Below are 48,248 nucleotides of genomic sequence, written 5' to 3'. Positions count from 1 at the left end.
ACTACTACTGTGGGAGAGTAGGTCGCCGCCTTTTTTGATGCCCTTCATTGTTTAATGGAGGGCATTTTTTTTGTTGTATAGTTCTCAGCAGGTGTACTTACTACCTATAACCTAAATACCCCATCCTATAGAAGAGAACTGTTTTCTTCCTTATGTTGCCTGTGATGATTATTTGATAATAATCTCTTTTCCTAAATATTACATTTTATTTTCTTCTCTGCTTTATTTTTGAGTAAATAACATATAACAATGAAGAAGGTTTTTTTCTCTAATTTTGTCCCGTATTTATTCTTTTTAATTATATGTTTCCCTCTTATTTTTTTGCGAAAAGGTTTAATTGTCGTTTTTCTTAATAATTTACAAACTCCCATTCTGAATATTTTTTTTATTAATATAAGCAAGATAGGAAATGGGGTTACTATAGGTATTGTAGGGCTATTTATAGGGTTACTTTGTCGATTTAAATGGTTTTATATGTTTGTTTTGGCCTTTTGTTTCCAATTAATGTTCGTTTTGTTATTCAAACAGTTATTATTCCATAATCTTCATAGACCCTTTCTGTTATTAAAAGAAACAGACTCAATACATCTGGTAAAGCTGATAGAGGGAGTAAAAATACGATATGTTAATTCTTTTCCTTCAGGACATACAACCTGTATCTTTTTTATTGTTTCATTTCTTTCTGTTTTAATTAAAAAGAGAATGATTAGTTGGGGCTTGTTTGTCATTGGTCTGTTAGTCGGTATTTCTAGAATATATTTAGTTCAACATTTTTTTGTGGATGTCTATTTTGGAATATGTTTCGGAACGGTTTCTTCTTTATTAGCTTATTGGGTCGTAAAGGTGTATCCCAAAATCTGGTTTGAAGATAAGCTGAGAATACGTATTTCGTTAGAGAGAAAAAGAGCATGGGATTAACTTAATCAATTTTTATGATGAGTTTATTGCTAATTAAGCTGAATACTATTATTAACTATCGTTACCTGGCGGGGCTTATTTTTCTGGTTTCTGTTTTTGTATGCGCTTTTAATATTGGGGGGTATGCTATTTATATATTAGATGAGGCTAAAAATAGTGAGGCAGCGAGAGAGATGTTGTTACATGGGATGTTATATAAGCCAACATTTAATAATATATTAAGGACAGATAAGCCTCCTCTGCATTATTTTTTTATGATATTAGGGTATAAAATTTTTGGTGTAGGGGCGTTTGGAGCTCGTTTTTTTTCGAGCATATTTGGCGGATTGACATTGCTGATTACCTATTTATTTTTATCTAAAGTTAAACATCGTCATTTTGCCTTGGTAGCAGTTTTTGTATTATTATCCTCTCTTTTTTTTATTCAAGAGTTTCACCTCTCTGTTCCAGATCCATATTTAATTTTTTTTCTAAGTGCTGCTTTGTTTAGTTTTTACCTTTTTTATGGAGAAAAAAAGAAAAAATGGTTGTGGTTATTTTATCTCAGCTTAGGCTTAGGAATTCTCACAAAGGGACCAGTGAGTATACTACTTCCCGGAGGGATTGTATTTCTTTTTTTACTTTTTAGAAAAGAGCTTACTTTTTCTAATATAAAAGAAATAGAACCTATTGTTGGTTTAGGTGGAGTATTACTTATAAGTGCTCCCTGGTTTTATATGGCGCATATAACGACAGAAGGAGAATGGACAAAAGGTTTTTTTATAGGGCATAATCTGAATAGGTTCGGAACAGAAATGGAAGGACATGGTGGTGGTTATGGAATGATATTTTTATTCGTGATTTTGGGGTTATTGCCTTTTTCCGTTTTTCTGCCTCAAAGCCTTGTACATGCCTGGAAGCATCGAAAGAAGGATCCATTGATTTTATTTTCTTTGGTGGTTACAAGTGTATTTATCCTTTTTTTTAGTATGTCCAGTACAAAATTACCGAATTATCCAATGCCGTGTTATCCTTTTATTTCAATAATGATTACCGCCTTTTTCCTGGAAGTATATAAAAAAAGAGATAAGAAGGTTTTGTCTGTGGGGTTATGGGGGCTGCTGATCTTGTGTATATTATTACCTGTTGCCGGATATATTGTATTGAGAATAGAAAAACAATTAGTGGGAGTGCAGGGGCATGCGTTATTTTTATTGATAGTAACTTTTGGTGCGATTATAGGCTTTTGGTTTTATAAAAAAGATAAGATTATCAAAAGCTTCTTATTTTTTGGTGGTAGCTGGATTGTACAAGGAATGGTTTTATTTGGGGTTGTGTTTCCTAAATTGATTGCTCAAAGTCCTGTCGTGTTGGCAAAAAAAGTGATTGATAAAAATACAGATGTACTTGTTTATAAACGTTTTGATGCGTCATTTCCAATTAATTTTCATAAAACATATGCTGTAGTTAACACCGTAGAGGAAGTAGTTGCTTTTCTCAATAACAATCCGAATGGAGTTGTGATGACGAATAAACGCGGGGCAAAAGAGACCCTGGGTATCCTTGAATCGGCAGAAATTATGATGGAGCAGAAAGCATTATTTGAAAATCATACGACTTTGATTTTGAGAAAGAAAAGAGATTAGGTATACCTGGGATCCTGGATATAGTCTTGTTTGACGACTTTACTAATTTCGATACTAAGGAAATCAAACTCTTCAACTACTTTTCCATAGATACGGTAAATACCTTTTCCCTTTAGTTTGTATTTTTTTAGTGTATTAGGAAAAATGACAGTATCGAATATACCCCCTGTTTGGTCTAGAAATGTTCCGAATATCATTCTATGTCCATGGCTAGTAGTTGTCCGTTTGGTAGTTATTAAAAAACCATAGATGTCGATATTCTTATTGATGTAAAAAGGAAGGTGTTTTGTAGTGGTTTTGTTTACAGGGGTGTTTTTTAATAGAGGAAAATACCCTTGAAGCGGATAGCCTAGGGCTTCAATTTGCTCAAAGGCTATTTCCAGTAATGATCTATTGATTTTAGGAGGAGTATATTCTATTGGTTTGTCGGTAAATAGAGAGTTTTGTGTTTTAGGATGAGGATTTGTGAGTGTATTCAAATTAAGGTGAGCTACCCATAATAATTCAGACATTGTTTTATTGGTATAGTTAAAGGCGCCTATTTTTATCAAAATACTAAGTTGTTCAATACTGATGGAAACTCTATTTATAAAGTCTTCCAACGATAGAAACTCTCCATTAATACTGCGTTCAGAGAGAAATAATTCACTTGTTTTTGTTTCCAGGTTTCGTAGCATCATAAAGCCTAGATAAACATCTTTCCCTTTTATTACAGCCAGATAGTTGCTATTATTGATACAAGGAGTATGGATAATGCCTCCCAGGAGTTTTATTTCATGGATATACACTTCGGGCATATAAAATCCCCCTCCGTTATTTATCGTGGCTACGAGATATTCTAGAGGGTAATATGTTTTTAGGAATAAACTTTGATAACTTTCTACAGCATAAGAAGCTGAATGTCCTTTGGGAAATGCATAGCCTGCAAAACTGGATATTTGCTCCCATACTTCGTAGATGACTTTTTCTGAATATCCTTCATTTCTACAATTCGAGATGAATCGCTGTTTGACAATCTTAAATTCTTCTCTAGATCTGAATTTTCCACTCATTCCTCTTCGCAGGACATCTGCTTCATCCAGGCTAAGTTTTCCGAAATAGTGCGCTACTTTTATAACGTCTTCCTGATATACCATAATACCGTATGTTTCAGGCATTAATTTTAGCAATATAGGGTGTGCTTTATTGGTTCTGCTGGTATCGTGTTTTCTGAGGATGTATTCCCGCATCATACCGCTTTTGGCTACTCCAGGTCGAATGATGGAACTGGCAGCAACTAATCCTAGATACGAATCGGTTTTTAGTTTATGAAGAAGCATCCGCATGGCAGGAGATTCTACATAGAAACATCCGAGGCATTTGGCATTGCGAATTAAGGCATTGATATGTTTATCTTTTTTGAAAACATTGACATCGTGAATATCGAATGGGGGATGGTCAGGCTGGTTATATCGGATAATTTCTAAGGTATCTTTTATTTTAGCTAATCCTCTTTGTCCTAAAATATCAAATTTATATAAACCGATATCTTCTGCTATAATCATATCAAACTGAACTGTAGAAAATCCTTTTGGAGGCAGGTTTGTAGCACTGTAATTGTGTATCGGTGCTTCTGAGATTAAGATACCACTGGCATGGATGCTGATATAATTGGGTTTTCCCTGAATGAGCTCCCCGTATAAGAGCACAAGTTTACTAATATGATCCAACGTTTCGTATTCATAGTCCTGATTACTTAATTTATCTATTTCGAACTTAGGTAAACCAAATACTTTTCCGAGTTCCCGGACGACTCCTTTATATTGAAATGTGATATAGGTTCCTAATAGAGCTACGTGATTATGTCCGAAAGTATCAAAGATGTATCGGGTTATGTCTTGTCGGTCTTTCCAGGAAAAATCAATATCAAAATCAGGAGGGCTGGTTCGGTGAGAATTAATAAATCGCTCGAAGTATAAGTCGAGTTCTACAGGGTCAACATCTGTTATACGTAGCAAATATGCTACGATGCTATTGGCTCCGCTACCTCTTCCTACGTAATAATATTTTTTCTCTCTGGCATATTTGATGATTTTCCAGTTGATAAGGAAATAAGAAACGAAATTCATTCTATTGATCAGTTCGAGCTCTTTTGTTAATCGGTCTATGATTTTTTGAGAAGGAGATAAGGTTTTATATCGATAGATTAATCCTTCTCCGCATAATTGCTCTAATAAGATATAATCTTTTTTTCGGTCATTAGTATAGCTTTTTTTGTTGAGGGATGGTTTGTTTTTAGAAAAATCAAACTTTATGTTACACTGTTGTTGTAGAGATCGTGTATTTTCTATAATGGATGTGTATTGAGAAAATAACTGTTTTATTTCTTCAGAGGGAACCATTTTTTCAGAAAAGCAAGCTTGCTCTTTTTCCGGTAACTGACTTAATAATACATTCATGTCAATTGCTCTTAATAGGCGATGGGTATTATAGTCTTTTTTGGTTCTAAAAGTGACAGGTTGTAGTATAACACATTTATAAAGCATGTTTTTAAGGGAAGAAAAGGGGAGTTTGTTAAGGTCCTTACGGGAAACTCCAATATATTCATTCGTGCTTAGCTGAGATAATCTCATAGTTATCGCTTGTTCATAAGGGTATATGATAAAACAGTCTGTAAGTGGAGGAGCCCGGTGAGGCAATTTTTCTTTTTGGTGTAATGCAGATGATAAAAATGTATTTAATTCCCGAAATCCATTATTGTTTTTGGCTAAACCTATATATAATGAATGTGTATCATTTCTGAAGTCGATACCTACTATTGGTTTTATATTGTAATCAGGGGCTTTTCTGATAAAATTAAGGCAGGCAGAGGTATTATTAATATCCGTAAGTGCAACAGTATCTACGTTATTTTTTTGTGCTAATTCTAGAAGTTCTATTTCTGAGAAAGTACCAAACCGCATACTGTAATATGAGTGACAATTGAGATACATGGAAGAAAGGGATTATTTTTTTAGAGAAAAAGAGTTGCCGACTACATTATGATTTTTATTGTGATGTTTCGTGTCTATGGTAGTTGCTCTAATAACACTTCGTTCTCCATACAGATTTTTTATGTGGTCTAAAGCTTTGTATAACCTTAGTTGCTTTTCATTATCATCAAACAAACTGATTTGATAATTTCCTCCTACAATATGACTATAGCGTATTCCTATAAGACGTACTAAGAGTCTTTTTTGATGTAGTTTATGAAAAAGCTCAAGAATTTTGGGAATAAGAATATGGTCAGCACTGGTATAAGGAATTTTTATTTGTTTGGTGTGAGTGTTAAAATCAGAATACCGGATCTTAACAGCAATACATGCTGTTAATTTATTATCTTTTCTTAATTGGTATGCTAAATTCTCAGTCATAGCAATGAGGATACTTCTGAGTTTATAGATATCAATAGTGTCTTTGTCAAATGTTCTTTCTGTTGATATAGATTTCCGATCAGAAAAAGCAACGACAGGTGTATTGTCAATTCCGTTGGCTCTTTTCCAGATAATGATTCCGTTTTTTCCTAATACACCTTTAAGCATTTCTACCGGCATTTCCTGAAGTGTTTTGATATATCGTATTCCAAAATTTCTTAGGGTATGGTAGGTTTGATCTCCTACCATTGGGATTTTTTTGACAGATAAAGGGGCAAGAAATAGTTTCTCCTGACCAATATCAATTTTTGATTTACTATTTGGTTTTCCTTCGTTTGCAGCAATTTTAGAGACTACTTTATTGCCAGAGAGTCCGAATGATATAGGAAGTCCGGTTTCTTTTATCACTTTTTTACGTAATTCCATGGCATATTTATATACGCCAAAGAAGCGATCCATTCCGGAAAGATCAGCGTAGAATTCATCAATACTTGATTTTTCTAATACAGGGACCTGTTCTTTGATAATTTGAGTAACAACCTCTGAATATTTAGTATAGGTTGTTGTATCTCCTTTGATAATAATCGCCTCGGGGCATAATTCTCTAGCTATCTTCATAGGCATTCCTGCATGAACGCCATAAGCTCTTGTTTCATAGCTGCATGCAGCAATAACACTTCTGTCACTGGTTCCTCCTATGAGGATTGGTTTTTTAGTTAGGGATGTATTAATCAATCTTTCTACAGATACATAAAATGTATCAAGGTCAAGGTGTAAAATAGCTCTGTTCATTATAAAATAGGAAAAAATCCAAATTTATGGAATTATTCCTATTTTATTATCGAAATTACCTTAAAAAAAGACAAGAAAAAAGCGACATCAAAAGAATCGATGTCGCTTCTTAAAAATTTTATTTTGGGGCTACAAAATAAAATAATGTGCTCTTTAGTTCTCTACAGAAGAAGCAAATTGTTGCATAGCTGTTTTGGTTAGTTCTTTGGCTCTGTCAATATAGAACGTTTTAGTATCTCCTAAAGATTCATTTTTTAATGCATTTTCAGGTCTGATATAATTTCCTTTATTGGATTCGAAAGTAGAGTTTTCATTTAGTACTACACTGAGTTCCTGTAATGCATTTTCTAATTTCTGTAGCGCCAATTCGGCTTTGTTTTTTATAATCGTTTGCTCTTTAAGTTCAGCTAAACGTTTTGCTTCAAATTCGGCTTTTTTCTTGTTTTGTTCAGCAATTTGTTGTTGAAGCTTTTGTTGTTCGATTTCTAATTGACGTCTTTTTTCTTCTAATTCTTTTTGCTTTCTGGCTACTTCCATAGAAGCTTCTGCAATAGAATCATCTTCGGGGGAATCAAGAGATGCAACGTCGTCAGCATCAGAATATGAACCGCTATTAGCCTGACAATTCGTTAATACCTCTAAGATTTTTGATCCTTGTTCTTTTACTCGCTTTACATAGAATCTACTACGTTCATATGTGTCTTGCTCCAGAGAGCTTTCTAAGTCTACTCTGGCCTCATAAGCCATTTTATTGGCTTCGGTACATCCACATTTTTCACTTAATTCTTCTACTTTTAAATAAGATTCTATTGCTTTATCTGCATATTCTTGTGTGTGAAATACATTATTAGCTCCGTGCGCTTTTTTTGTATGTGAGTAGGCATAACTTGCAGCGGTTAATGCATCATCATAGTTGTTTTGCGCATTTGCTTTTGGAATAAAACATAATAGAAATAGAGTGAGTGCTATCTTTTTCATTAAATTGGGGCTTTAAATGATAAAACAATATTACAATATTTTTTTTTGAATTTCAACAAAAATTGTATTTAATCGACGAAATACGCATTTTGTCTTAATTTTTACGGTTTTACCTTATATGGGGTGATATTTGTCCTACCGTTATGAAATCGTAAAAATTTTGTTAATCATTACTTAATAGTAAGTAAGAAGTCGTTTTTAAAAGTAAAAAATAACATATATGTGAAAAAACTTATGTAATTTACTAGTATCTAAAACGTCTAACCCTCGCATGAAACGACAAATTATTTCTTCGATCAACCACAACCTTAATAGCGCAGTAACATTATTACAAACTATAAAATCGGATGTTTATTGTGATACTTCTATAGGTCCTTATTATTCTAGTATTGGATCTCATATCAGGCATACATTGGATTTTTTCTATTGCGTTATTAATGGCTTAGATTCTAACAATATAGATTTAACGGCAAGAAAGAGAGATGAGCGTATCGCTACAGATAGACAAGTAGCAGTAAATTGTATTTATGAGTTGCAACAAACACTGTGTTCGTATGTAGATGTGAATACTGATTATTTATTGCACGTGACTGATAATATGGGAAAAGGAAAAATTACAGTAGATTATACCTTGGAAAGTATTTTAGCCCATGCCAATAGTCATGCTACTCATCATTATGCTATTATAGGATATATACTACATCAATTAAACGTAGGGATAGCAATCGAAGGTTTCGGATATAATCCAACATCTCCTGTTAATAAACGAGAAGGAATATAACACCTTGGTAAAATAGGAATTATTTTTTCTTTTTCTTTCCGAACATGGACTCCATAACTGTTTGTAACCCCCGAAATCCCATAAAGACAGCAAAGATAGCACCTGCTATTCCAAGAATAAGTATTGGAATATATAGGGGATGGTCCTGATTTTTAAAAGCTGAATGAATAATAACCGGACTGATGAACATACATAGGATAGCTAAAGCTATTCGTTGTACTCCTTTTGCCAGTAGTGGTTTATCTGTTCTTTTTTGTTCCATAGTTCTCGATTGCGTCACGGACACTACCGTACTGTTTTAATAAATCATTTGCTATTTCATAACTGACATTGATTTCTTTCATGATCATTCGTGTACCTCTGTCAATTAATTTGTTATTACTAAGCTGCATATCGACCATTTTGTTTCCTTTTACTCTACCTAATTGAATCATCGTAGAGGTAGAAATCATATTAAGGATTAATTTTTGGGCGGTACCGGCTTTCATTCTCGAACTTCCTGTAAGAAACTCAGGTCCTACAATGACAGTAACAGGGAATTGAGCGGTTTTTTCTAAAGGGCTACCAGCATTACAGGTAATACATCCTGTGAGGATTCCATTTTTATTACAGGTTTCTAATGCTCCAATTACATAGGGAGTTGTTCCGGAAGCAGCAATTCCTATAACGGTGTCTTTTTTAGAAATATCATATCTCTGCAGGTCTTTCCATCCTTGTTCGGTACTATCTTCAGCAAATTCAATTCCTTTTCGGATTGCTTCTTCTCCTCCGGCAATGATACCTACGACCCACTCATGAGGAACCCCAAATGTTGGAGGACATTCACTGGCATCAACAATTCCCAATCGACCACTTGTTCCTGCACCAATATAGAATAATCGTCCCCCTTCTTTCATTCGTTTTGCTATTTGACTGACCAATGCTTCTATTTGAGGGATTACTTTTTCTATAGCATCCGGAACTGTTTTATCCTCTTTATTGATGTTTGTTAATACCTCATTAATAGTCATTTTTTCCAAATCATTATAATGAGAATCTTTTTCTGTGGTTTTGGTAAAAGTCATACCCCAAAAATAGACATTTTTGGGGTATGACTCTGATAGATTATTTCTTTTTTAGACCTAAAGAATAATTACTTTTTTATAGTAAAGGGAACACGGTCTGTCTCTGAAATACTAAAGTACCCCAAAGGATAATTATCAGCAGTAGTATTGTTTATTATATTTCCCCTTAGTAATACGGGAGGAGTTCCAAAAGGACCTCCATCAGCATCACTCTGATCAATTACTAAGTTCATATAGTTGTAATATTGTTTGTTAACTCCCAGAATTTTAATGGTAACGTCTTTATCTTCTTCCATATCTTCATAGAAATAAGAAAAAGAAAAAGTTTCTCCTTGATAAAAACGATCTTCACTAGCCAAGAATAAATTCATATCAAAATCAAATAGGTAGAAGTCGTCCTGGTCAGGAATATCAGTAAATGTGATGATAACTTCTGTTTCATCTCCATCTAATAAGATTTTATCTCCCTGAACAATCGTATCTATTTTCGGAGCTGGGATTCGTTTGGCTATAGCAGTATATGTTTCTTCTTTATAGATCACTGTGAGTTCGTATTCAGTATCGATTACAGGAGTAAAAGAAGTTGTCGGGAGGAAGATTCCTGCTTCTGTTGATTCGGCAAAAGGGTATGTTATGTTATTGTTTATATCAGTAACAAAGACCGTTGCGTCACTTACAGCCGGGATTGTACTATCAAAGAAAGGGGCTGATAGTGTCAATTTTACAGTAGGATCAACCGTTACAGGAGTTTCGTGTTTGTATATTTCAAAGGAAGCATCAATCACCAATCTTGGTTTTCCTTCGGGTATATCTACATGAACAACTTCTTCACAGCTGATGCAGAGTAATAAAGAAAGTAGTATATAGCTTATTTTTTTCATTTTCTTAAAATTTGAAATTATAGGTAACCGCAGGAACGATTCCAAAAATAGAGGTTTTTATCGCTTCGTTTACGAGGGTTTCGTCATTCTGACCAAAAGAGATCGATGCGGCATTTTTTCTGTCATACACGTTATAAATGCTAAAAACCCATTCCCCTTTCCATTTTCTGTTGTTATTTTTTCGTGGGGTTAAAGTGGCAGAGATGTCTACTCTGTGATATGATGGTAATCGCTGATTGTTTCTAGCCCCATCATATATAGGAACAATGAGTCCTTTATAATCAAATTGTCCGGAAGGGTAGTTGGTAGGTTGTCCGGTTTGGAAAATAAAGTTAGCTCCAAATTTCCATTTTTTATTTATTTCATAACTCCCGTTAATAGATATATCATGTGTTTTGTCATAGGGAGTATTGTACCAATTTCCATTATTGACTCCTGTTTCCACAGCTGTTCTTCCTGGAGTTCGTTGTTCTGATTTAGAAAGTGTATAAGCAATCCATCCTTTTAGGTTTCCTTCATTTTTTCTGATTAATACTTCCCATCCATATGCTCTGGCTTCACCATTGAGAATATCCTGCTCTATCGCATTATTAGCAATTAATTCGGCCCCATCTATATAGTCAATTCGGTTTTTAATTTCTTTATAAAACACTTCTGTTTCCAGAGAATAATCATTATCCTTGATACTTTTGAAATATCCCAAAGCATATTGATCCAGTAATTGCGGTTTTACATATTTTCCACTGGGAGTCCATACATCTAATGGAGTAGGGGAGTTTGTGTTTGATAACAGGTGCAGGTATTGAGCCATTCGGTTATAACTGGCCTTAATAGAAGATGTATTATTAAAAGCATAAGACAGCGCAAGACGAGGCTCTATATTGGTGAAGGTTTTGATTCGATCACTTCGCTTATAACTTTCAGTTCGGATAGGACTAGCTTCTTCATAAATTTGCAAGGTTTCGTTAAAAAGTAAAGGATTGTCATTTTCATAGATATTTAACTCATCTTGCCCTAATCGGGTAAAGTTACTAACCCGTACCCCATATTGAAGTGTCAGATTATTGGATATTTTGTGTTTGGCGTCAAGGTATACCCCCAGTTCATTAGCATATTTATTGATTAATTGTTCATTTTTGATTCCTGAGGTTTCACTATTAGGCTTAATTTCTCCGGGGTTGAATCGGTAGTAGATGTTGTTAACTCCGTAGTTAAGCTGATAGTTGTCACTTAAGTAGTGTTTTAAGTCGTATTTCAGGTTGAAATTTCTTATACCGGAATCCCATTTAAATCCTACAAAATTTAATTCCAGTCCATAATAATAATCAGAGTAAATCAATGATAGATTAGAAAAGAGTTTATCGGAGAATAAGTGATTCCAACGAAGGTTGAGAACACTATTTCCATAGGTGTTTTCAAAAACGTCGTCAATAGCAAAAATATCCCTCCCAAAATATCCGGATAAGAATATATTGTTATTGTCATTCAGCTTGTAGTTTAGCTTGGTGTTTAAGTCATAGAAATAAGCAATATTGTCATTATTGAATAAAGGAAGAAATAAATGAGCATAAGAGGCACGACCTCCAGCTAGGAATGCTCCTTTTTCCTTAGCGATGGGACCTTCTACCAGTAATCGGCTAGATACAGCACCAATTCCTCCATTGGCATGAAATGATTTACTGTTTCCTTCTTTTTGATAGATATCCAGTACTGAAGAAACTCTTCCTCCATATCTGGCAGGGATTCCTCCTTTATATAATTTCAAATCTTTAATAGCATCGGGATTAAAGACAGAGAAAAAACCAAAAAGGTGAGAGGAATTAAAGATTGTAGCTTCATCTAGGAGAATTAAATTCTGATCTGCAGCTCCTCCACGAACATTAAACCCCGAAGCTCCTTCGCCTCCACTGGTAACTCCAGGAAGCAATACGATTGATTTTATAACATCAGCTTCTCCGAGTACGACAGGGATTTGCTTGATAGTTCCGGCAGATAGTTTGTTAATACTCATCTGTGGATTTTTAATACTTACCCGTTCTACATTTTCTGTAATGACTACTTCATCTAATGACTCAGAAGCTTCTAGTAACTGAAAATTTAGTTTTTTGTCTTTATCGAGGACGATTTCCTGAATAATGTCCTGGAACCCCATATAACTTACTACTAGTTGATAGTTTCCTTTGGGTAATGTAATGGAATAAAAACCGTATTCATTGGTAGTTGCTCCTTTGGCAATATCGGGAAAGAGGACATTGACCCCTATTAATGTTTCATTGCTGGACTGTTCTGATATAACGCCGCTTAATGTGAATTTTTCCTGACTAAAACTGGAAAATCCAATAGTGAGAAAGAGCAATGTTATCAGCTTTCTTATTGATTGATGTTTTTTCAAAATTGGTGATGTTTTTTGATTGTTTGGTATTTAAAAATGTGTATAGTAATCAAAGGTAGGATATTTCTATTCGCAAAATATTAGAGAAATGTGAAATTAATAAGAGGTGTTATTTTTTAACACATTCCATATTTTCCGAATAGATATCACTACTTCTGGATTAAAGTCGTCACTCATATTTGTCATAAAATAGTACCCTCTGTTTTTTATAGGATCAATTAAGCAAATAGTCATAATTCCGGGATCTCCTCCATCGTGGTAGATTTTAGTATTTGGTAATTCCCAAAAAAGTCCTCCTTTGGTTTCTTTTATTGGAGCCAGTGTTGCCTGATGTGTGAAGATTTCCCGATACGATTGTTCGGATAAAAGCGTTCCTTTTCCATGATAAGCGTTTATGATTTCTATCATGTATTTTGTAAAGTCGGTGGTATTAGTAAGCACTCCTCCATCTGCTTTTGTGATGAGAGAATACATGGGGGTTTTTAACTCTTTTTCATAATAGAGTGTCGCATGAAGATTCATATCGATTTGATTGAAACTCCATCCGGTATCATTCATTTGTAAAGGAGAAAAAATATGTTTTTTTGTATAGTCTTCATAAGACATTCCAGTAGCTTGTTCTATAACATAGGCAGCTAATGCTGCTCCAATATTGCTGTATTCATATTTTGATCCCGGAGCATTAGAGAGAAAAGTCTCCTTGGTGTACCAGTTTCCAGAAGAAGATAATGCATTTTGAAAGAAAATAGCATCATCTATTTTTTTATTTCCTTTTATAGTTGAAATCAGCGGATGATACTCTTGCGGGTAATAAGAAGGATCTACTTGTTCCGGATGTTCAAAGACATAACTTTTATAGTATGTAATATCATCAGAAATCCCCGATGTATGTGTAGCCAGGTGTCTTATTGTGATTGGTTTTTCGGGATGATAGGGATGTGTAATATCAAAAGGGAGATAGGTATTGATATCTGCGTCTAATTGCAACTTTTGTTGTTCTACTGCTTTCATAATGGCAATAGCGATATAAGTTTTGGAAATAGAACCAATATTATGAATGGTACGATCGTCATATTTTTTTTGCTGTTCTATATCGGCATAACCAAATGCATTTTTATACAATACACTCGAGTCATCTGTAATGGCTACAGAGAAGCCGGCAAGCAAAGACTCTTTGTATAACTTTTCTAATTTGTCATCTAATAATTTCGTTGAGTTTGGGGATGCGTCGTCCTTCTCACAGGATATTAAGAATAATAAAACTGGGAGTAACCTCAAAAATAATTTCATAATTGTTTTCTTTTAGGTGCTAACCAAAGGGTTTATTTGTTTTTGATTCAGCGTTTTCTTACTGAATGGTTGATGTGTATGGCTCAGATATATTTTGGAATTCTGAACATATACATAGATGGTTTGTATGGGGAGATTGTCTTTTGTATTACGATTCATTAGAGAGCTTTTTTTTATAACGGTTTCTACCTAGATTAAAGACTCCAATTTTTATTCCAAGATCGATGGAATACCCGTTGATACGGGTAATAGCATCAGGATGAATAGTAAACTTACTGGAGAAACGGTATTTAGCTCCAGCTTCTATTTGTACATATCTCGAAAAATTGAATAGTATATTAACTCCCGGTTCCACAACAAAAACCTGATCTGACGTTGTCGCTTCATGCTCTCCTTTATTCGAAGAAGATTCTTCTATATATGCTACTACTCCAGGACCGATTAGAATAGGGAATGATACATTGATTTTTGATTTAGAAAAGAGTATGGGTTCTAAATGAACTCCTCCATATGTTCCTACTACGTCTCCTGTAGTACTGCTTATATCATTAGAAGAAATATTATCTGCGGAAGTTTGATCAGAGTAAAAAAACTTTGCAGCAATTCCGTATTCAAACTTTCTATTTGCTACATATGCTAGTTTTATTCCTGCGTTTATAGTGTTTCTACGATCGATTTTTCCGTATCCGGTATTGATCCCAAGATAGATTCCATGTACAATGTTTTTTCGATCGTTAAATTCTATATAATCGTTGTTTTTTTCCTGGGCTATGATACCTGATAGTTGTATTATAAGGAAGAAGATAATTGGTATTGGATTGGTTTTCATGGAGTTGTTTTTATTGATTGATGAATTTTTTGTTGTAAAAGTGTTTTTTATTCTGATAATATAATGATGCCTTTTTTTCCTGTAATAGTGGTTTGCCCTTTTCGGATATCTCCATAGGAAGCTTTGATGGTTCGTATTCGTTTTCCCTTATCAATTACATGGGTATTTATATCACTGAATGATGTAGGAACTCTTAGTAAACCTTGCTCCAGGGTGGCTTCAAAATTAAAAGAGGTTCCATTGACATTTATATTGATTTCTGAAGATTCCTGATTAATATCAATGTTGGGACTTGGGGTATCTATTTTTGCAATCCGAAAATCAGCTACCTTCATCGTTGTGTTGATATGACTGGCTAATAATGATATATGTGTTTCTGAGTATTTTAAATCTCCTGTGATATGTGTGGCTTTTTGGATATCGATAATATCTTTGCTCGAAACTATTTCCAGTGTGGTAACAGATGCAATATTAATTTTAGATCCGGCACTTTTTAGTCGTAGATTTTTGGACTCTTGAAGCGTGAGCGCTCCGTTTTTTAGCATAATATTACCATATGTGATATTTTTCGTTTTTAGTTTTCCAAAGTTGACCTCAATATTGGCATTGGTCAAATGTTCATTGATCCACATATCTCCATGTTTGACATTGGCTTTTAATTTTCCGGTCCAGTCACTTATAATAATATCTCCATATTTATTAGAAATTTCAACTTCAGTATTTACAGGGAGATTAATGGTGTAATTAATCTCAATATTAGTTTTATCTCTGTCGAAAGGGGCTGCTTTTTTGAAATATTGAGAGAATAAACTACTGCTTTTGTCTCGTATTTCTGAGGTTATACTCATAAAATCATTCGCGGTTTTGAAAATGGGCTCAATCCGGTCAATGAGCTCCTGAGCATTTTCTTTTTTCTTATGTGTAACCTGAATGTCTATAGTGATCTTTACAGAGTTTTTATCCCATCCGTTAATGATGATGTCTCCGTACTTATTATTGATGCTTATTTCTCCTGCATTTGTCATGAACTGCTCTTTTTCTACTTTTTTGCTTATTTTTTCTTGAGCAAAGGCAGTAGTAGGCATCCAAATACAAATCAGGATAAAAATGTATTTATAGAATATATCCTTCCTCATCATTCTTTAATTTTTTAGCAGTATTTATTTGATTTAATAAATTTTCTATTAATTCAATTCTTTTTTTATAGTTCTTGACAATAGCTTCTAGAATACGTTCATTATTCAGATTTTTTCTCATCTCTATTTTTAAGAGGTCATACTCTTTATCGAGTTCATCCATAAAGATTAAAAACTCTTCCTTATCTGAAGGGAGTAATTTGGGGTTGTTTTGGATGCGTGCTACTTGATTAGAAACCAATCTCTGGTAGTATTGATCAATATCTAATAACTCTTGATTAGCCATGGATTGATCAGAAGTGCCCGTGGGGTTATTTATCATTAAACTAATGATTGAAAACACTCCTGCTATTATAATGATACTGGCAGCTATTTTCAAAACAGGATATTGATACCATGATCGTTTTTTAGAAGCGGAAGCATCCAATTCAGATGAAATAGCATTCCACATGGTATCATGATTAGTATGATAAGTGTCGAATTTATCTCTGTTTTGAGAGATGTATTTTTCAAAATCGTCCATCATAATGTTTTAATTATCGCAACTAATTTTTTCTTGGCTCTGTGATATTGTGATTTAGATGTTGAGGTGGAAATAGTCAGTATTTCACCAATTTCGACATGATCATATCCTTCTATTAGGTATAGGTTGATTATTTGCCTATATCCATCAGGAAGCATAGAGATCCCTTTTTTTATTTTTTCAACATCCAGCATATCAATATCATATTCGGTCATTTCTGATGTCAAATGAAATTCATTTGGCGCTATGGAAACAATAGGTACTCGTTTTAACTTTAGATGATTTATACTTTTGTTAATGACAATTCGTTTTAGCCAGGAACCAAAAGTGCTTTCATATCTGAATTTTTCGAGATTCTTAAAAGCTTCTATAAAACTTTCTTGGGTAACATCTTCTGCATCTTCTTTTATATTCAACATACGCATACTGATATTATACATCGCATCTACATATAGCTTGTATAATTGATATTGCGAATTCCTGTCACCGGACTTGCTTTTCTCAACCAGTTCTTTATGGGTATATAGAATGTTAGTTTCCAATTATTCTTTTTGAAACTTTTAATGTTTATTTCTATTGACAACCAAAAAAGAAAAGGGTTGCACATAAGAAGAAAAAAAATAAAAAAAGGTAAAAAAAAACCTGCTCTATACAGAACAGGTTTGATATTGAGTGCTTTATAAATACTTATGCATTTATAATAGCATTTAGTGTTTCGCTAGGTCTCATTGCTTCAGAAACTTTTTTAGGATTAGGCCAGTAATATCCATCGATATCTACAGGTTTGCCTTGAGAATTGTTTAATTCTTCTATAATTGTAGTTTCGTTTGTGCTTAATTGCTCTGCAACAGCAATGAATTCTTTTTGTAATTCTGCATTTTTATTTTGTTGTGCTAAGGCTTCAGCCCAGTATAATGCTAAGTAGAAATGACTTCCTCTATTGTCTAGCTCATTTACTTTTCTTGATGGGGACTTTTTGTTATCCAGGAATTTTACTGTTGCTTCATCAAGTGTTTCAGCTAATACAAGCGCTTTGTCGTTATTGTTCTTTTCTCCAAGATGTTCTAATGATACAGCAAGTGCCAGAAATTCTCCAAGGGAATCCCAACGTAAGTGTCCTTCTTTATTAAATTGCTGTACGTGCTTAGGGGCAGATCCTCCTGCTCCTGTTTCAAACAAGCCTCCTCCATTCATCAAAGGAACAATAGATAGCATTTTAGCGCTGGTTCCCAGTTCTAAAATTGGGAATAAATCGGTATTGTAATCCCGTAGTACATTCCCTGTTACAGAGATAGTATCTTTTCCTTCTTTAATACGTTCTAAAGAAAAACGAGTTGCTAGTCTTGGGGATAGAATTCTGATATCAAGTCCTGTTGTATCGTGATCTTTTAGATATGCATTTACTTTTTTGATTAGTTGAGCATCATGAGCTCTGGCTTCATCCAACCAAAATACAGCAGGGGTATTGGTAGCTTTTGATCGGGTAACAGCGAGTTTAACCCAGTCTCTGATAGGTGCATCTTTTACCTGACACATACGCCAGATATCACCTTCTGCTACAGGGTGCTCGATAAGTACTTTTCCTGCATCGTCTACTACGCGAACTACTCCTTCTTCTTTGATCTCAAATGTCTTATCATGAGATCCGTATTCTTCTGCTTTTTGAGCCATTAATCCTACATTGGGAACAGTTCCCATAGTAGTAGGGTCAAAAGCCCCGTGTTTTTTACAAAAATCTATAGTCTCCTGATACACTCCTGCATATGAACTATCAGGAATTACTGCTTTAGTATCTTGTGTTTTTCCTTCAGCATCCCACATCTGTCCAGAGTTACGTATCATCGCAGGCATAGAAGCGTCAATGATTACATCACTTGGTACGTGTAGATTGGTAATTCCCTTATCGGAATCAACCATTGCCAATTTAGGTCCGTTTTTATATGCAGCTGCAATATCAGCTTCTATTTCCTGTCTTTTTTCGGTAGGTAAATGTTGAATTTTGTTAACTAAGTCACCAAAACCATTATTAACTTCTACCCCAAGTTCATCTAATATGTCTGCGTGTTTTTCGAAAACATCATGAAAGAACGTAGTTACTGCATGTCCAAAAATAATAGGATCAGATACTTTCATCATTGTTGCTTTCATGTGTAATGAGAAAAGCACGTTGTTTGCTTTTGCATCAGCGATTTGTTCCTGCAGAAAAGCGGTTAAGGCTTTTTTGTTCATCACAGAAGCATCAATGATTTCTCCTTCTAATACAGGAGTTTTTTCTTTTAAAACAGTTACGTTTCCTGAATTGTTAACCAGTTCGATTCTTACATCTCCTGCTTGCTCGATGGTTAAGGATTTCTCGTTTGATCTAAAATCCCCACTTCCCATAGTCGCTACATGGGTTTTGGATTCTGGAGTCCATGCGCCCATACTATGTGGGTTGTTTTTAGCATATGCCTTAACAGGTTTAGGAGCTCTACGATCAGAATTTCCTTCTCTAAGAACCGGATTTACAGCACTTCCTTTTACTTTGTCATATTTTGCTTTGATTGCTCTTTCTTCATCATTAGCAGGTTCTTCAGGATAATTAGGAATCGCATATCCCTGACTTTGTAATTCTGTGATTGTGGCTTTTAATTGAGGAATAGAAGCACTGATATTAGGTAATTTTATAATATTTGCTTCAGGTCTTTTAGCTAATTCTCCTAATTCAGATAATGCATCCGCTTGCTTTTGTTCTTCGCTAAGATGCTCTGGGAATACAGCTAAAACTCTAGCAGCTAATGATATGTCTTTAGTTTCTATGGTAATATCTGCAGCTTTTGTAAATTTTTCTACAATAGGTAAGAAAGAATGTGTAGCTAAAAAAGGAGCTTCGTCCGTTTTGGTGTAAATGATCTTAGAAGTTTCGATCGACATATTTTTGAGTTTTTGATAGGGAACGATTACCTGCTTTTGATAAGAAGAATATGACGTCCCTGTATTTTATATTTTATAATCCTTAGAAAATTCAGTTTTCGGCAGTAAAGGGTGTACCTGATGTAATACTGCTTTTGTAAGCAGCAGATATATTGCTCAACATTAAAATTTTCCGAAGGCGAATATACAAATCTAGACAGGCAATTCCAACCCAAAGAAACGGTAGTTTTATGTTAAGTTTTGATTACTGATTGTAGATGAAAAGTAAAAAAAGTATTGTTTTGTGATATTGAAAATAGGATAGGGGCTAGATTTTCGTTACTTCAAAAAATGTAAGAAATCTGGCTTCTTTTTTGAGAATAATGAAAATGTGTTTTTTTAGTAAAACAAGATAGGAATGAGTCTCTTTTGTTAGTATTAAAAAGCCATATCAAAATATATAAATTTCGATATGGCTTTTGTTTGGAAATTAACACTCCTATTTGTGCACCTTTTATCTAAAAGGAGTATATAAGGAATCCAATTTCCTCGTTTTTTGAGCACGTTTATGTCATTCAAATAAGGATTTGACTATATAAAACTACGACATTGATCGTGATAAAGTATTGTATATGAGATTACTTTTTTAGCTAGTGGTCTATATATTGAAGTTGCCTCATCAAATGAGGCTTTAATACGCCGAAATTTCTTCAGAATACAATTTCCTTCTCATAAGTACCCTGTAAGTTTCCTTAAAGGTGTTTACTTAATAAAATAGCGCCAGCTTCTTGTTGCCAATCATGTACTATTGCTGAATTTTTTCCTTTGAATTTCATTTCGAAATGATTTTTTAAATACACTTTAATCTGATATTTCCCATACAACAAACCTTCTTTTGTCCCGATATAAAGATTTACAGAATGCTAAATATTAGATCTGGGTTTGTAGAAAGGTTTACTCAAATCAAAATAAATGTAAATACAAAATTATTTCAAGGATGTACTCAGAGAAATAACTTTATGCGAATTATGTACTGATTGTCCAAATTGTAGTTTTTCACGTTCTCAAAGAGCGATAAATTATCTACAGAAAATCCTTGTGTCATTTCTTGTAGTTATAATTATATACTAAAAGTAGAAAAAGGGAAGTAATTAGACAATGGAAGGTAACTTTTTATTTATCAACCTGTTATGAACTTCGGTTATTAACTTTTGTTCATAAAAAAAGAGACTGTATTACAGTCTCTTTGGGTGTAAAAGAAATATCTTTTATTAGTTTCTTTTCTCTTTGATACGAGCTTTCTTTCCTGTAAGTTCTCTGAAGTAGAAAATACGAGCTCTACGAACTTTACCTCTTTTGTTAACTTCAATTTTTTGCAATGCAGGTAAGTTAACTGGGAAAATACGTTCAACTCCCACAGTTCCAGACATTTTTCTGATGGTGAAAGTTTCAGTAGCACCAGATCCTCTTCTTTGGATTACAACTCCTCTAAAGAACTGTGTACGTGTTTTGTTTCCTTCTTTAATTTCATAGTATACAGTAATTGTATCTCCTGCTGAAAATTCTGGAAAATCTTTTTTTGTAACAAATTCGTCTTGTACAAATTTTACTAAATCTGTCATTTTGATGTAGTTTACGATGATTTTATTAAAGCAACATTCACGATTTTCGCCAGAGGTTACCCTAAATCGGTTGCAAAAATAAGTATTATTTAAATATATGCAACTATTTTATGGGTTTAATTGTCAGTGTCTAATAAGTCTGGACGTCTTTCTTTAGTTCTCAGAAAAGCTTGCTCCTCTCTCCATGCTTCTATTTTGGGAAAATTTCCTGAAGTCAAAACTTCTGGAACTTTCCATCCTTTATATTCTGCTGGTCTGGTATAGATAGGCGGGGCTAAAAGGTTGTCCTGGAATGAATCAGTTAGGGCAGATGTTTCGTTTCCTAATACCCCTGGTATAAGCCGTATGATTGCATCACATAGGATCAGGGCTCCTAATTCTCCTCCAGAAAGGACATAATCACCTACAGAAATTTCTTTGGTGATAAAATGATCTCTTACTCTTTGATCTACTCCTTTATAGTGCCCGCAGAGAATAATTAGATTTTTCTTTAATGACAAGTAATTAGCAGTACCCTGCTGCAGGGTTTCCCCATCCGGAGTCATATAGATAATTTCGTCATAGGAACGTTCTGACCGAAGTTTGGAGATACACTTATCAATAGGCTCAATCATCATTACCATACCTGCTCCTCCGCCATATTGGTAGTCATCTACCTGTCTGTAATTATCGGTAACGTAATCCCTGAGATTATGCAAGTGTACTTCTACTAATCCTTTTTCTATGGATCGCTTCATGATAGAAGCTTCAAAAGGACTTTTTAAAATTTCAGGAACTACAGTAATAATATCTATACGCATTCTTATGTATTGATTCAGTCAATGCTGCAAAGATGCGAAGAATAACACTTAAATTCTAAAGAATATTTATTTTGTACCGGCTTTTCTTTGTTTGTTGATCTCGTCCTGTAATTTTCTCATTACTTTTTGTTCTCTTTCCAAAGCTCTTCTGCGGTGATCTTCAAATTCAACCTCTATTTCAGCCAATGCTTTTTTAGCCTGTACTGTTACAGTGTTACTGTTTTTAAATTTAAAAATAAAGAAAGCCAATAAAGCAATAAGAAGACCAACAATAGCCCACATTGTTGTTTTGTAGCTGGATTTGGTCATATCCATCCCCATGAAACTCATATTGTCTTTTTCCTGAGTAACGGAAGTTAGGTTTTCATTGGTGGTGGTTAAGGATTCCTGAAGCTCTTTTATTGTGTTTTTTTGCTTTTCTATGTTCTGATTACTCGCAGTTAATTTTGATTCTAATGTGTTGATGGAATCAATAGTATTTGCCTTTAATTTATCAAGCCAAAAACGCTTTACTACCTTATAATCCTGAAATTTTCCAGATTTTAAAATGACATAATCAAATTGTTTTTCAATATTTTCTTGTTTTAAGGCTTGCGCTGCAGTCATTTTGTCCTCTTGAGCCTGGATAAAACCAAAAGATAAGATAGAGATGAAAACTATTAGATAGTTAGGGAAATTCATATTGTATGTCTATTATTAATTTGTACAGTAACGATAATAAATACTAAGATATTGTTGCTTTTTTTAAAAGAAATGGTCTTCTTTTTTAATGGGCGAAATATAGTGAGTTATAATTACTTTTAGGAATTTATTTTTTTACAGCTATTTTATACAATGCTAATTTGTTGTTTTAATAGAAAAAGTAAAGTCGCTATAAGGGTTCTTATAGCGACTTTTGTATTGTAATAAGCAGCTGTTAGTAATACGTAAAACGTCTTACTTTGGCAATGTACTTCGAAAGTCTGATTACCTGATGGCTATACCCATATTCATTATCATACCATACGTATAATACAGCATTATTTCCTTTTGCATCTACAATAGTTGCATTGCTGTCGAATATAGAAGGGGCAGATGAGCCTATAATATCACTAGATACTAATTCATTATCCAGAGAATATTTGATTTGCTCTACCAGATTTCCTTCCAGGGCGTATTTTTTTAGAACAGTATTAAGCTCTTCTTTTGTAGTTTCTTTTTCCAGATTAAGGTTAAGGATCGCTAATGAACCATTAGGTACCGGAACTCGAATGGCATTAGATGTTAGCTTTCCTTCGAAACTTGGTAATGCTTTGGATACAGCTTTACCTGCTCCGGTTTCTGTAATTACCATGTTTAATGCTGCAGCGCGTCCTCTTCTGTATTTCTTATGCATATTATCTACTAAGTTCTGGTCATTAGTATATGCGTGGATTGTTTCCAGGTGACCGTTTACAACACCAAAGCTTTCTTCGATAGCTTGGAGTACCGGAGTAATCGCATTGGTTGTACAGGATGCAGCAGAAAAAATATGCACATTATCAGGATCGTGATCCTTGTGGTTTACTCCGTGTACAATATTTGGGATTCCTTTTCCGGGAGCTGTAAGCAATACTTTTTCGATACCATTAGCTTGTAAATGTCTGTTTAATGCTTCCTTATCTCTAAAAGCACCGGTATTGTCTATTAAAAGTGCTTCGCTAATACCGAATTCAGTATAGTTGATATCTTCCGGGTTGTTAGCGCTTATTATATGTACCGTAGTTCCGTTGATGATAAGGGCTTTGTTGTCGATATCTGTTTCAACAGTACCGGCAAAATCTCCGTGTACGGAATCACTTTTTAGTAGAGAAGCTCTTTTTTCCAGGACTTCTTCGGTAATTGCTCCTCTAGTAACAATTGCTCTAAGTCTAAGCTGATTTCCTTTTCCCGTATTAGTCATTAATTCACGGGCTACTAATCTTCCGATTCTACCAAAACCATAAAGGACGACATCTTTAGGCGATATGTTCTTTGATTTTTTTGCGTTTTGCAATTTAGCCATTACAAAACTTGTAGGAGAATCATATTCGTTTTCAGCTAAATGATATTCGTAGGTTAATTTACCGATATCTAATTTAGCAGGAGGTAAGTCCATTAATTTAATTGCCTGAGCAATTTCTACAGAATCAAAAATTGAAATAGGCTTTTCTACAAACTCACCAGCGTATTTGTGGAGATTAAGGATCTCACTAACATTTTTGTTGATTAATTGATTACGGAAAAGGACTAATTCGATAGAATTGTCATACCATAAATCACTGACAGTCTTAATAAAAGTAACGGTTGCACGTCGTCTGTCAGCTTGAAAAGCAAGTTCTTTCTCATAAACTTCGTTAGAGCTCATAATATGTTGTGTTTTTACAATCTTGAAATTTGGTGCTAAAGTATGTATTTCAAACGTTTTCGAGAAACCTTTTTTGAATAAAAAAAATCCCGGTGTATTTTATCAGACACCAGGATTTATTATTTCTTACTAAATTTTAGTTTTTACTGGAAGACAAATTCTCTTTTTTCTCCGTTACCATCAATTAAAGTAACACTAATGTCTTCATCAGGGTGTTTACTTTCAATAATTTTTTTCACATCAGCAACACTTTTTACTTTGACCCGATCTATTTCGGTAATTATAATTCCTTCGAGGTTGTATCTCGTCATTCTTTTTGTTAATGCGCGATTGATTTTTACTCCGTGGTCAAGATTCTGACGTTTTAATTCATCTTTTGACGGGTTTACAACTTCAACTCCTATATCTTTAATTTGATAGCTTTCGTACTTTTTTAATTTTACAGGAATAATAGATTCATTTCCATGTCGGGAAATGGTAATATTGATAATATCATTAGGACTTTTACTATTGACATAACCTGATAGGTCAGCAAATTTTTTGATAGGAAGTCCATCTATCCCTTTGATTAAATCTCCTTCTTTTAGCCCAGCTTCCTCTGCACCGCTACCACTTTCTACTTGGGCAATAACAACTCCCTGAGATTCGGTAATGTCGTAGTTTTCTTTTGCTCTTGGGTTTACAGCATGTCCGCTGATTCCGATAATAGCTTTTTGGACATCCCCATACTCTATAATGTCATTTACAATTTTTCTTACGTTATTAGAGGGAACGGCAAAGGCGTATCCAACATAACTTCCTGTTTGCGATGTGATAGCAGTATTGATACCAATTAACTCTCCTTTGGTATTGATAAGCGCTCCTCCGCTGTTTCCAGGGTTTATGGCGGCATCCGTTTGGATAAAAGATTGTGTATTTGCATCAAATTCATCCAGGTCTCTTGATTTTGCACTGATGATTCCGGCAGTTACTGTAGAGGTAAGGTTGAAAGGGTTTCCTATTGCTAAGACCCATTCTCCGATTTTTGCAGAGTTAGAGTCTCCAAAAGGAATATAAGAAAGCTTAGCGTCTGCTTCTATTTTTAATACGGCAATGTCTGCCTGGCGTGAAGTTCCGATAACTTCGGCTTTATACGATTTGTTGTTATTAAGGGTAACTTCCAGTTCTGTTGCCCCATCAATTACATGATTGTTAGTGACAATATACCCATCTTCTGTAAAAATAACTCCTGATCCTGCTCCTCTGATTCTTTTTTGTTGTACCCCATCATTTCTGAGGAAATCCATCAGATTTCGGGGGGTTCTTTGGATCCCGTATTGCTTTACGTGGACTACAGCGTTAACTGTTTTCTCTGCAGCAGTTGTAAAATCTGCACTAAGATTAGCAGTGGATTTAGAAGAGTTAGAAACAGTATATGTGGCAGGTGTAGTGCTTACATATTGAGGGATTGGTTTTTCTTCTGCTATTTTTACAGGTTCAGGTTCTAAGAATAATTTATAAGCTCCTAAGGTCAAAGAGCCTGATAAGATGGCGATGCCTAATAAGTTCAAAAATCGTTTCATGTGCTTTTAAATTTTGTTGATGTTTATTCAATAGATCGAGATATGACTGCTTCGAAGTGTATCTCGAAATTAAAATTCACGTTCTATAAAATACCTCTAATACTTATATCGAGGAGATTTATAGGTTTGGTGTGCTGTACTTTTTTGTGTTTATATATAATAGACTTATTCTAATGTCAAATATTACAATAAATTATATTTTTTTATGTAATTAACCTTCTCTTAACAGTGATTACTTGCTTTGTTTCTTTGTACCTTTGTTGTTGTATTAAATAAAAATAATGGTTTTAACTTTTTATAAATATCAAGGTACCGGGAATGATTTTGTAATCATTGATAATAGAGAGTCTATAGTGTCCAAAAATGATACCAAACTAATAGCCAGACTTTGTGACAGGAAATTTGGAGTTGGAGCAGACGGTTTGATGCTTTTGGAGAAACCCCAGAATGATGAGGATGATTTTACAATGGTGTATTATAATGCAGATGGGAAAGAGAGTACAATGTGTGGAAATGGAGGTCGGTGTTTGGTTGCTTTCGCTTCCTTTATGGGTGTTGTAAAAGAAAAAGCTGTATTTACTGCTATTGATGGGAAACATCATGCAGAAATTAAAGACGGATTGGTTTATTTGCAGATGCAGGATGTGTCAACTGTGGAGGAGCATGAGTCGCATTTGTTTTTGGATACAGGTTCGCCTCACCATGTAGAGTTGGTAGAAGGGCTAAAAGAGTATAATGTAGATAGTGTAGGAAGAAAGATAAGAGAGGGAGCTCCTTATTATACGGAAGGAACCAATGTTAATTTTGTAGAGCAACTTACTGATAAAAGCTTTTTAGTGCGCACTTATGAAAGAGGAGTGGAGGGGGAAACATTATCTTGTGGAACAGGAGTGACCGCAGTGGCATTAGCGATGCATACTTCTAATAAAACCCAAGCACAGGAAGTCGATATTCAAACTTTGGGAGGGGATCTGAAGATTACTTTTGAGAAAGAGGAAGCAGGATACAGAAATGTATATTTAATAGGGCCAGCAAAACAAGTTTTTAAAGGAGAAATCGAGTGTTAAGCCTGAAAGGAACACATATTTTTTTAAGGGCATTAGAGCCTGAAGACCTGGATTTTTTATATCGGGTAGAGAATAATGTCGAAGTTTGGGAAATGAGCTCCACTCAGACACCGTATTCTCGTTTTTTGATTAAGCAATACCTGGAGAATGCTCATTTGGATATTTATGAAGCAAAACAATTGCGTTTGGTAATATGTTCGAATGAAGAAAAAGTTTTAGGGTTGATTGATTTATTTGATTTTGATCCGATACATCAACGGGCTGGAATCGGAATTTTAATTTCAGAAGAAGAAGATAGAGGTAAGGGGTATGGGGCAGAAGCATTAAAGATGGTGGTAACATATGCTTTTACCATTCTGAATTTACATCAGTTATACGCAAATATTTCAGAGGGGAATATAGGAAGTATGAAACTTTTTGAAAAAGAAGGTTTTGTGCAAGTAGGGGTGAAGAAAGAATGGAATTTGGTGAAAGGGGTTTATAAAGATGAATTTTTATATCAATTAATAAATATATGTACATAAAAAAAATAATCTTAGCGATAGTGTTAATAGGTTTGGTAGCAGGAGGAGTATTTGCTTATTACGTTTATGATTCGTTATTTTCTCCTAATACAAGTTTTGAAGAAGATTCAAAAGTAGTGTATCTGCCAACCGGCGCCACATATACAGAACTTATTGAAATTATGAGTCCTGTAGTGAAGGATATTTATTCTTTTGATGCAGTAGCAAGAAGAAAAGGGTATATAAAAAACATAAAGGCAGGAAGGTATATTGTTAAGAAAGGATTGAATAATAATCAAATCGTAAATACCTTAAGAGTTAATAACGCGCCGATTCAATTGAGTTTTAATAACCAGGAGCGATTAGAGAATTTAGCAGGAAGAGTAGCGCAGCAAATAGAAGCAGATAGCACATCCTTGCTTAAAGCTTTTAAAGATGAAGCTTTCTTAAAACAGCAAGGGTTTTCTCTGGAAAGTGCATTGTCTATGTATGTTCCTAATAAATATGAATTTTTTTGGAATACATCTGCAGCGCAGTTTAGAGAAAGAATGCTTAAGGAATATAAACGTTTTTGGAATGAGAAAAGACTCTCAAAGGCAAAAGCAATTGGATTAAAGCCTGCAGAGGTGGTTACGATAGCTTCAATAGTACAGAAGGAAACAGCAAAGGTTGATGAGCGACCAAGGGTAGCTGGGGTTTATATGAACAGGTATCTTAATGGGTGGAAGTTGGATGCAGATCCAACAGTGATATATGCATTGAAGAAGCATAAAAATGATTGGAATACGGTGATTAAAAGAGTTTTGTTTAAGGATCTGGAAATTGATAGCCCATATAATACATATAAATATAAGGAGCTCCCTCCAGGACCTATTGCAATGCCTGACATTTCTTCAATCGATGCTGTTCTTAATTATGAGAAACATGAATATTACTTTTTTGTAGCGAATGTAGAGAAGTTTGGATATCATAAATTTGCTAAGACATTGGCACAGCATAATCGCAATAAAGAGCAGTATGTACAATGGATAAATAAGAAGGGGATTAAACGATAATTTTTGTAGGAAAAAAAGCGTTTTTTCTTCAGGAATAGGGCTGAAATTCTATTTGTTATTAACAAAAAAATAAACTTTTATGTGGAAAACTAATCAGAGAATTCTGGTTAGTTTTTCTTTTTTTAGAAGAGTGTTTGTTGTTTTTACTACTGTTTTAAGGTGTTTTGAAGGTTTTTTATAAAGATAAAAATGCGATTATATCTTTGTTTTTCAGGTAAATGAAAAAATATATGGGTTTTGTTTTTTTATTCAAAAAAAGTCGTACATTTGCCGGGCAAAAATTTAAGTAGTGGGGGACATTATTTTTAATGGCTACTTAGAAAATTTTTATATGGTAAGAAAGATAGTAGGGGCTTCGATAATACTTACAGTGGGAGGTATAACTTCTTTAAGTTTTACATCAAAAAGCTCAAGTGATTTTAGTTCTTATAGTACTGCAGGGTTGGATTTGGAATATGTGGTGCCTAATTTTGACGAAATCGAAGATGGAGAAGGAATAGAGATGATGCCTAAGTTAGGGATGTCTTATATCGGTTTTAAAGAAGCTTTGGCTTTTAAAGAATCCAGAGGAAATTATGCGGTAATTAATCAATTTGGATATTTAGGAAAATACCAGTTTGGTTTAAGTACCTTAGAATTGCTGGGAATTAGAAGTAAGAGTGATTTCTTAGATTCTTCAGAACTTCAGGAAAAAGCATTTTATGCAAATGTGGCTCGAAATAAGTGGATTTTGAGAAGAGATATCAAAAGATTTGTTGGTAGAAGGATTAATGGAGTAGAGGTAACAGAATCAGGAATGCTAGCTGCAGCTCATTTAGCAGGAGCAGGAGCGGTTAAAAAATACCTGAGAAGTGGAGGTGTAGAAGGGTTTGAAGATGCTTTTGGAACCACAGTTCGATATTATATGAAACGATTTGCTGGTTATGATCTGTCTTTTGTAGTGATGCAGCGAAATGCAAAGGTGGTTTTGTAATATACTTTAGAAAAAAAAATAGAGAGCGTTTAATAGTCTCTTTGTATAATAAAGATGGTAGGTTTTTTATGAAGATCTACCTTTTCTTTTTGCCAATCTTTGATCGTTTTAGTAAGAATCAGTTCAGAGGTAAGTGTTATGTCACAGGCGACACATAATCTGGTGGTTGGATGTAGTATGCTTTTTAAATCTTCGAGCATTTTGTCATTTCTGTATGGGGTTTCTATAAAGATTTGTGCTTGTTGTTTTTCTAAAGAAGTTTTTTCCAGTTGCTTGATGGTGGTTTTTCTTTCATTTTTATCAATGGGTAAATAGCCGTTAAAAGTGAAATTTTGTCCATTCATTCCGCTACTCATCATAGCTAGTAATATAGAGGAAGGACCAACAAGTGGAGTAACTTTTATTCCTTTTTCATGTGCTAATCGTACAATCTCAGCCCCAGGGTCGGCAATTCCGGGGCAGCCGGCATCGGATAATAGTCCAATTGACTGTCCGTTTAGACAGGGGTTTAGGTAACTGGGGATTTCTGAACTATCTGTGTATTTGTTTACAGATTGTATAATTAAGTTTTTTTGAGATTTGCTGGGGCTTATTTTTTTTATAAAACGCCTAGCGGGTTTTTCGTTTTCAACAATATAGTGGTTTACTTGTTCAAGAACCTTTTTAATAGAGATAGGTAGTACTTCTAAAGGGACGTCATCTCCAAGTCTTGTTGGGATTAGGTATAAGGTTCCTTTGGTGTTTATAGGGGTGAACTCCATATGAAATAGTTGTTGAGGGCTATGATTGGTTAATGTGATATGTTTTGTAGTTGATTTAGGGGTAGTGGATCTAAAATGTTTTTGAGAAAATTAATGTTTCTTTAGTTGAAATAATTCTAAATATACAAAAACTTTTACTTTTTCAAACGATGTGCAATGATGTCGCAAGCGTCATTAAGCATATTAAAAACATCTTCGAACCCCTGAGTTCCTCCGTAATATGGATCAGGAACACCTAAGTTTTTATTAGGATGGGATTCGTTAAGAATTAATTTAACCTTGTCTTTATTGTCAGGAGAGGACAGTTTGAGAATGTTGTCATAATTGCTTTGATCCATAGCGTATATGATATCATAAGTATCGAGATGCATTTTTGTTAGTTGTGCAGCTCTTTGATTTGAGATATCGATATGATTTACGGAGGCAATTTCTATGGATCTGAGGTCGGGCTTTTCTCCTATATGATGGCTACTGGTTCCGCAGGAATCTATAATAAATTCTTCAGGTGGTAGTTTAGATTGTAGGATACCTTCTGCCAGAGGAGATCTGCAGATGTTCCCTAAGCATACCATTAGAATTTTAGTAGCCATAGCTTGAAATAAGATTATAGGGTTAGTTTTTTACCTAGATCTTCAACATATTTTCTGAACTGTTTATCGGTGGAAGATAGGTTGTCGACTGTTTTACAGGCGTGTAAAACAGTTGCGTGATCTCTTTTTCCGATTTGAGTGCCAATACTAGCTAAAGAAGCTTTTGTGAGTTTTTTAGCAAAAAACATAGCCAATTGCCTCGCTTGCACAATATGTCTTTTTCGGGTCTTTGATTGTAGTGTTTCTACGTCCATCTGGAAATAGTCACTTACTACTTTTTGGATGTAATCAATAGATACTTCCTTCTTGGTGTTTTTTACGTAATTGTCTACAATAGCTTTGGCTAGGTCTATTGTGATATCTTTCTTGTTGAAAGAGGAGTGAGCGATTAATGAAATAATTGCTCCTTCTAATTCACGTATGTTGGTCTTGATGTTATTCGCTAGAAATTCTACGATATCTTCAGGCATCTCTACACCGTCTCTATATAATTTATTTTTGATAATAGAGACTCTTGTTTCGAAATCTGGTTGGTGTAATTCTGCGGATAATCCCCATTTGAATCGGGATAATAATCTCTGTTCAATATCCTGCATATCTACCGGTGCTTTGTCACTGGTAAGAATAACCTGTTTCCCATTTTGGTGTAAGTGGTTAAAGATATGGAAGAATACATCTTGGGTACCTGCTTTACCAGATAGTAATTGAATATCATCAACAATCAGAACATCGATAATCTGGTAAAAGTGAATAAAATCATTTCGATTGTTCTTTTTTACAGATTCGATATATTGTTGGGTGAATTTCTCTGCAGATATATATAGTACTGTTTTTTCTGGGTAGTTATCTTTTATGTTGACACCAATAGCGTGTGCTAAGTGTGTTTTTCCAAGACCAACACCTCCGAAAATTAAAAGAGGGTTGAAAGAGGTTCCTCCGGGTTTGTTAGCAACCGCCATACTCGCAGAACGTGCGAGTCTGTTAGAGTCTCCTTCCAGGAAATTTTCGAAATTATAACTGGGGTTTAGTTGAGATTCTATTTTTACATTTCTAATTCCCGGAATGATAAAAGGATTTTTTAATTCCGGATTTTTGCTTTTAATAGGAACATCAACTTCCTGAGGGCTAACTGCTGTTCGGTTAGCACTTGGAATTTTTTCGGTAAATGGTTTTTTGTTGCCATAAGTGTTTTCCATTTTTATGACATATACCAATTTAGCGTTTTCTCCTAGTTCTCTGGTAAGAGAAACCTTTAATAAGTTTACATAGTGTTCTTCGAGCCATTCGTAAAAGAATTTACTAGGGACCTGGACACTTAATGCACTATCGGTTAATTTGACCGCTTTGATGGGTTCAAACCAAGTTTTAAAAGCTTGCGGTGTTATGTTATCTTCTATAAAAGATAGACAATTATCCCAAACTGATTGCGCAGTGATATTCATTCTAAAGGTCTGGTTTTCTGTTTTTTTACTAGGTCGTTAAATGAGAAAATATTTAATAAACCCCTTCTTCTTTTGTTTGACAAATATGTGAACAAAAAATGTAAAAAAAAAACGAATCGAGTGTTGAATTTTAAATATTTTTTTCGCATAATTCGCAAATTTCAACATTATCGTTGTTTACATTTTAACTATTTTTTTATGTCACTTATCACAGAAACTTTACTAAAGGTACGATACGCAGAAACAGATCAAATGGGTGTTGTTCACCATTCTAATTATATTAAATATATTGAAGTAGCCAGAGTTGATTGGTTATCAGCTACAGGAACTTCATATAGGGCTATGGAAGAAAGTGGCATCATGATGCCAGTTATTTCCTTAGATATTAAATATAAGAAATCTGCATACTTTGACGATCAGTTAGTTATCAAAACAAAGTTAAGGAAAATTCCTACGGTTAAAATTATTTTTGATTATGAAATCTATAATGAAAATCAAGAATTGTTAACAATTGCATCAACAACATTGGCTTTTATGGATAGTGAAACACGAAAACCCATCGCCTGTCCCCCTTACTTATTAGAGAAGATGAAATGTTCTTAATCGTCTAATAGTTTAATTTCTATACCGTATAACGAGGAGAATAGCTCATTTATTTTATGAGCTATTTTTTTTCTTACACTAATAAAAACCCGGCAATTGAGTTCTAGTTTTTGGGATGTGATAGTTAATTGATGCTCTTTAATGATGCGCATGACTTTATTCATGTCTTTGTATTCGAATATAATCTCAAAAGCGATATTAATTGTCTTTTCTTCAATCACAGCATTTTCGAGAGCGAGTTGAGCAGCAGTTCTATAAGCATTGATCAATCCACCGACTCCCAGTTTAACACCTCCAAAATATCGAACGACTACAATAAGTACATTCGTGAGGTCAAAAGATTGTATCTGACCATAAATAGGCTGCCCGGCAGAGTTGGATGGTTCGCCATCATCATTAGCGCGATAGCGTTTGTTTTCTGTACCTAATTGCCATGCATAACACCAGTGTCTGGCAGCGTGATGTTGTTTTTTTAGTTTTTCGAGCAGGAGTTTTATGTCATTTTCATTTGAAAGAGGAAACGCATATCCATAAAATTTACTGTTTTTGTCTTTGAAAAGAACCTCTTCAGTAGGAGAGCAAATTGTTTTGTATGTATCGTTGTTTTCCAAAATAAGTAAGATTAAAAAGAAAAGCTAACTAAAAATATACTGAGTATGGCTAGTAAAATGCCAATCCAGTTTTTTAGGAGTAGTTGTTCTCTAAATATAAGGATGCCAGCAAGTGTTGAAGTTATTAATATAGAAACATTGTTAATCGTAAATACGGTAGAGCTGTCCATAAGCTCATGCCTAAGTGCCAAAATTAGAAAATAAACAGAAAAATAATTAGGAATGCCTAAAGAAATTCCTGCGATAATATTTTTGAATGAAATGCTTTCTTTTTTGATAATGCTATTGTATAATAAAAGGAAGATTCCAAGAATTCCTGCGGCAGCAAAAATAGTAGCAGGAAAGATGGAGGCATCTTCAGGTTTTACAAAATGAAAATCGATAAACTTAATAGAGGTATCAATAAGTCCACTACCAATAAAAACTAATAATGGATAGATAAAGCTGCTTGTATTTGTTGTGGTTTGCGATGTCTTTTTGGAAGAAGCGAGGAAAACAGCAATCAGGGCAATGAGTATTCCGGTTATTTTTAAGGTGTTTGTGTGTTCTTTGTAGTAGAGAATACCAAATAAGATTGGAATAATCATACTCATTTTGCTGGCGACAGCAACAACTGAAATTCCATTTCGCTGTGCAGTAATGGCTATCAGGCTAAAGATGCTGATGAAAACTGCCCCTAGGATAAGGGACCATATAAACCAGGGTTGAGAAATGAGTGTTGGGATACTGATGTTACCGGTATGAAAAAAAAATCCGAATAAAGCAGCTACAATATAGTTAGTGACAATAGCCTGAGATGTATTGACTTTATACAAAGAAAAAGTTTTGAAAAGTATAAAGATAATTGTAGTGGCTAAAATGCTGAGTAATAAATAGGTCAAAACAAATCAGATTTTGTAGCAAATAAAGTAGTGATATCTTCTTTTTTGGGGTCGATATTCCAGGTATGGATTCCCAGGGAAGCAGCAGTGTTAATATGCTCCTTAGTGTCATCAATAAAAATAGTTTCGTCAGGGAGTATCTGATTTTTGCTGAGAACAAAATTAAAGATATCAGCTGTTGGTTTTCTCAGATTGATTTCATGTGATAGGTAAAATTGATCAAAACAAGACTTGAATGCTTGATAGTGTGAAATGTTCTTTTTTATCCAGTCAATGTGTAATTCATTTGTGTTGCTCAGGAGGATGAGTTTGTATTGTTTGGAAATGGCAAGTTGCTGGAGGAAATTGAGCCTGTGGGTAGGGAAATCAAGTAAGATAGCATTCCATGCGTCTTTAATTAGAAATGAGGTAAGTTCAGGGTATATAGTAGAATAATGAGTAAAGAATTCCTCTGTGGTAATCATTCCGGTTTCATAAAGCTCGTTGATCTGTGTAATAAATGCCTGAGAAGAGGAAGTTTTTAGTTTAGAAAAAGCATCTGCTGTAGCAGTTTTATCCAGGTTGATGAATACGTCACCAAAATCAAATATAATTGTTTTAATCATTTTTGTGAATGTGTAAAAAGTCGTTTTTAATATTGGTTATCGTTACAGGGGAAGTCGAAAGCTTAGGGGCTTTGACTCCTTCTCTGAAAAAAGCATTGCCTTTAAAAACCCGGGCTTCATCCCATATATCAGTGTCGATAAATTGTTGTAGCGTATAACTACCTCCTTCTATAATTAGTGATTGAATGTCTTTTTCGTATAGGAAATCACAGATGCCTTGTATTAATTGATCTGTTTGGGTAGTACAATAAATGAGATTGGCTTGGTTTTTTTTCTGGAATTTTTTGTTTGATATAATAATTGTTTCGGTGGTTTGATCCAGTACAGCAGAATTACTGAGTTCTTTATCAGTAGAAGCAATAATGATGCGTAATGGGTTTGTTCCGTACCAGTCTCTGGCGGTAAGTTTAGGATTGTCTTTTATGACGGTTTTACTGCCAATAAGAATAGCCTGTTCTTCAGTTCGCCATTTATGAACAAGTTGACGAGAATTTTTATCGGTAATCCACACAGGTTTTCTTTCAGAAGAATTCATGGGGGCAATATATCCATCCTGGGTTTCTGCCCATTTTAATATAATATATGGGCGCTTTTTTGTGTGAAAAGTAAAAAAGCGTTTGTTGAGTTCATGGCAAGCCTCTTCCAATACGCCAACAGTTACGTGGCAACCAGCATTTTTGAGCTTTTTAATCCCTCTTCCGGCAACTTTAGAAAAAGGGTCTATAGTGCCGATAACAACATTCTTGATTCCTTTTTCGATGATAAGGTCACTACATGGAGGTGTTTTTCCATGATGGCTGCAGGGCTCTAAGCTTACATATATAGTAGCTTCAGGAAGTATGGAATGATCCTTTACTGAACGAATAGCGTTTACTTCTGCATGGGGTTGTCCGGCTTTGTGATGCCAGCCTTCGCCAATAATTTTTTGGTTGTGAACAATAACAGCACCAACCATAGGATTGGGATAAGTGGTTCCTAGTCCGTTTTTAGCTAATTGGATGCAGCGGCGAATATAGAGTTGGTGTATAGGGTTCACTATTTTATTTTTATTTTTTGAGAAGTGTTGATGTGATATGGGTATGAAAAATCATGCAAATGATATCTGATTTTACCATCGTATTCTATCGTTAGGGAGTCCGTTGTGGCAATTGATAAAATACTGTTTAGGATTCCTTTTTTGTTGTTTTTGTAGATTTTTGAGAGTGGAAATGTTCCGGTTAATGGAATAGTGAAAGACTCTTTTTTAGGAACGTTAAACTCTTTAGAAGAAATAACACCTATATCCACGTTGTCTACTAAGATATGAAGGTCTTCAATTGATAGCTTTCCAGATAGGTTATTAGGGTTATCAAAAATAGCATCAGCATGAATGGTTACTTCGGTTAGGCTTGCTTTTTTTATGTCGATGTTATTCAGGCTTTTGAAGATTGGTTTCTCCGGGGAGGAACATCTGATGGAAATGAAAAATATTGTTAATAATAATAGTATCTTGTTCATTGGTTTCTGGATGGAATTACTGTATATTTCGTTGATTATTTTATGATATAATGCTACTGTTTCTTTTTAGTTTGCTAAAAAGAGGTTAAGGAGTTTTGTCGATTAAGAAGGTTAACGCAAAAGTAATTAATATTAGCAATGAGTACAATTAAAATTCGCCCTATAGAGTTAAATGACAATAAAGCATTGGCAGCTATAATACGAGAGGTGCTTGTAGAGATGGGAGTGCCTAAGGTGGGGACAGCTTATGAAGATAAAGCATTGGATATGATGTATGAAACATATAATGAAAGCCGGGGAGCGTATTTTGTAGTAGAATGTGATGGAAGTGTATTAGGAGGAGCAGGAATCGCTCCATTAGAAAATGGAGAAGAGGACGTTTGTGAACTTCAGAAAATGTATGTTTCTTCAAAAATGAGAGGGAAAGGAGTTGGAAGACAATTAATGGAGATATGCCTGTCCAAAGCAAAAGAAGAGGGGTTTGAATCTTGTTATTTAGAAACAATGCCTTATATGGAATCTGCTAAAAAATTATATGGAAAAGTTGGTTTTGAACCCTTGGAAAAACCAATGGGAGACACCGGACATTATAATTGCCAGGAGTGGATGATTAAAAAGTTATAGAAAATAAGAGTTGTACACATTAAAAAGGAAACGGTTGATTTTAAAAGAAGCTAAAGCGTATTTTTTAACAAGCTTATCAGAGCAATATGGAAGGGAAGAAACCTTGTCTTTTTTTTATTTGATAACAGATCATCTCCTTGGGATGAGTAGGGTTCAAGTGGCATTGGAATTACAAAAAAAGCTTACAATTCCTCAAAAGACAATGTTTACAGCAGCGGTATCACAGTTAGAAAAAGAAGTTCCTGTACAATATATTATTGGGAGTACTAATTTTTATGGATTGGATTTTCAGGTGAGTGAACAAGTGTTAATTCCGAGACCTGAAACGGAAGAGTTAGTGCATTGGATTATAGAAGATTGCAAGAATAGAAAAAAAGAAAAGAAAATACGAATTCTCGATGTAGGAACTGGTAGTGGGTGTATTGCAATAACATTAGCTAAACATATTCCTAATGCTACAGTAGAAGCAATAGATGTGTCAGAAGGAGCGATTGAAGTAGCACAAAAAAATGCGAAGCAGCATGGAGTAGCGATACGGTTTATTAATCAGGATATATTGACGGTAGCATCTTTAGACCAACGATATGATATTATTGTATCAAATCCTCCTTATGTACGAGAAATGGAAAAAAAAGAAATGAAGGGGAATGTGTTGAAGTACGAGCCTCATACGGCGCTATTTGTTTCGGATAATCGAGCATTGGTTTTTTATGAAAAAATAGCAGCATTGGCAACTCAGAGTTTAGAAGAAAGTGGTAATTTATATTTTGAGATTAATCAATATTTAGGGCAGGAGATGAAAGATATGATTTTGGGTAAAGGGTTTGATGTGGTGGAGTTAAGAAAAGATTTTTTTGGAAACGAACGAATGATTAAGGCATTTAGAAAGTAAAATTAATTTGATGAAAAAAATAGAAGCAGTAGCGGTTTTTTGTGGAAGTAGTACAGGGAAAGAAGAACAGTATGTTACCACAGCAAAACAATTAGGAGAACGCATTGCAAAAGAAGGGATAACCTTGGTGTATGGAGGAGCAGAAATAGGAGTTATGGGGGCTGTAGCAAATGGCGTATTATCGCTTGATGGAGAAGTAGTGGGGGTTATTCCTCAATTTCTGAAATCCAAAGAAATTGTGCATCCGGAGTTGACCAGATTGTATACCACAGAAAATATGCACCAAAGAAAAGAAAAACTGCAGGAGTTGAGTGATGGGTTTATCGTCTTGCCGGGAGGTTTTGGGACACTGGAAGAGCTATTCGAGGTAATTAGCTGGGCACAGTTAAAATTGCATAGCAAACCAATAGGTTTACTGAATATAGATGGCTTTTATAATCATTTGTTGAAACTGATGGAAGATATGATGGCAAAAGGTTTCTTACGAAAAGAAGGCTATGATTTATTGTTGGTTGATGATACCGTGGAGGGACTTCTGAGAAAAATGCAGGATTTTAATAGTGTAAAATAATTAAAGGTAAGAGAAAAGTTAGAGAAAATACCATATGTATTGGATATGAATATAGAAGATAAAATAATCCAACTGAGAGAAGAATTGAGACAGCACAATTATAATTATTATGTGTTGGATAAGCCAACCATAAGTGATTATGATTTTGACCATTTGCTGAAGGAGTTGCAAAAACTGGAAGAAAAACATCCGGAGTATTACGATGCGAATTCGCCGACCTTGAGGGTGGGAGGAGAAGTGACAAAAAATTTTGCAACCATAGTTCATGAACAGCGAATGTATTCATTGGATAATTCATATTCCAAGGAAGATTTACTGGATTGGGAAACAAGAATTAAAAAGTTGGTAGATGGAGAGGTGCAATACACATGTGAGTTGAAATATGATGGAGCTTCTATTAATCTTACATATGAAGAAGGTGCTTTGGTAAGAGCTGTTACCAGAGGTGATGGGATTCAGGGAGATGATGTGACAACCAATGTCAAGACAATAAAGTCTGTTCCTTTAAAATTGAAAGGAGATTATCCTTCTAAATTTGATATAAGAGGAGAAATTGTACTTCCATATGAAGGATTTCGTAAAATGAATGAAGAACGGTTGGCTGCGGGAGAAGAGCCTTATGCGAACCCTAGGAATACTGCTTCAGGGAGTTTAAAGCTTCAGGATAGTAGTGAAGTAGCAAAACGTCCTTTGGATTGTTTGTTGTATAATCTGGTGGGAGATAGAATTCAGATTGTGTCACAATATGAATCTCTGGAGAAAGCCAGGGCATGGGGTTTTAAGGTGCCGGGAGAATCACGTCTGGCAAAATCAATAGATGAAGTCTTGGAGTTTGTTAACTATTGGGATGAACATAGAAAGGACTTGCCGTATGAAACCGATGGGGTGGTAGTGAAGGTAAATAATTTGCAACAGCAAGAAGAATTAGGATTTACTTCAAAAGCCCCTAGATGGGCAATGGCTTATAAATTCAAGGCAGAGCAAGTGGCTACTGTACTGAAAGAGATAACATATCAGGTGGGAAGAACTGGAGCAATTACTCCTGTTGCTAATTTGGAACCGGTACAATTAGCCGGAACTGTTGTAAAAAGAGCCTCTCTCCATAATGCAGATCAAATTGCAAAATTAGATGTTAGGGAAGGAGATACTGTATTTGTAGAAAAAGGAGGAGAGATCATTCCAAAAATAGTAGGGGTAGATATAACTAAAAGAGAAAATACCTCCCCAACAGTATATATATCAGTTTGCCCGGAATGTCAGACAGCATTGATACGGAAAGAAGGAGAAGCACAACATTACTGTCCAAATGACTTAGGGTGTTTTCCTCAGGTGGTAGGAAGAATACAGCATTTTATTGCTAGAAAGGCAATGGATATAGAGGGACTCGGAGGAGAAACGGTTGCTTTATTAGTCAAAGAGAACTTGATTACAAATTATGCAGATTTATATGATCTGAAAAAAGAACAAGTGATTCCGTTGGAGCGTATGGCAGAAAAGAGTGCAGATAACCTTATTAATGGAATTTTGAAATCAAAAGAAATACCTTTCGAGCGGGTGTTATTTGCATTAGGCATTCGTTATGTGGGAGAAACGGTAGCTAAAAAACTGGCAAAGCATTATAAAAATATAGATGCAATTATAGCGGCTACAGAAGAAGAGCTGGTTAATGTAGAGGAAATAGGAATAAAAATAGCACAAAGTGTTCAGGAGTTTTTTAGTGTCGAGGCACATAAGGAACTAATACAACGATTAAAAAATGCCGGAGTACAGTTAGAAATTTCTGCGGAGAAACTTGCCGGGCAGACAGAGGTGTTAAGTGGGAAAGTTTTTGTGGTATCAGGAGTGTTCGAAAAAGTATCGAGAAATGAACTAAAAAAACTGATAGAAAACAACGGAGGAAAAGTATCCAGTTCAATTTCTTCTAAGACGTCTTATGTGGTGGCAGGAGCTAATATGGGACCTAGTAAGTTAGAAAAAGCAACCAAGTTGGGAGTTGCTATTATAAGTGAAGATGATTTCTTGGCAATGGTGTAGGGAGAAGAAGAAGGGTAAAAGCATGTAATAATTGGATATACAGAAGTTAATTAAGTACTTTTCGGATTGTTATAAAGCCGATAATAGAGAATTTAGTATTGTTAATTTCTTTTCGGCTAAATATGAAAATCACTGGATACAGGAAGCAGAAGAGGAATTGATTAATGGGAAGTATCCGCGGCAATATATTCCAGAAGAACAAGGGGAAGAGATTTCCAAAAACCTGCAATTGTATAAGCGAGATAAGCAATTGTATTATTGTACAATGTTTATTGTGGGAAGGAAAAAACTGTTTAATAAAAAAACAGTTCGCGTGTGCGCGCCCTTGTTTTATTATCCTGCCACAATAATTCGGGAAGGAGAAACGTATTATGTTTCGTTGGAGATAGCAGAAAGAGAAGTGAACTACGGTTTTTTGAAAACACTGGAAATGTCATTGCCTTTTGAGGATTTTCGGGCTCATTTTACGCAGTTGTTGGAAGAAAATCTTGTAGAGTATTCTTTCTTGATGAAGGTAAAACGACTTTTTGAACGATATGTGGAGGGGCTTCATTTTTCAGACGATATTACACTGTTTCCTAAGCTGAGAAAAGGGAAAGAGCTTCGGAAAGTTTATAATGATAAGGAGGTGGAATTCGGGGTGTTTAGATTGGTTTCTGCTTCTGGATTGATGGTGTCTAGCAAAGCAAATAATATGCAAGGGGTGGTTAATGAATTAGAACGGTTATGTGAAGAAGTGTCGTATTCTACTGCTGTTGAAGCGTATTTTGGGCAAGAAAAATACCTGGGAGATGCGATTTATAAACCAGGTGTTCAACCTTTTATTTTAAACCATGCACAGCAGCAGATAGTTAAATCCGCGTATGAATTAAAAAAATCAGTTTTTATAGGTCCTCCGGGAACTGGAAAAAGTTATACAGTAGCAGCTATAGCAATAGATTACCTCAGTAAAGGGAAAAGCGTATTGGTTGCAGCAAGAACTGAAGAAGCTTTGCAGGTAGTATCAGATAAATTAGCCTCTTTTTCTGTAGGGAGATTCCGAATGAAAGTTGGGGGTAGCCGATATAAAATTTCATTAATAGCAAGTTTAGAACGCTATTTGTATAAGTTTAATACATTGCCTTATATACGAGAAATTGATAAAGATCATACGGGCTTGGAGTTTGTATATGAGGAATTGAAAAGAATAGAGAAAGCGTTTGAAGCTGTAGAGGAAAAAAGCAGGAAATTAACCCAGACTATTCTGAGGAAACCGGGAGTGGTGAGAACAGTAAAGATGAAATGGGTGACGCTTTTTAAAACCTGGCAACAAGAAGAGTGGAGGTTGTTGGATTTGTATGTGAAATATCTCAATAAAGGAATTCAAGATACCAATAAAAAAATGATGGGACAGGTTTTGGGTAAGATCAGAGCCAGTGTCAGAGAAAATAGAAAAGAACTTCAGCGTTTGGTGAGTATGTTGAGGAATACAGATAAGTCGACAAAATTATCAGAGTTAGAACTTTTTGATTTTAAGGTTGTTCTGGATGCATTGCCTGTTTGGTTGGTGAAAATAGATGAAGTGTCAGAGGTTTTCCCTTTGCAAAAAGAGCTTTTTGATGTGTTGGTGATAGATGAAGCAACCCAATGTGATATTGCCGGAGTTCTGCCATTGTTGCAGCGGGCAAAAAAAGTAGTTGTTACAGGGGATCCTAAGCAGTTGCGGCATATGTGTTTTTTGTCTAAGCAACAGATGAAATTGTTGAGTGTAAAGAATGAGTTACCATGGGAAGAGAAATATAACTACCGGGAACGAAGTTTGCTTGATTTTGTGTTAGAAGGAACTAGTAAGGTGGAGCAGGTAAATCTATTGGATGAGCATTATAGGTCATTACCGGATATCATTGGATTTAGCAATCAAAAATTTTATGATGATGCCTTGACAATTATGCATGATTTGCCTAAGAATAAAGGCAGGCAATCCGTGTTTGTGCATCGCGTTCAGGGAAAAAGAAATACCAAAGGAGTTAATGAGAAAGAAGCAGAAGAAATAGTATTGTATATTCAGGAGGTGATCAGAAAAGAAGAAAAGTTGTCCAAAACTGCTGCGACTTCTATCGGTGTGATTACGCCGTTTAAAGATCAGATAACCTATATTGGTAAACTGGTAAAAAAAGAAATTTCTTTACAGGCGATGAATAAACATGCTATTCGGTTAGGGACTCCGTATTCTTTTCAGGGGGACGAAAGAGATATCATGTTGATTTCTATGACGGTTGATAATGATAGTCATCATAGCTCGTATAGTTATTTGAATAAAGAAGATATGTTTAATGTTATGGTTACTAGAGCCAGGAATAAACAAGAGATATATCTTTCGGTAGATGAAAATAGTTTATCAGAACATTCTTTGTTGAGGACCTATTTGGATTGGTTTGTAGGAGTGGAGAAATTAGGAGAAGAAGAAACAGGGAATAAATATTTTGATGATTTTGCAACACAGGTACAGGCATTTGTTATGCAGGAAAATCCGGATTCGCAATGTTTTATTGGGTATGAATTGTCCGGGCTGGTTATTGATGTGTTGATAGAGAAAAATAACAAATACTTAGGAATTGACTTAATAGGTTTTCCGGGAGATTTTGAGAAAACATTCTCTATGGAACGTTGCAGAGTACTACATCGGGTTGGTATAGAGGTGGTTCCGTTAAGTTATGTAACCTGGTATTTTGATGAACAGATAAAAAATGAATTGAGTATAAAGATAGAAAATCTGTAAACCTAAAATATCATTATTTCTTTATTGATAAGGGGATGTTTTTAAAATGTAAAATAGCTACATTTGTGAACTAATTTTTTTGTGAATGATTTTAAAAGGTCTTAAACGCAAAGCACTTAAAAAGGGCATTGAAACCAGTCTTAGTAAACGGGGAACTACTACTATGAATGTTTCTCATCTCAAAACACTGGCAGTACTTATAGATGCTTCTCAATCTGTAAATGTATTGTCATTGCTGAAGTTGGCTAATGAGCTGGGGGTGAAATCAGAACGACTCAAGGTGATGGGGTTCAAGGAAGATCAGAAAGAGATCAGTGATGATAAAGATGCTGCTTATTATAACGAACGTTGTTTTGCGGCTAATGGCAGTGTTAAAAGTACTTCACTCAAAGAATTTATACATACAGATTACGACGTTCTGATCAATTTTTATGCAGAGGATAAGTTAGAGCTCAATTACGTAGCTTCAGCTTCTCGGGCAAAATTTAAAGTTGGTTTTGCAGAAGTCGATAATCGAATTAATGATTTAGTGATCGGTTCGGCAATGGATGATACCAATCTTTTTATCGCCGAATTAAAAAAATATTTAAAAGTTTTAGACATAATTTAGCTATGAATGAGTTTTTAAGAGGGACAGGAGTTGCTTTGGTTACCCCGTTTAAAAATGATGGTACAATAGACTATGATGGAGTAACATCATTAGTGGAATTTTGTATCAAAGGAAAAATAGAATACCTGGTAGTTCTGGGGACTACTGCAGAATCAGCTACATTGACGAAATCGGAAAAGAAAGCGTTAGTAGCTCATATCGTACAGGTGAATAAGAAACGATTGCCATTGGTTATAGGTATAGGAGGAAATAATACACAAGCAGTTATTGATGAAATAGATAGTACAGATCTCAGCGATTTTGCTGCCGTATTATCTGTTGTGCCTATGTATAATAAACCAAGTCAGGAAGGTATTTATCAGCATTATAAGAAAATTCAGGACCATGCTCCGATTCCTGTGTTATTGTACAATGTGCCATCGCGAACAGCGATTAATATGACAGCAGAAACTACCTTGAGATTGGCACAGTTGGATAATGTTATAGGGGTAAAAGAAGCTGTTGGTGATTTTACACAGGTATTGCAGATTATTAAAGAGAGACCAGAAGGGTTTTTGGTACTGTCAGGGGATGATGCTTTAGCATTACCAGCTGTTGCAGCAGGAGGAGATGGAGTAATTAGTGTAATAGGGCAGGGGTTTCCGGATGAATTCTCAGAGATGATTCGATTAGGATTAGCAGGAGAAACACAGAAAGCCTTCTCAGAGTTGTATAAGCTCTTACCAGCGGTTGATCATGCATTTGCAGAAGGGAATCCGGCGGGAATAAAACATATGCTTAAAACAAAAGGAGTTTGTGGAGATGCAGTAAGATTGCCTTTGATTAATGTATCTGATGAGCTGGCAGAAAAGATAGAAAACTTTATAGCTAATTAATGTATAAAAATGGCTAAAAGAATAAAAGATCCCGGTGTTGGAACTTCTTCCGATAAAAAAGCCAAACGGTTTATTAGTTTGGATGGGTCTTTTAATATAAAACATATAAACAAACCAAAATCACTATCCGCTAGCTATTCTTATCTGATAGAAGTTAGTTGGGTAGTGTTTTTTTTATGGGTGTTATTAGGGTATATTTTAGTCAATACTTTTTTTGCAGGGATATACCTTATGATTGGGATGTCCCATATTACAGCACCTACAGGAAGTGTTTTCTATGATTTTCTGAATGCGTTCTTTTTCTCTGCTCAAACTATTACTACGGTAGGATATGGAGGAATGTCTCCTCAGGGCGTTCTCTTTGGGGTGGTGTCTTCTCTGGAAGCACTTGTGGGATTGTTGAGCTTTTCCTTTGTTACAGGATTGCTATATGGAAGGTTTTCAAAACCAAGAGCTAATATTCGATTTAGTGATGTGCTCGTGCTTCGGAAACATAAAGGAATCGACAGCCTGATGTTTAGACTGATGAGTAGAAATACCAATGTTATGATTCGTCCTCATATAGAGGTAACGCTGACATTGTCTACAGAAAATGAAGAAAACAAGTATGTGAATAATTTCTATCAACTAAAACTGGAAAGAAGTGCAATAACGTACTTGCCGACCACCTGGACTGTGGTACATCCGATAAATGATAAAAGTCCATTGATAGATTATAGAAGAGAAGAGTTGTCCAAACTGCATGGAGAAATTCTCATTTTGGTAAGTTATTACGATGAGTCTTTTGCACAAGAAGTACATCAGGTGCACTCATATATGCTGGAAGATATGAGGATGGATCATATATTTGAAAAAGCATTTTATCACGAAGAAGAAGGGTATACGGTTTTAGATCACAATAAGTTGAATAGAACATACCCGGATACAAGAAAGTGAAAATAAAAAGAAGTGCAACACTGTTATTATTTTATAGTTATTGAATAGGTAAATTAAAGTTTTTGTAATACCGCAGAAATAGCTATTTTTGCAAGATGTTTTTTAACTTATGAAGAGATTATTCTATTTACTGATATGCGTATTGCCTTTTGGGGCATGTAGTGAATATCAGAAAGTTCTCAAAAGTGAGGATGTATCCCTTAAATATAATATGGCAGAAGAGCTGTATAAAGAAGGTAAATATCAGAAAGCTTTACGTCTTTTTGAACAGGTAGTGCCGAAATACAGAGGAAAACCACAGGCAGAGAGAATAATGTATCACTATGCTAATACCTATTATCAGTTAAAGGATTATTATGTAGCGAGTTATCAGTTTGATCGTTTTGTTACGTCATATCCTAAAAGCGAAAAGAAAGAAGAAGCACAGTTTAAAGCAGCAGAAAGTTATTATCATTTATCTCCCAGATACTCATTGGACCAGGAAGATACAGATAAAGCCGTAGAGAAGCTGCAAGGGTATATTAATACATATGCAGAAGAAGGAAAGCATTTAGAATCTGCGAATAAAATGGTGATTGATCTCAGAACGAAGAAAGAGCGTAAAGCATATGAGATCGCCAAGCAATTTCATCATAGAGAAGATTATAAAGTAGCAATTAATGCGTTTGATATGTACCTGGTGGATTACCCGGGTTCAGCATTTAGAGAAAAAGCATTATATTACAAGCTTGAGTCGCAATATTTACTGGCGATAGGAAGTTATGACTTCCTTGTTAAGGATCGATTAGAACAAGCCGAAGAGTATTACCGACTTTATAAAAAATACTATAAGACAGAAGGAGAGCATCTGGAAGATGCGAATGAAATAGCAGAAGATATAAAACTAAGACTAGAAAAAAGAAACTAAAATAGGCGAAGATGGATTTGAAAAAAAGCAATGCACCTGTTAATACAACAACAATAGACAAAAACTTGTTAGATCAGGAAACAGGGAATATATACGAAGCAATATCTATCATTTCTAAAAGAGCAAACCAAATCAATGTTGGGATAAAGAAAGAGCTTTTAGAAAAATTAGACGAGTTTGCTACGTATAATGACAGCTTGGAAGAAGTATTCGAAAACAAAGAACAAATAGAAGTTTCTAAATTTTACGAAAGATTACCAAAACCACATGCACTTGCAGCACAAGAGTGGTTAGAAGGTAAAATTTACTACAGAAACACAAAAGAAGATTCAGAATCTTTATAATCTAAACAATGTCTGTACTCAGCGGTAAAAGAATAGTATTAGGTGTTACCGCAGGCATTGCCGCATATAAAACTGCTACCTTAGTTCGGTTATGTATTAAAGCCGGTGCTGAGGTAAAGGTGGTTATGACCCCGGGTGCCAAAGATTTTGTAACACCCCTAACACTCTCTACATTATCTAAAAATCCGGTACAATCTACTTTTTATGATAAGGATAACGAAAATGAACTCTGGAATAATCATGTAGAGCTAGGATTATGGGCAGATTTGATGGTGATTGCTCCGGCAACAGCAAATACCTTGTCTAAAATGGCGTCGGGAACCTGTGATAATTTATTGCTGGCAACCTACCTTTCTGCAAAATGTCCGGTTTATTTCGCTCCAGCAATGGATCTGGACATGTATAAGCATCCCAGTACAGAACAAACACTGGATACCTTGCAGTCATATGGTAATATCATGATTCCGGCAGAATCAGGAGAATTAGCTAGCGGATTAGTAGGTAAGGGAAGAATGGCAGAGCCCGAACATATTGTTGCTTTTATAGAAGCAGATATAGAAGGAAAACTTCCCATGCGGGGAGTAAAGGTATTAATTACCGGAGGTCCCACTTATGAAGCAATAGATCCGGTGCGATTTATAGGGAATCATTCCAGCGGAAGAATGGGAATTGAGTTGGCCACATATGCCGCAAGCAAGGGAGCAGAAGTAACATTGGTATTAGGGCCCTCTTCGATTCCAGTCAGTCAGTCAGGAATCACTGTAGTTCCGGTTATGAGTGCTCAGCAAATGTATGAAGAGGTAGAAAGCCGATTTCATCAAGTAGATATAGCAATTGCATCTGCTGCGGTAGCTGATTACAGACCTAAAACAGTATCTGCTCAAAAAATTAAAAAAACAGCAGGTGATTTTGTGATTGAGTTGGAACGAACAACTGATATTCTCAAATGGATGGGAAGTGTGAAAACACATCAGTTTTTAGTAGGTTTTGCATTAGAGACGAATAATGAAGAAGAAAATGCCAAACGAAAGCTGCAAACAAAGAACCTGGACCTGATTGTTCTGAATTCTATGAATGATAAAGGGGCAGGTTTTAAAGGGAAAACGAATAAAGTAAGTCTTATTAATCATAAATTAGAGATTAAAGCGTTTGAACTTAAAACCAAGGCAGCAGTTGCTGAGGATATATTTAATGAAATTAATCAGCTTAGAGATGTATAAAAGAATTCTATTCGTTGTTTTTTTGTTTAATATGGCTGTTCAGGCTC

47 protein-coding genes (1 of these 47 running past the window's edge) are annotated in these 48,248 nt (G+C 34.9%); 20 read left to right on the top strand and 27 right to left on the bottom strand.

Features of this window, described 5'->3' with window-relative positions:
- Positions 1–249 precede the first annotated feature (249 nt).
- Together ACFSTE_RS22825 and ACFSTE_RS22820 are read left to right on the top strand one after the other, a co-directional pair.
- A complete protein-coding gene (locus tag ACFSTE_RS22825) occupies positions 250–918 on the top strand; it encodes a phosphatase PAP2 family protein (protein WP_368660063.1) in 669 nt (222 codons plus the stop codon).
- Between the two features lie 14 nt (positions 919–932).
- On the top strand, positions 933–2,543 hold the full coding sequence (locus ACFSTE_RS22820; protein ID WP_176026901.1) for an ArnT family glycosyltransferase: 1,611 nt from the start codon (positions 933–935) through the stop codon (positions 2,541–2,543).
- On the opposite strand, the gene ACFSTE_RS22815 is transcribed toward ACFSTE_RS22820, so the two are convergent.
- The 3 genes from ACFSTE_RS22815 to ACFSTE_RS22805 form a co-directional block, all read right to left on the bottom strand.
- Positions 2,540–5,515: a DNA polymerase III subunit alpha gene (locus ACFSTE_RS22815; protein WP_378253828.1), complete on the bottom strand. Its 2,976-nt coding sequence runs from the start codon at positions 5,513–5,515 to the stop codon at positions 2,540–2,542. The genes ACFSTE_RS22820 and ACFSTE_RS22815 overlap by 4 nt on opposite strands.
- Positions 5,516–5,527: 12 nt before the next feature.
- On the bottom strand, positions 5,528–6,727 hold the full coding sequence (locus ACFSTE_RS22810; RefSeq protein ID WP_176026899.1) for a DNA polymerase Y family protein: 1,200 nt from the start codon (positions 6,725–6,727) through the stop codon (positions 5,528–5,530).
- 153 nt (positions 6,728–6,880) lie between these two features.
- Positions 6,881–7,705 carry a hypothetical protein gene (locus tag ACFSTE_RS22805; protein ID WP_176026898.1) on the bottom strand — a complete coding sequence of 275 codons (825 nt, stop codon included), beginning with the start codon at positions 7,703–7,705 and terminating at the stop codon, positions 6,881–6,883.
- A gap of 271 nt (positions 7,706–7,976) precedes the next feature.
- On the opposite strand from ACFSTE_RS22805, the gene ACFSTE_RS22800 reads away from it, so the two are divergent.
- A complete protein-coding gene (locus tag ACFSTE_RS22800; protein ID WP_176026897.1) occupies positions 7,977–8,486 on the top strand; it encodes a DinB family protein in 510 nt (169 codons plus the stop codon).
- A gap of 19 nt (positions 8,487–8,505) precedes the next feature.
- Here ACFSTE_RS22800 and ACFSTE_RS22795 read toward each other — a convergent pair whose 3' ends face one another.
- The 16 genes from ACFSTE_RS22795 to ACFSTE_RS22720 form a co-directional block, all read right to left on the bottom strand.
- Complete coding sequence (locus ACFSTE_RS22795) at positions 8,506–8,748, bottom strand: DUF6095 family protein (RefSeq protein ID WP_176026896.1); 243 nt, start codon at positions 8,746–8,748, stop codon at positions 8,506–8,508.
- A complete protein-coding gene (gene murQ / locus ACFSTE_RS22790) occupies positions 8,726–9,550 on the bottom strand; it encodes an N-acetylmuramic acid 6-phosphate etherase (RefSeq protein WP_176026895.1) in 825 nt (274 codons plus the stop codon). The genes ACFSTE_RS22795 and murQ overlap by 23 nt, the downstream gene beginning before the upstream one ends.
- A 68-nt stretch (positions 9,551–9,618) precedes the next feature.
- Positions 9,619–10,431, bottom strand: coding sequence for a DUF4249 domain-containing protein (locus ACFSTE_RS22785; RefSeq protein ID WP_176026894.1), 813 nt, complete (start codon positions 10,429–10,431; stop codon positions 9,619–9,621).
- 4 nt (positions 10,432–10,435) lie between these two features.
- Positions 10,436–12,805 (bottom strand): TonB-dependent receptor, encoded by a 2,370-nt coding sequence (locus tag ACFSTE_RS22780; RefSeq protein WP_176030999.1) that lies wholly within the window; start codon positions 12,803–12,805, stop codon positions 10,436–10,438.
- Positions 12,806–12,919: 114 nt separating this feature from the next.
- The gene (locus tag ACFSTE_RS22775; RefSeq protein WP_378253832.1) at positions 12,920–14,113 is read right to left on the bottom strand and encodes a serine hydrolase domain-containing protein; all 1,194 of its coding nucleotides are present in this window, start codon (positions 14,111–14,113) and stop codon (positions 12,920–12,922) included.
- A gap of 12 nt (positions 14,114–14,125) precedes the next feature.
- A complete protein-coding gene (locus tag ACFSTE_RS22770) occupies positions 14,126–14,272 on the bottom strand; it encodes a hypothetical protein (RefSeq protein ID WP_378253834.1) in 147 nt (48 codons plus the stop codon).
- Positions 14,262–14,942 (bottom strand): hypothetical protein, encoded by a 681-nt coding sequence (locus tag ACFSTE_RS22765; RefSeq protein ID WP_378253836.1) that lies wholly within the window; start codon positions 14,940–14,942, stop codon positions 14,262–14,264. The genes ACFSTE_RS22770 and ACFSTE_RS22765 overlap by 11 nt, the downstream gene beginning before the upstream one ends.
- 47 nt (positions 14,943–14,989) lie before the next feature.
- Positions 14,990–16,081 carry a hypothetical protein gene (locus tag ACFSTE_RS22760; protein ID WP_176026890.1) on the bottom strand — a complete coding sequence of 364 codons (1,092 nt, stop codon included), beginning with the start codon at positions 16,079–16,081 and terminating at the stop codon, positions 14,990–14,992.
- Positions 16,056–16,604, bottom strand: coding sequence for a hypothetical protein (locus ACFSTE_RS22755; protein WP_176026889.1), 549 nt, complete (start codon positions 16,602–16,604; stop codon positions 16,056–16,058). The genes ACFSTE_RS22760 and ACFSTE_RS22755 overlap by 26 nt, the downstream gene beginning before the upstream one ends.
- Positions 16,601–17,143 (bottom strand): RNA polymerase sigma factor, encoded by a 543-nt coding sequence (locus tag ACFSTE_RS22750; RefSeq protein ID WP_378253838.1) that lies wholly within the window; start codon positions 17,141–17,143, stop codon positions 16,601–16,603. The genes ACFSTE_RS22755 and ACFSTE_RS22750 overlap by 4 nt, the downstream gene beginning before the upstream one ends.
- A gap of 145 nt (positions 17,144–17,288) precedes the next feature.
- Entirely contained in the window at positions 17,289–19,514 is a 2,226-nt protein-coding gene (locus ACFSTE_RS22745) for an NADP-dependent isocitrate dehydrogenase (RefSeq protein WP_378253840.1), read from the bottom strand.
- 1,250 nt (positions 19,515–20,764) lie between these two features.
- Positions 20,765–21,115 (bottom strand): 50S ribosomal protein L19, encoded by a 351-nt coding sequence (gene rplS, locus ACFSTE_RS22740; protein WP_176026886.1) that lies wholly within the window; start codon positions 21,113–21,115, stop codon positions 20,765–20,767.
- A 116-nt stretch (positions 21,116–21,231) separates the two neighbouring features.
- Positions 21,232–21,915 carry a tRNA (guanosine(37)-N1)-methyltransferase TrmD gene (gene trmD / locus ACFSTE_RS22735; RefSeq protein WP_176026885.1) on the bottom strand — a complete coding sequence of 228 codons (684 nt, stop codon included), beginning with the start codon at positions 21,913–21,915 and terminating at the stop codon, positions 21,232–21,234.
- Between the two features lie 66 nt (positions 21,916–21,981).
- Positions 21,982–22,521: a tRNA (guanine-N1)-methyltransferase gene (locus ACFSTE_RS22730; protein WP_378298415.1), complete on the bottom strand. Its 540-nt coding sequence runs from the start codon at positions 22,519–22,521 to the stop codon at positions 21,982–21,984.
- Between the two features lie 310 nt (positions 22,522–22,831).
- Positions 22,832–24,280, bottom strand: a complete 1,449-nt coding sequence (locus tag ACFSTE_RS22725) for a glyceraldehyde-3-phosphate dehydrogenase (RefSeq protein ID WP_378253843.1) — start codon at positions 24,278–24,280, stop codon at positions 22,832–22,834.
- A gap of 143 nt (positions 24,281–24,423) precedes the next feature.
- The gene (locus ACFSTE_RS22720; RefSeq protein WP_176026882.1) at positions 24,424–25,842 is read right to left on the bottom strand and encodes a S1C family serine protease; all 1,419 of its coding nucleotides are present in this window, start codon (positions 25,840–25,842) and stop codon (positions 24,424–24,426) included.
- Positions 25,843–26,123: 281 nt separating this feature from the next.
- Here ACFSTE_RS22720 and dapF point away from each other — a divergent pair, with 281 nt between their 5' ends.
- The 4 genes from dapF (at position 26,124) to ACFSTE_RS22700 (ending at position 29,440) form a co-directional block, all read left to right on the top strand.
- A complete protein-coding gene (dapF, locus tag ACFSTE_RS22715) occupies positions 26,124–26,909 on the top strand; it encodes a diaminopimelate epimerase (protein WP_378253845.1) in 786 nt (261 codons plus the stop codon).
- On the top strand, positions 26,903–27,433 hold the full coding sequence (locus ACFSTE_RS22710) for a GNAT family N-acetyltransferase (RefSeq protein WP_176026880.1): 531 nt from the start codon (positions 26,903–26,905) through the stop codon (positions 27,431–27,433). Before dapF ends, ACFSTE_RS22710 begins: the two co-directional genes overlap by 7 nt.
- The gene (gene mltG / locus ACFSTE_RS22705) at positions 27,424–28,467 is read left to right on the top strand and encodes an endolytic transglycosylase MltG (RefSeq protein ID WP_378253847.1); all 1,044 of its coding nucleotides are present in this window, start codon (positions 27,424–27,426) and stop codon (positions 28,465–28,467) included. The genes ACFSTE_RS22710 and mltG overlap by 10 nt, the downstream gene beginning before the upstream one ends.
- Before the next feature lie 331 nt (positions 28,468–28,798).
- Positions 28,799–29,440: a peptidoglycan-binding protein LysM gene (locus ACFSTE_RS22700; protein WP_176026878.1), complete on the top strand. Its 642-nt coding sequence runs from the start codon at positions 28,799–28,801 to the stop codon at positions 29,438–29,440.
- A 29-nt stretch (positions 29,441–29,469) separates the two neighbouring features.
- Here ACFSTE_RS22700 and ACFSTE_RS22695 read toward each other — a convergent pair whose 3' ends face one another.
- The 3 genes from ACFSTE_RS22695 to dnaA all read right to left on the bottom strand — a co-directional run bounded on the left by ACFSTE_RS22695 (position 29,470) and on the right by dnaA (position 32,233).
- Positions 29,470–30,201, bottom strand: a complete 732-nt coding sequence (locus tag ACFSTE_RS22695; protein ID WP_176026877.1) for an SAM-dependent methyltransferase — start codon at positions 30,199–30,201, stop codon at positions 29,470–29,472.
- Between the two features lie 134 nt (positions 30,202–30,335).
- Entirely contained in the window at positions 30,336–30,791 is a 456-nt protein-coding gene (locus ACFSTE_RS22690) for a low molecular weight protein-tyrosine-phosphatase (protein ID WP_378253850.1), read from the bottom strand.
- Between the two features lie 14 nt (positions 30,792–30,805).
- Positions 30,806–32,233, bottom strand: coding sequence for a chromosomal replication initiator protein DnaA (gene dnaA / locus ACFSTE_RS22685; RefSeq protein WP_176026875.1), 1,428 nt, complete (start codon positions 32,231–32,233; stop codon positions 30,806–30,808).
- Between the two features lie 198 nt (positions 32,234–32,431).
- On the opposite strand from dnaA, the gene ACFSTE_RS22680 reads away from it, so the two are divergent.
- Positions 32,432–32,836 (top strand): acyl-CoA thioesterase, encoded by a 405-nt coding sequence (locus ACFSTE_RS22680; protein ID WP_176030998.1) that lies wholly within the window; start codon positions 32,432–32,434, stop codon positions 32,834–32,836.
- On the opposite strand, the gene ACFSTE_RS22675 is transcribed toward ACFSTE_RS22680, so the two are convergent.
- From ACFSTE_RS22675 to ACFSTE_RS22655, 5 genes are read right to left on the bottom strand one after another with little or no spacing between them, the layout of a single operon-like run.
- Positions 32,833–33,447 (bottom strand): IMPACT family protein, encoded by a 615-nt coding sequence (locus ACFSTE_RS22675; protein ID WP_176030997.1) that lies wholly within the window; start codon positions 33,445–33,447, stop codon positions 32,833–32,835. The two genes, ACFSTE_RS22680 and ACFSTE_RS22675, sit on opposite strands and share 4 nt — an antisense overlap.
- A gap of 11 nt (positions 33,448–33,458) precedes the next feature.
- Positions 33,459–34,328, bottom strand: a complete 870-nt coding sequence (locus ACFSTE_RS22670; RefSeq protein ID WP_176030996.1) for a DMT family transporter — start codon at positions 34,326–34,328, stop codon at positions 33,459–33,461.
- Positions 34,325–34,933 (bottom strand): HAD family hydrolase, encoded by a 609-nt coding sequence (locus tag ACFSTE_RS22665; RefSeq protein ID WP_378253853.1) that lies wholly within the window; start codon positions 34,931–34,933, stop codon positions 34,325–34,327. The genes ACFSTE_RS22670 and ACFSTE_RS22665 overlap by 4 nt, the downstream gene beginning before the upstream one ends.
- A complete protein-coding gene (ribD, locus tag ACFSTE_RS22660) occupies positions 34,926–35,969 on the bottom strand; it encodes a bifunctional diaminohydroxyphosphoribosylaminopyrimidine deaminase/5-amino-6-(5-phosphoribosylamino)uracil reductase RibD (protein ID WP_378253855.1) in 1,044 nt (347 codons plus the stop codon). Before ribD ends, ACFSTE_RS22665 begins: the two co-directional genes overlap by 8 nt.
- The gene (locus tag ACFSTE_RS22655; RefSeq protein WP_378253857.1) at positions 35,969–36,430 is read right to left on the bottom strand and encodes a hypothetical protein; all 462 of its coding nucleotides are present in this window, start codon (positions 36,428–36,430) and stop codon (positions 35,969–35,971) included. The genes ribD and ACFSTE_RS22655 overlap by 1 nt, the downstream gene beginning before the upstream one ends.
- Before the next feature lie 138 nt (positions 36,431–36,568).
- On the opposite strand from ACFSTE_RS22655, the gene ACFSTE_RS22650 reads away from it, so the two are divergent.
- From ACFSTE_RS22650 to porD, 12 genes are all read left to right on the top strand, one after another.
- Positions 36,569–37,054: a GNAT family N-acetyltransferase gene (locus tag ACFSTE_RS22650; RefSeq protein ID WP_176030993.1), complete on the top strand. Its 486-nt coding sequence runs from the start codon at positions 36,569–36,571 to the stop codon at positions 37,052–37,054.
- 34 nt (positions 37,055–37,088) lie between these two features.
- Positions 37,089–37,946 carry a peptide chain release factor N(5)-glutamine methyltransferase gene (gene prmC / locus ACFSTE_RS22645; RefSeq protein ID WP_378253859.1) on the top strand — a complete coding sequence of 286 codons (858 nt, stop codon included), beginning with the start codon at positions 37,089–37,091 and terminating at the stop codon, positions 37,944–37,946.
- Positions 37,947–37,956: 10 nt separating this feature from the next.
- Positions 37,957–38,517, top strand: coding sequence for an LOG family protein (locus tag ACFSTE_RS22640; RefSeq protein ID WP_176030991.1), 561 nt, complete (start codon positions 37,957–37,959; stop codon positions 38,515–38,517).
- A gap of 45 nt (positions 38,518–38,562) precedes the next feature.
- Complete coding sequence (gene ligA, locus ACFSTE_RS22635) at positions 38,563–40,551, top strand: NAD-dependent DNA ligase LigA (protein ID WP_378253861.1); 1,989 nt, start codon at positions 38,563–38,565, stop codon at positions 40,549–40,551.
- 31 nt (positions 40,552–40,582) lie between these two features.
- A complete protein-coding gene (locus ACFSTE_RS22630) occupies positions 40,583–43,309 on the top strand; it encodes a DEAD/DEAH box helicase (RefSeq protein WP_378253863.1) in 2,727 nt (908 codons plus the stop codon).
- An 85-nt stretch (positions 43,310–43,394) separates the two neighbouring features.
- Positions 43,395–43,919 carry a DUF6913 domain-containing protein gene (locus ACFSTE_RS22625; RefSeq protein ID WP_378253865.1) on the top strand — a complete coding sequence of 175 codons (525 nt, stop codon included), beginning with the start codon at positions 43,395–43,397 and terminating at the stop codon, positions 43,917–43,919.
- 2 nt (positions 43,920–43,921) lie between these two features.
- A complete protein-coding gene (dapA, locus tag ACFSTE_RS22620) occupies positions 43,922–44,794 on the top strand; it encodes a 4-hydroxy-tetrahydrodipicolinate synthase (RefSeq protein WP_176030988.1) in 873 nt (290 codons plus the stop codon).
- 9 nt (positions 44,795–44,803) lie between these two features.
- Positions 44,804–45,730 (top strand): ion channel, encoded by a 927-nt coding sequence (locus tag ACFSTE_RS22615; protein ID WP_378253867.1) that lies wholly within the window; start codon positions 44,804–44,806, stop codon positions 45,728–45,730.
- A gap of 109 nt (positions 45,731–45,839) precedes the next feature.
- A complete protein-coding gene (locus tag ACFSTE_RS22610) occupies positions 45,840–46,637 on the top strand; it encodes an outer membrane protein assembly factor BamD (RefSeq protein WP_176030986.1) in 798 nt (265 codons plus the stop codon).
- An 11-nt stretch (positions 46,638–46,648) separates the two neighbouring features.
- Positions 46,649–46,981 carry a DNA-directed RNA polymerase subunit omega gene (locus ACFSTE_RS22605; RefSeq protein ID WP_176030985.1) on the top strand — a complete coding sequence of 111 codons (333 nt, stop codon included), beginning with the start codon at positions 46,649–46,651 and terminating at the stop codon, positions 46,979–46,981.
- A gap of 8 nt (positions 46,982–46,989) precedes the next feature.
- Complete coding sequence (gene coaBC / locus ACFSTE_RS22600) at positions 46,990–48,201, top strand: bifunctional phosphopantothenoylcysteine decarboxylase/phosphopantothenate--cysteine ligase CoaBC (RefSeq protein ID WP_378253869.1); 1,212 nt, start codon at positions 46,990–46,992, stop codon at positions 48,199–48,201.
- A protein-coding gene (porD, locus tag ACFSTE_RS22595; RefSeq protein WP_176030983.1) for a type IX secretion system protein PorD crosses the window boundary here: on the top strand, positions 48,194–48,248 show its 5' end (the start). Its footprint extends 833 nt past the window's final position; 55 of the gene's 888 nt are visible here — the first part of the coding sequence; the start codon lies at positions 48,194–48,196; its stop codon lies off the right edge, out of view. Before coaBC ends, porD begins: the two co-directional genes overlap by 8 nt.

It is taken from the genome of Aquimarina hainanensis (genome assembly GCF_042684685.1).
GTDB lineage: Bacteria > Bacteroidota > Bacteroidia > Flavobacteriales > Flavobacteriaceae > Aquimarina > Aquimarina hainanensis.
Note: the sequence above shows the minus strand (reverse complement) of the source record. Positions and strands in the feature narration are given on the sequence as shown.

Excerpts from the sequence above, each read along its gene's own strand:
- coaBC (WP_378253869.1), top strand. The coding sequence starts at position 46,990 with ATGTCTGTACTCAGCGGTAAAAGAATAGTATTAGGTGTTACCGCAGGC.
- ACFSTE_RS22625 (WP_378253865.1), top strand. The coding sequence starts at position 43,395 with ATGATTTTAAAAGGTCTTAAACGCAAAGCACTTAAAAAGGGCATTGAA.
- ACFSTE_RS22775 (WP_378253832.1), bottom strand. The coding sequence starts at position 14,113 with ATGAAATTATTTTTGAGGTTACTCCCAGTTTTATTATTCTTAATATCC.
- trmD (WP_176026885.1), bottom strand. The coding sequence starts at position 21,915 with ATGCGTATAGATATTATTACTGTAGTTCCTGAAATTTTAAAAAGTCCT.
- ACFSTE_RS22640 (WP_176030991.1), top strand. The coding sequence starts at position 37,957 with ATGAAAAAAATAGAAGCAGTAGCGGTTTTTTGTGGAAGTAGTACAGGG.
- ACFSTE_RS22680 (WP_176030998.1), top strand. The coding sequence starts at position 32,432 with ATGTCACTTATCACAGAAACTTTACTAAAGGTACGATACGCAGAAACA.
- dapA (WP_176030988.1), top strand. The coding sequence starts at position 43,922 with ATGAATGAGTTTTTAAGAGGGACAGGAGTTGCTTTGGTTACCCCGTTT.
- ACFSTE_RS22825 (WP_368660063.1), top strand. The coding sequence starts at position 250 with ATGAAGAAGGTTTTTTTCTCTAATTTTGTCCCGTATTTATTCTTTTTA.
- mltG (WP_378253847.1), top strand. The coding sequence starts at position 27,424 with ATGTACATAAAAAAAATAATCTTAGCGATAGTGTTAATAGGTTTGGTA.
- ACFSTE_RS22770 (WP_378253834.1), bottom strand. The coding sequence starts at position 14,272 with ATGAATCGTAATACAAAAGACAATCTCCCCATACAAACCATCTATGTA.
- ACFSTE_RS22615 (WP_378253867.1), top strand. The coding sequence starts at position 44,804 with ATGGCTAAAAGAATAAAAGATCCCGGTGTTGGAACTTCTTCCGATAAA.
- ACFSTE_RS22700 (WP_176026878.1), top strand. The coding sequence starts at position 28,799 with ATGGTAAGAAAGATAGTAGGGGCTTCGATAATACTTACAGTGGGAGGT.
- rplS (WP_176026886.1), bottom strand. The coding sequence starts at position 21,115 with ATGACAGATTTAGTAAAATTTGTACAAGACGAATTTGTTACAAAAAAA.
- ACFSTE_RS22725 (WP_378253843.1), bottom strand. The coding sequence starts at position 24,280 with ATGAGCTCTAACGAAGTTTATGAGAAAGAACTTGCTTTTCAAGCTGAC.
- dapF (WP_378253845.1), top strand. The coding sequence starts at position 26,124 with ATGGTTTTAACTTTTTATAAATATCAAGGTACCGGGAATGATTTTGTA.
- ACFSTE_RS22655 (WP_378253857.1), bottom strand. The coding sequence starts at position 36,430 with ATGAACAAGATACTATTATTATTAACAATATTTTTCATTTCCATCAGA.
- ligA (WP_378253861.1), top strand. The coding sequence starts at position 38,563 with ATGAATATAGAAGATAAAATAATCCAACTGAGAGAAGAATTGAGACAG.
- ACFSTE_RS22815 (WP_378253828.1), bottom strand. The coding sequence starts at position 5,515 with ATGTATCTCAATTGTCACTCATATTACAGTATGCGGTTTGGTACTTTC.
- ACFSTE_RS22720 (WP_176026882.1), bottom strand. The coding sequence starts at position 25,842 with ATGAAACGATTTTTGAACTTATTAGGCATCGCCATCTTATCAGGCTCT.
- ACFSTE_RS22760 (WP_176026890.1), bottom strand. The coding sequence starts at position 16,081 with ATGATGAGGAAGGATATATTCTATAAATACATTTTTATCCTGATTTGT.
- ACFSTE_RS22800 (WP_176026897.1), top strand. The coding sequence starts at position 7,977 with ATGAAACGACAAATTATTTCTTCGATCAACCACAACCTTAATAGCGCA.
- ACFSTE_RS22730 (WP_378298415.1), bottom strand. The coding sequence starts at position 22,521 with ATGACTGCAGCGCAAGCCTTAAAACAAGAAAATATTGAAAAACAATTT.
- murQ (WP_176026895.1), bottom strand. The coding sequence starts at position 9,550 with ATGACTTTTACCAAAACCACAGAAAAAGATTCTCATTATAATGATTTG.
- dnaA (WP_176026875.1), bottom strand. The coding sequence starts at position 32,233 with ATGAATATCACTGCGCAATCAGTTTGGGATAATTGTCTATCTTTTATA.
- ACFSTE_RS22765 (WP_378253836.1), bottom strand. The coding sequence starts at position 14,942 with ATGAAAACCAATCCAATACCAATTATCTTCTTCCTTATAATACAACTA.
- ACFSTE_RS22755 (WP_176026889.1), bottom strand. The coding sequence starts at position 16,604 with ATGATGGACGATTTTGAAAAATACATCTCTCAAAACAGAGATAAATTC.
- ACFSTE_RS22820 (WP_176026901.1), top strand. The coding sequence starts at position 933 with ATGATGAGTTTATTGCTAATTAAGCTGAATACTATTATTAACTATCGT.
- ACFSTE_RS22695 (WP_176026877.1), bottom strand. The coding sequence starts at position 30,201 with ATGGAGTTCACCCCTATAAACACCAAAGGAACCTTATACCTAATCCCA.
- ACFSTE_RS22745 (WP_378253840.1), bottom strand. The coding sequence starts at position 19,514 with ATGTCGATCGAAACTTCTAAGATCATTTACACCAAAACGGACGAAGCT.
- ACFSTE_RS22785 (WP_176026894.1), bottom strand. The coding sequence starts at position 10,431 with ATGAAAAAAATAAGCTATATACTACTTTCTTTATTACTCTGCATCAGC.
- ACFSTE_RS22665 (WP_378253853.1), bottom strand. The coding sequence starts at position 34,933 with ATGATTAAAACAATTATATTTGATTTTGGTGACGTATTCATCAACCTG.
- ACFSTE_RS22690 (WP_378253850.1), bottom strand. The coding sequence starts at position 30,791 with ATGGCTACTAAAATTCTAATGGTATGCTTAGGGAACATCTGCAGATCT.
- ACFSTE_RS22605 (WP_176030985.1), top strand. The coding sequence starts at position 46,649 with ATGGATTTGAAAAAAAGCAATGCACCTGTTAATACAACAACAATAGAC.
- ACFSTE_RS22650 (WP_176030993.1), top strand. The coding sequence starts at position 36,569 with ATGAGTACAATTAAAATTCGCCCTATAGAGTTAAATGACAATAAAGCA.
- ACFSTE_RS22805 (WP_176026898.1), bottom strand. The coding sequence starts at position 7,705 with ATGAAAAAGATAGCACTCACTCTATTTCTATTATGTTTTATTCCAAAA.
- ACFSTE_RS22810 (WP_176026899.1), bottom strand. The coding sequence starts at position 6,727 with ATGAACAGAGCTATTTTACACCTTGACCTTGATACATTTTATGTATCT.
- ACFSTE_RS22795 (WP_176026896.1), bottom strand. The coding sequence starts at position 8,748 with ATGGAACAAAAAAGAACAGATAAACCACTACTGGCAAAAGGAGTACAA.
- ACFSTE_RS22610 (WP_176030986.1), top strand. The coding sequence starts at position 45,840 with ATGAAGAGATTATTCTATTTACTGATATGCGTATTGCCTTTTGGGGCA.